This window comes from Thermogemmatispora aurantia, from assembly GCF_008974285.1.
In the GTDB taxonomy this organism is placed as follows: Bacteria; Chloroflexota; Ktedonobacteria; order Ktedonobacterales; family Ktedonobacteraceae; genus Thermogemmatispora; species Thermogemmatispora aurantia.
In genome coordinates this window covers 171,319-228,989 of sequence record NZ_BKZV01000001.1, presented here as the reverse complement: position 1 = coordinate 228,989, position 57,671 = coordinate 171,319, and the positions used below count along the sequence as shown (strand labels likewise).

General features: G+C 59.2%; 41 protein-coding genes and 1 other RNA gene (1 of these 42 running past the window's edge). 16 read left to right on the top strand and 26 right to left on the bottom strand.

The genetic code is table 11. The features are described 5' to 3' along the window. The 6 genes from KTAU_RS00885 to KTAU_RS00860 all read right to left on the bottom strand — a co-directional run. Positions 1-129 carry the start of a peptide ABC transporter substrate-binding protein gene (locus KTAU_RS00885; protein WP_151726610.1) on the bottom strand. Its footprint begins 1,590 nt before the window's first position, so the window shows 129 of its 1,719 coding nt (coding positions 1-129); it begins with the start codon at positions 127-129; its stop codon lies off the left edge, out of view. Between the two features lie 570 nt (positions 130-699). Beyond that, complete coding sequence (locus tag KTAU_RS00880) at positions 700-2,415, bottom strand: peptide ABC transporter substrate-binding protein (protein WP_151726609.1); 1,716 nt, start codon at positions 2,413-2,415, stop codon at positions 700-702. Positions 2,416-3,001: 586 nt separating this feature from the next. Beyond that, positions 3,002-4,738 carry a peptide ABC transporter substrate-binding protein gene (locus tag KTAU_RS00875; RefSeq protein ID WP_151726608.1) on the bottom strand — a complete coding sequence of 579 codons (1,737 nt, stop codon included), beginning with the start codon at positions 4,736-4,738 and terminating at the stop codon, positions 3,002-3,004. A 354-nt stretch (positions 4,739-5,092) separates the two neighbouring features. Next, positions 5,093-6,520 carry a hypothetical protein gene (locus KTAU_RS00870; protein ID WP_151726607.1) on the bottom strand — a complete coding sequence of 476 codons (1,428 nt, stop codon included), beginning with the start codon at positions 6,518-6,520 and terminating at the stop codon, positions 5,093-5,095. A gap of 183 nt (positions 6,521-6,703) precedes the next feature. Beyond that, positions 6,704-7,480 carry a hypothetical protein gene (locus KTAU_RS00865; protein WP_151726606.1) on the bottom strand — a complete coding sequence of 259 codons (777 nt, stop codon included), beginning with the start codon at positions 7,478-7,480 and terminating at the stop codon, positions 6,704-6,706. Between the two features lie 205 nt (positions 7,481-7,685). Continuing rightward, on the bottom strand, positions 7,686-9,917 hold the full coding sequence (locus KTAU_RS00860) for a tetratricopeptide repeat protein (protein WP_151726605.1): 2,232 nt from the start codon (positions 9,915-9,917) through the stop codon (positions 7,686-7,688). A 216-nt stretch (positions 9,918-10,133) separates the two neighbouring features. Here KTAU_RS00860 and KTAU_RS00855 point away from each other — a divergent pair, with 216 nt between their 5' ends. Beyond that, positions 10,134-10,565: a cyclic nucleotide-binding domain-containing protein gene (locus KTAU_RS00855; RefSeq protein WP_151726604.1), complete on the top strand. Its 432-nt coding sequence runs from the start codon at positions 10,134-10,136 to the stop codon at positions 10,563-10,565. A gap of 282 nt (positions 10,566-10,847) precedes the next feature. On the opposite strand, the gene nrdR is transcribed toward KTAU_RS00855, so the two are convergent. Both nrdR and KTAU_RS00845 read right to left on the bottom strand, forming a co-directional pair. After that, positions 10,848-11,306, bottom strand: coding sequence for a transcriptional regulator NrdR (gene nrdR / locus KTAU_RS00850; RefSeq protein ID WP_052888556.1), 459 nt, complete (start codon positions 11,304-11,306; stop codon positions 10,848-10,850). A 328-nt stretch (positions 11,307-11,634) separates the two neighbouring features. After that, on the bottom strand, positions 11,635-11,919 hold the full coding sequence (locus KTAU_RS00845; RefSeq protein WP_151726603.1) for a DUF6788 family protein: 285 nt from the start codon (positions 11,917-11,919) through the stop codon (positions 11,635-11,637). Between the two features lie 378 nt (positions 11,920-12,297). Between KTAU_RS00845 and hpf the strand changes: the two genes are divergently transcribed. Beyond that, positions 12,298-12,963, top strand: coding sequence for a ribosome hibernation-promoting factor, HPF/YfiA family (hpf, locus tag KTAU_RS00840; RefSeq protein ID WP_151726602.1), 666 nt, complete (start codon positions 12,298-12,300; stop codon positions 12,961-12,963). A 353-nt stretch (positions 12,964-13,316) separates the two neighbouring features. On the opposite strand, the gene KTAU_RS00835 is transcribed toward hpf, so the two are convergent. The 4 genes from KTAU_RS00835 to KTAU_RS00820 all read right to left on the bottom strand — a co-directional run bounded on the left by KTAU_RS00835 (position 13,317) and on the right by KTAU_RS00820 (position 18,089). Next, positions 13,317-13,955 carry a ClpX C4-type zinc finger protein gene (locus tag KTAU_RS00835; protein ID WP_112427682.1) on the bottom strand — a complete coding sequence of 213 codons (639 nt, stop codon included), beginning with the start codon at positions 13,953-13,955 and terminating at the stop codon, positions 13,317-13,319. Between the two features lie 41 nt (positions 13,956-13,996). Continuing rightward, positions 13,997-14,851 carry a type 1 glutamine amidotransferase gene (locus KTAU_RS00830; protein WP_151727630.1) on the bottom strand — a complete coding sequence of 285 codons (855 nt, stop codon included), beginning with the start codon at positions 14,849-14,851 and terminating at the stop codon, positions 13,997-13,999. A 24-nt stretch (positions 14,852-14,875) separates the two neighbouring features. After that, entirely contained in the window at positions 14,876-16,474 is a 1,599-nt protein-coding gene (locus tag KTAU_RS00825; protein WP_170292960.1) for a Mur ligase family protein, read from the bottom strand. A 385-nt stretch (positions 16,475-16,859) separates the two neighbouring features. Beyond that, a complete protein-coding gene (locus tag KTAU_RS00820) occupies positions 16,860-18,089 on the bottom strand; it encodes a glycoside hydrolase family 113 (protein WP_151726600.1) in 1,230 nt (409 codons plus the stop codon). A 393-nt stretch (positions 18,090-18,482) separates the two neighbouring features. Between KTAU_RS00820 and topA the strand changes: the two genes are divergently transcribed. Beyond that, entirely contained in the window at positions 18,483-21,092 is a 2,610-nt protein-coding gene (gene topA, locus KTAU_RS00815; RefSeq protein ID WP_151726599.1) for a type I DNA topoisomerase, read from the top strand. Positions 21,093-21,249: 157 nt separating this feature from the next. Beyond that, complete coding sequence (locus KTAU_RS00810; protein WP_151726598.1) at positions 21,250-22,335, top strand: isocitrate/isopropylmalate dehydrogenase family protein; 1,086 nt, start codon at positions 21,250-21,252, stop codon at positions 22,333-22,335. Between the two features lie 262 nt (positions 22,336-22,597). Here KTAU_RS00810 and KTAU_RS00805 read toward each other — a convergent pair whose 3' ends face one another. From KTAU_RS00805 to gmk, 3 genes are all read right to left on the bottom strand, one after another. Next, complete coding sequence (locus tag KTAU_RS00805; RefSeq protein ID WP_151726597.1) at positions 22,598-23,122, bottom strand: cupredoxin domain-containing protein; 525 nt, start codon at positions 23,120-23,122, stop codon at positions 22,598-22,600. Positions 23,123-23,427: 305 nt separating this feature from the next. After that, on the bottom strand, positions 23,428-24,444 hold the full coding sequence (glpX, locus tag KTAU_RS00800) for a class II fructose-bisphosphatase (RefSeq protein ID WP_151726596.1): 1,017 nt from the start codon (positions 24,442-24,444) through the stop codon (positions 23,428-23,430). A gap of 30 nt (positions 24,445-24,474) precedes the next feature. Continuing rightward, positions 24,475-25,113: a guanylate kinase gene (gene gmk / locus KTAU_RS00795; RefSeq protein ID WP_170292959.1), complete on the bottom strand. Its 639-nt coding sequence runs from the start codon at positions 25,111-25,113 to the stop codon at positions 24,475-24,477. A 512-nt stretch (positions 25,114-25,625) separates the two neighbouring features. Here gmk and KTAU_RS00790 point away from each other — a divergent pair. Further along, positions 25,626-27,647, top strand: coding sequence for an Rqc2 family fibronectin-binding protein (locus KTAU_RS00790; protein WP_170292958.1), 2,022 nt, complete (start codon positions 25,626-25,628; stop codon positions 27,645-27,647). Here KTAU_RS00790 and rpoN read toward each other — a convergent pair. The 3 genes from rpoN to selD form a co-directional block, all read right to left on the bottom strand. Further along, positions 27,633-29,078: an RNA polymerase factor sigma-54 gene (rpoN, locus tag KTAU_RS00785; RefSeq protein WP_151726593.1), complete on the bottom strand. Its 1,446-nt coding sequence runs from the start codon at positions 29,076-29,078 to the stop codon at positions 27,633-27,635. The genes KTAU_RS00790 and rpoN overlap by 15 nt on opposite strands. A gap of 104 nt (positions 29,079-29,182) precedes the next feature. Then, the gene (gene rnc, locus KTAU_RS00780) at positions 29,183-29,872 is read right to left on the bottom strand and encodes a ribonuclease III (RefSeq protein ID WP_151726592.1); all 690 of its coding nucleotides are present in this window, start codon (positions 29,870-29,872) and stop codon (positions 29,183-29,185) included. A gap of 5 nt (positions 29,873-29,877) precedes the next feature. Then, positions 29,878-30,945: a selenide, water dikinase SelD gene (selD, locus tag KTAU_RS00775; protein ID WP_151726591.1), complete on the bottom strand. Its 1,068-nt coding sequence runs from the start codon at positions 30,943-30,945 to the stop codon at positions 29,878-29,880. Between the two features lie 216 nt (positions 30,946-31,161). Between selD and rnpB the strand changes: the two genes are divergently transcribed. Continuing rightward, positions 31,162-31,578: RNase P RNA component class A (gene rnpB / locus KTAU_RS00770), an RNA gene on the top strand. Between the two features lie 324 nt (positions 31,579-31,902). Then, entirely contained in the window at positions 31,903-32,337 is a 435-nt protein-coding gene (locus tag KTAU_RS00765) for a TIGR02452 family protein (RefSeq protein ID WP_151726590.1), read from the top strand. A gap of 383 nt (positions 32,338-32,720) precedes the next feature. On the opposite strand, the gene KTAU_RS00760 is transcribed toward KTAU_RS00765, so the two are convergent. The 6 genes from KTAU_RS00760 to KTAU_RS00735 all read right to left on the bottom strand — a co-directional run bounded on the left by KTAU_RS00760 (position 32,721) and on the right by KTAU_RS00735 (position 38,365). Then, the gene (locus KTAU_RS00760) at positions 32,721-32,921 is read right to left on the bottom strand and encodes a hypothetical protein (RefSeq protein WP_052888571.1); all 201 of its coding nucleotides are present in this window, start codon (positions 32,919-32,921) and stop codon (positions 32,721-32,723) included. Between the two features lie 359 nt (positions 32,922-33,280). Beyond that, positions 33,281-34,429, bottom strand: coding sequence for a glycerate kinase (locus tag KTAU_RS00755; RefSeq protein ID WP_151726589.1), 1,149 nt, complete (start codon positions 34,427-34,429; stop codon positions 33,281-33,283). 40 nt (positions 34,430-34,469) lie between these two features. Next, entirely contained in the window at positions 34,470-35,045 is a 576-nt protein-coding gene (gene aat, locus KTAU_RS00750) for a leucyl/phenylalanyl-tRNA--protein transferase (RefSeq protein WP_151726588.1), read from the bottom strand. A 97-nt stretch (positions 35,046-35,142) separates the two neighbouring features. Next, on the bottom strand, positions 35,143-35,622 hold the full coding sequence (locus KTAU_RS00745) for a DUF4188 domain-containing protein (RefSeq protein ID WP_151726587.1): 480 nt from the start codon (positions 35,620-35,622) through the stop codon (positions 35,143-35,145). Positions 35,623-35,719: 97 nt separating this feature from the next. Beyond that, a complete protein-coding gene (locus tag KTAU_RS00740; protein ID WP_151726586.1) occupies positions 35,720-36,334 on the bottom strand; it encodes a TetR/AcrR family transcriptional regulator in 615 nt (204 codons plus the stop codon). A gap of 159 nt (positions 36,335-36,493) precedes the next feature. Beyond that, entirely contained in the window at positions 36,494-38,365 is a 1,872-nt protein-coding gene (locus KTAU_RS00735; protein ID WP_151726585.1) for a S53 family peptidase, read from the bottom strand. A 1,256-nt stretch (positions 38,366-39,621) separates the two neighbouring features. On the opposite strand from KTAU_RS00735, the gene KTAU_RS00730 reads away from it, so the two are divergent. Beyond that, positions 39,622-39,903, top strand: coding sequence for a hypothetical protein (locus tag KTAU_RS00730; protein WP_052888578.1), 282 nt, complete (start codon positions 39,622-39,624; stop codon positions 39,901-39,903). A 321-nt stretch (positions 39,904-40,224) separates the two neighbouring features. Here the strand turns inward: KTAU_RS00730 and KTAU_RS00725 are convergent, their stop codons facing one another. Then, the gene (locus tag KTAU_RS00725) at positions 40,225-40,641 is read right to left on the bottom strand and encodes a hypothetical protein (RefSeq protein WP_151726584.1); all 417 of its coding nucleotides are present in this window, start codon (positions 40,639-40,641) and stop codon (positions 40,225-40,227) included. Between the two features lie 625 nt (positions 40,642-41,266). Here KTAU_RS00725 and mnmA point away from each other — a divergent pair. The 4 genes from mnmA to KTAU_RS00705 all read left to right on the top strand — a co-directional run bounded on the left by mnmA (position 41,267) and on the right by KTAU_RS00705 (position 46,166). After that, a complete protein-coding gene (mnmA, locus tag KTAU_RS00720; protein ID WP_151726583.1) occupies positions 41,267-42,415 on the top strand; it encodes a tRNA 2-thiouridine(34) synthase MnmA in 1,149 nt (382 codons plus the stop codon). Further along, positions 42,412-44,226, top strand: a complete 1,815-nt coding sequence (gene lepA, locus KTAU_RS00715; protein ID WP_151726582.1) for a translation elongation factor 4 — start codon at positions 42,412-42,414, stop codon at positions 44,224-44,226. The genes mnmA and lepA overlap by 4 nt, the downstream gene beginning before the upstream one ends. An 874-nt stretch (positions 44,227-45,100) precedes the next feature. After that, a complete protein-coding gene (locus tag KTAU_RS00710; protein ID WP_151726581.1) occupies positions 45,101-45,550 on the top strand; it encodes a cupredoxin domain-containing protein in 450 nt (149 codons plus the stop codon). A 415-nt stretch (positions 45,551-45,965) separates the two neighbouring features. Next, on the top strand, positions 45,966-46,166 hold the full coding sequence (locus tag KTAU_RS00705; RefSeq protein ID WP_112427636.1) for a hypothetical protein: 201 nt from the start codon (positions 45,966-45,968) through the stop codon (positions 46,164-46,166). A 301-nt stretch (positions 46,167-46,467) separates the two neighbouring features. On the opposite strand, the gene KTAU_RS00700 is transcribed toward KTAU_RS00705, so the two are convergent. Further along, a complete protein-coding gene (locus KTAU_RS00700) occupies positions 46,468-48,243 on the bottom strand; it encodes an acyl-CoA dehydrogenase family protein (protein WP_170292957.1) in 1,776 nt (591 codons plus the stop codon). Between the two features lie 429 nt (positions 48,244-48,672). On the opposite strand from KTAU_RS00700, the gene KTAU_RS00695 reads away from it, so the two are divergent. The 4 genes from KTAU_RS00695 to KTAU_RS00680 form a co-directional block, all read left to right on the top strand. Beyond that, a complete protein-coding gene (locus KTAU_RS00695; RefSeq protein ID WP_151726579.1) occupies positions 48,673-50,532 on the top strand; it encodes a phospholipid carrier-dependent glycosyltransferase in 1,860 nt (619 codons plus the stop codon). Between the two features lie 309 nt (positions 50,533-50,841). Beyond that, positions 50,842-53,223, top strand: a complete 2,382-nt coding sequence (locus tag KTAU_RS00690; RefSeq protein ID WP_151726578.1) for a DUF2298 domain-containing protein — start codon at positions 50,842-50,844, stop codon at positions 53,221-53,223. 46 nt (positions 53,224-53,269) lie between these two features. Continuing rightward, positions 53,270-55,615 (top strand): flippase activity-associated protein Agl23, encoded by a 2,346-nt coding sequence (locus KTAU_RS00685; RefSeq protein WP_170292956.1) that lies wholly within the window; start codon positions 53,270-53,272, stop codon positions 55,613-55,615. A 219-nt stretch (positions 55,616-55,834) separates the two neighbouring features. Further along, the coding region (locus KTAU_RS00680) for a flippase activity-associated protein Agl23 (RefSeq protein WP_170292955.1) at positions 55,835-57,671 on the top strand (1,837 nt) is incomplete at its 3' end.

Here is a 57,671-nt window from a genome sequence, read left to right as displayed (position 1 = left end):
GCTGGCTGGGGCTTTCTGCTGCGAGGTCGTTTGTGTGCCGCCGCCGCAGGCAGTCAGCAGGAGAGCAAATAGACAGAAAAGAGTGAGGGCTAAGCCCACGGAGTAGGTTCTCTTACGCGGTGCGGACATGGATCGTGCTCCTAACCATAAGGTGAACGCTAGCCACAGCAACAGCCTGCCAAGATGTGGGCCAGGCCTGCTGGTGGCAGCTCAGCCAACGTTCAAGTTCCCTCTACGCTCCTTTTCCGGGCAAAGGCTGCAGAGGGAGCGATAACCGATCCAAAAAACAGGATACGTGCGGTGTTGCTAGCGAAACACGGCACGCGAAGAGAACTGTCCTGAGTTCAGGGCCGGGCGGCAAAGCCGTCCTGTATTGGTTGCGCTGGCACCCTGGTCAGCTGAGTCACTGTAGAAGTTGTTGAGCTTCAACCCTGTTCAGGTTCAAGACATTATTATGTACGTTGTGTCTGGAGCGGATCTCTCAGCCTGGCTGGTCAGGATATCGGGCGGGAGCAGAAAATCTGCGGCGGGCGGCACACGGAAGGCTAGGACTTGGACTTAACAGAAGCGAGCACAGCCAGGGCGCTGCATCTGCTGGTCTCTGATCTGACCGGCGGGCTGCAGGCGCTTGCTGGCTATGCTGCTCTCTATGTGGGCCTTACCTTGGGCTAATCGTTCCTAAGCTATGGTGCGCCCTCCTTAGTGGACGCTGATATAGACCTGGGACCAGTCATCGGGAGGAACCTGCAGCTGGGCATTCATAACGAAACCCTGCACATAAGGCCTCAGCACGTAAGCGTTGCGCACCTGAGTGATGGGCAGCCAGGCTACGTCGTTGACGAGCTGCTGCTCAGCGTTTTGGTAAGCCTGCAGGCGCGCATTAGAGTCTGGCAGAGTATCGGCTACCTCCAGCAGTTTCTGGGTGGCCTGCTGCTGCAGATGATCGGAAGAATTGTTCTGGCCGTAGTTCACCTGATTATAGGGAGAACCGGCATCGAACTGAAGCGTCGTCCAGTCCTGTGGGTCGGGATAGTCGGCCACCCAACCGATGGCCCACATTTGCAGGCCGTGGGGGTTGCCGGCAGTGTTGGATAGCTCATCCAGCATTTTATTGAAATCGATGGCCTCGCCTCTGACTGTCACTCCCAGGACATTCTGCCACATCTGAATGGCTGCCGCTATCTCATTGGCCTGGTCCTGATTGCCGGAGGGATAAGTGATGGTAATTGGCGGAAGCTGGGAAGCGCTGGTGAGTCCTTCGTCCTGCAGGCCCTTCTGAAAGTATTGGCGCGCCAGTTGAGCATTTCCGCGAGTGCTGACGGTGTTATCAGGGCCGCGCAAGTTTGGATTGTAGCCTGGCATCCCCAAGGGAATAATATGGTTCGTCGGAATGGGGACATCTTTCCAGATGGCATGCGCCAGTTCGTCTTTGTTCAGGGCGAGGGCGAAGGCGCGCCGCATATTGATGCTGTCGAAAGGCTTGACCAGATAGTTCATCCCGTAGTATCTGATCCACAGCTGCGGGATCAGGTGGAACTCCGGCTGATTGCGCACACGGGCAACCTGCTGGCTGGGCACAATAGCAAAGTCGACCTGGCCTGCTTGGTAGGCTTTATAGGCGGTATCGGTGTCCCGATAGAAAGGAAAGATCACCTGCTGCAGCTGGGGCTTCGGACCGTAGTAGTTGGGATTGGGAACGAAGACGATGCGCTTATTATGCGTGTATTCCTTGACTTTGAACGGGCCAGCCCCACCACCTTCTTGGAGATGATCTGTCCACTTTGAGCCATACTTATCGATGAGCTTCTTCTCCACCACGTAGGAACAGGGGTAAGTCAGCGCATTGAGGAAATAGGTAGCCTTCTGGCGTGCCAGGATGACGACCGTCTCGGGGTCGGGTGTGAGCACGCTGTCGCCAATGATGGTGCGGATCTGTCCTTTAACAAGGCGATCGGCATCCTTGATGAGGCCCAAATAGGTTGGCGCTGTGGACGAGCGTTGAGCTGGCTGCAGAGCACGGTCCAGGCTGTAGGCAACATCCATTGAGGTCAGTGGTGTACCGTCGCTGAACTTCAGGTTCGGCTTCAAATGGAAGGTCCAGGTCAGGCCGTTGGGCGAGACCGTCCACGAGCTGGCCAGCTGAGGACGAACAACCAGGTTTTTGTCCAGTGACACCAGGCCCGTGAAGACCATCTGAATCGCCGTCTCCGAAGGGACATCGAAGGTCAAGGCGGGGTCAAAGGTTGACAGATCTTGAATCCCACGCTCCGGTTCGATGAAGACCTGCTGGCTAGGAGGAGCTTTACGAGCGGAGGCCGTATTGGAGTTGCCTCCTCCGCAGGCGCCCAACAGGATGACCAGAAGAGAAAGCAGCGCTACGAGGCCTGCTGTGCTCACACGTTGCTGGGTAGACATAGGGAGCTTCTCCATCGCTGCTTAAAGCAAGCTGCCATGTTGTTGGCTAGAGATCACTGCTTGATGTGGATAGCTATGCCAGCCAGCCGGACAGAAGACAGTCCCTGATATCGTCGGTCGCGCGATGCTCTTGGCGTACGTAGGCGACCTGGCCGCGGCTCTGTGTGGTGACGGTGTCAGGACCCGCTAAGAGCACCGCGCTGTCGGCGTATAGCTTGCTCTGGGCTGGCGGATCTGTGGGGTGGCAAGCGGCATCCGAAATCTGGCACCACCTCGCTGCTATCATACGGAACCCCGTTGCCGGGAGCAAGCAAAGAAGCAGTGAGTAGGAAAGGAGGACCATCTCTAGAGATGGCCTGATGAGCTGACCATCTGGCGGAGTCACGCTCGGCAAGCGCTGTGACCGCTGTGGCGTGACAGCTATTCAAATTCAACTCCTTCATGAGAAGGAAAGGAGCAACGGCAGAGAGAGGGCAAGCAGGGGTCAGTCCTCTTTTAGGAAAGGAGGCTTGGCTTCTCAGGCGGCCTGCTCTGCTCCGGCTCTCTGCCGTTCTCCTTCAGCTACAGAGAGAGGAACACAGTTCTGTCACGACTGACTTTCGACAACATAGATATTGGCCCAATCATCGGGTGGAACCAGATTCATGCCATTATCCTTGAAACCAACGATCAGTGGATTGCGCAGAAAAACCGTATCCACCTGCTCCAGCGGCAACCAGGCGACGTCGTTGACAAGCTGCTGTTCGGCCTGCTGGTAGAGACGCAAGCGAGTGGCCGTATCCAATGTGCTATCGGCCTCCTGCAGCTGCTTTTGGACGAGCTGTTGCATCGCAGCGTCGTTACTGACGTTCTGCCCATAGTTCATGTTATTGTTGGGGACCCCCTGGCCAAACTGGGCCGAGAGCCAGTCCTGCGGGTCTGGATATTCGGCGACCCAGGCCAGGCCCCACATCTGGAGGCCATTGGGGTTGTTCGTGGCTGCTGTCACGCGCGTCAGCAGCGTATTATAGTCGACTGGATCGGGCGTTACGATCGCGCCCAGGTTCTGGCGCCACATCTCAATCAGTGCCTTAGCCTCCTGATCCAGAGTGCTCAGCCCGGTGGCATAGGTGAGCTTGATCGGCGGCAGACTCGACAGATGCTCCTCTTGCAGCCCCTGGGCCAAGAGCTGGCGGGCCTTCGCTGGATTGCCTGTCAGGTTTTGTGTGCCGTCGGGGCCAGTCAATCCGGCGTTGTAGCCAGGCATGCCCTGGGGCACGATATGGTTCGTTGGCTGCACCGTACCTTTCCAGACCTGCTCAGCAATGGTAACCTTATTAATCGCCAGGGCGAAAGCCTGCCGGATATGGATGTTATCGAAGGGTTTCACCAGATAGTTCATTGTATAATAGTTGATCCATAGCTGAGGAACCTGGTGAAAGTCTGGGCGCTTCTTATCGCTGGCATAGCTGGCCAGAGGGACGCTGGTCAGATCAACCTGGCCGCTTTGGTAGGCATGATAGGCATCGCTTGCCTGGCGGTAGAAGGGAAAGACAATGCGGCTCAGTTGGGGTTTCGCTCCATAGTAGTAGGTATTAGGAACAAAGTCAATTTCCTGGCCGTGGACATAGCGAGCCACTTTGAAAGGACCGGCGCCGCCTCCTTCCGTCAGATGATCACTGAAATTCCCGTGATATTTTTCGACCAGGCTTCGCTCAACCACGAAAGAGCAGGGGTTAGTGAGCATGGCCAGGAAGTAAGGAGCTTTCTGGCGCGTAATCAGGACCACGGTCTGCTTGTCTCGTACTAGAATGCTATCGTTAATCAGCGTCGGAATGGTGCCAGCCAGGAGCTTATCAGCATCGCGCAATAGCGCCAGGTAGAGGGGAGCGGTCGTCGAGCGCGTCGACGGTTGCAGCGCGCGATCCAGGCTGTAAGCTACATCTTGGGCAGTCAACGGTGTGCCGTCGCTGAATCTCAGGTTGGGCTTCAGGTGGAAGGTCCAGCTCAAACCATCGCTAGAGACGGTCCATGAGCTGGCGAGCTGAGGACGGACCTGGAGCTGGTCGTCAAGCTGGACCAGTCCGGTAAAGACGAGCTCGACGGCGCGGATCGCTGAAGGGTCGGTGACTAGAGCGGGGTCAAGGGTCGTGTAGTCGGCAAGACCAATCTGTGGCTCGCGATATACCTGCTTGCTGGCTGGCGCTTTCACCAGATGTGGTTGCTGGTTGCCAATCTGGCAGGCGGCCAGCGTTAGCATGAGAGCCAGCAGAGAGACCACCGCAGCCAAACGCCGCTGAGGGTGCCTGGTCCTCTTCTTCTGTGGATCGATCTGACTCATCATCGTATTTATGCTCCTGCAAAATCCTTGCGCCGAAGGGTACCAGAGTGAAGAACGCAGAAGAGTGGAAAAAGCATCTGCTGGAAATTGCCTCGTCTGCCAGCATTGTCGCCGCTGTTTCTTCTTCCCAGGGGAGAGCCAGGAGTGTGCGAGCAGAGGCGAGAAGCCGGGACCCAGAGCAGTACTGCCCGGCTCACCCTTCTGTGCCCCCGTCTGTCTATTTCATCCGCCAGCCGTGCAGATACAGCTGTTGGGGTCCCGGCTTCTCGCTTCACAGTTACAATGGCTAACGATCTCGCACCTGTCTCCTACTGGAGCCTGTGCGATCCCATCTGCTCTATAGCTCTAGTCTCTCTCCTAGAGCGCTGAAGCCAGCGTATTGCGCGGAGCCAGGGCTGCGGCCCGCAGCGCAGCGCGCAGGAAAACACTCAGGTCAGTCTCCGTCAGATCGCGAGGCCAGCCCATGAACTCCTCACCTGCCGCCTGTACAATTTGCAACGTATGGCCCTGATCGGCGGCTGCATCCGCCTGGGCCGCGACCAGCCCAATCGTCGCGAAGAGCGGCTTTGGCTCGTAGCCGAGGTTCAGGTAACGGCGAGCGGCCAGATAGGCCCCTTCAAGATCGCGGGCCTCCAGCTCGCCCTGGAGCGTCTCCAGCAAAGCGGGAGCCAGCAGGCCGCCGCCGACGTGCAGGTGATGAGTGCTCTGGTGAAGCTGGCCGCTGGCCAGTCCCAGGCGCTTGCGCAGCTCATTGACGAAGACTGCCGAAGTGAAGAGCAGGGGAACCACCTCGATATCCTGGACCTGGGCAAAGACCAGGCGCACGGCGGCAGCGTAAAGAAGACCGTGGGCTGCCTCAACGAAAGCCGCCCGATCCTCATCGCCGATCTGATTCAGAATATCGGCGGCAGCAAGGGCGATAACCGAGCCAACTGCGCGTGGAGAAGCCTCGCCCTGGATCAGCGCCTCGTGGACAGCCTGACAAATCTGGGCTGGTCCGGCATCGCTCAGCAGCAGCGCGCGCAGAGGAAGAGCGTGCTCATTCTTGGGCGGGGAGATGCGCCGACGGATCACTTCGAAGTCCCCTGGATGCTGCGCAATGAAATCGCGCACTGCCCCGATCCAGGCCGGCTCCTCGCTACGGACAGGCAGGTGAGGAGCCAACCAATGGATAATATTGGGGGCCCGATCTCCCCACTCCACGGGATCGAGCAGCTGGTAGCCGCGTACCGCAAACATCAGCGGGTGGCCGGCCTGGTGGAAGGTCATGGCCAATCCCTCATAGGTGCGAGACTGTAGTGTGCGATAGTCGGCTCCGGTGGCGTAGAGACCGAAGAGGAGCCGCTCGGCCAGCTCGGCCTGGTTCTGGTAGATGGCCTCACGCATCAGAGCGCCAACGCTCTTTCCCTCTGGCAGCTCGCCGGGATAGTAAGGCCGCGGATAGGTCGGCTGCTTGCCGCGTCCCTCGCGCACCGCTGCGCTTGCTGCGCACAGAGCCTGGACCAACAGCGGCAGGGGACGCAGACGATTCTCCACGCTCTCGCCTACCAGGTGATCATAGGCGTGGAGCCAGCGGCTCAGGACGCTTGCGGCTGTGAGCGTCAAGATTACGTGCCCTTCGGGGTCGCCATGAGCGGCGATCATACCAACGCGCCCGATTAACACATCGATATCTGCCTTGCTGTGAACCAGCTCCCGGGTCAGACTGGCCAGACGCGACGCATCAGCCGCTGCCGCGGCCTCGACCAGCTCCGAGAGATCAACCCTCATGCCGACTGATGCCATAAAATATCTCCGTTACCTTTATGTATTGTCGTAATCTTGTAATCAAGCGAACAGGTACAGAAAAGAGGGAGGCAAAGCCACAGAGGGAGGAGACGGATCAGCTGCTGACCGTTGACTCTGCGGCGCTGGGGGCACTGGCTCGCAGGCTGGAAAAGCCCGGGGCGGAAGAGAGATAGGCGCACTTCAAGCAGATTGCTGCAGCTCGCGGATCGCCTGTTCGATGCGTGGGATGTCCGCGTATTCCTCATCGAGAAGCTTATAGGCCCGTTCCAGGTACAGCTCGGCGATGCGAGCGGAGTGCTTGCCCGCATCGCAGGCAGCCGTGATCAGAGCGTTTCCTTTGTACTTCTCGGGAAGGAGGCGGACGATGCGCTGCATCTTCTGCCGTGTCTCCTGCAGGAGATGCGTGTCGTTGCCTTCGAGAGCGTAGCGAGCGACCCCAACCAGTTTCCCCAGCTCCGCCAGGCGCTGGCGGTCAGTCATGGTCTGAAAGAGCAGCTCTTCGGGGTCCAGGTCATCGAGGGCCGGCAGTTCCTCCCTGCTAGAGGAGCTGCCGGCGGCTTGCTCGAAAGAAGCGCTGTAGTTCAGATAGAGCTGGCCGTACTCCTGGCAGGCCTGAGCTGCCAATTGCATCTTTGCCGCTTCATCGCGCGGATGAATAGCCCCCAGTTCACAGAGGTCATCATCACGGTAGCGGGCCAGGACCTGCAGATAATCGAGGCCTTTCTCCCCCTCCAACTCCTCCAGCATTGGAGGGATTGGCATCACCTGCACATTTGGCTCATCCATTGGCAAGTGAGCGGCCAGGATTGAGGGCAGGTATCTGGCCAGTGACAGCGGGAGAGGCGGCACCACGCAGTAGGTATAGAAGATGCGCCGCTCATCCTCGCTGCTGCGGGCGAAAAAGATGGCATGTCCTTTGGGTGCCTGGGGGTCACCACGCAAGAAGCGCAAATCCATAGTCTCCTCCCGTTGCTCGTGGCCTGTTCGACTCTTGTCTTGCTAGCTAGATAATACGGCGTTTGGGGCCTACTGGCAAGGTATCAAGCCTGGTCTCCCGCTCTATCCGTTTCCTATTTTTCCCAGCTTGTAGCCGGTTGAGCCTGATCCCGGCTTTGCTGCCGAGAGGTCGGCCTGCCGTGCCAGTGGTCGGACCAGACCCTTCCTATGAGGTCAGCCCCTTTCGTAGCTGGCGGAGGCGTTTCTGCAGATCCTTATTGGCGCTGATAGCCTCCTCGCTCAAATGCTCTCCCCCAGTAGGAATGCTCTCTTCATAGGCTTTAAGCTGCTCCAGTAGCTCGTGTGGACCAGCCAGGCGCACATAGGCCTCCAGCAGGGCACGGGCCTGCTGCTCCCGATTACGGCGCACCTCTGTAATGGCCGCCTGTGCGTAGAGAGCGGCATATTGGCGCATAAAGGGGGCCGTCCATTGCTCAGGAGCAGGGAGCGTCTGACGCACCTGTTCCACGAGAGCGATCGCCCGCTGCAGCTCGTCCGCAGCCTCATCGAGCCGTCCTTGAGCCAACAGCACGCCGGCGCGCTCGTAGCGAGCATCCGACTCGCCCAGGGGCTGACCCTGTTGCTGATAGAGCCGTAGAGCGGCCTCCAAGTTGGCCCAGGCCTCGTCAAGCTGCTCCATATTGCGGTGAGCCAGGCCGAGTGCCAGCAGCGTCTCAGCCTGGCCGGTGAGGTCCTCATTCTGCCCGAAGCGCGTCAGTGCGGTCTCGCCGCGCTCGATTGCCTCTGACCAGCGCTGCTGACCGATCATGACCTGGGCGCTTCCCAGGGTAGCGGCAGCCGTACCGACGGGATTTTCCAGCTGCTGGAACTGCCGTTCGGCCTCGGTATAGGTCAGCAATGCGGCCTCCAACTCGCTGCGAGCGAGGTAGGTGCGAGCCAGCGCCAGCAGGGCCTCGGCTGCCAGCAACGGCTCTTGAAGCATCTCGGCCCGCTGGCGCGCCTCGCTAAAGCGGCCCTCGGCGCGTGCCGACTCGCCCAGCGTCAGGTACCACTCTCCCTCAGCCAGAGCCAGCAGCGGGGCGAGTCGCGCATGGTGAGAAGAGCCTGACTCGACGTGAGGGCGAGCTGTATTGAGCTGCTCCCAGGCAACCTTGAGCGAGCCACTGGCAATCGCCAGTCGCGCCTGGCGCAGGCTAGCCTCTGCCAGACCATAGGAGCGGAACGGCTCAGTCAGCTGTGCTGCACGTGTGGCGGCCTCTTCATAGACTTCATGGGCGCGGGCTATCTGGCCGCGCTGGCGATAGATATCACCAAGGCCCAGCAGCGCCTGACTTGGCAACAGGGCATTCGCGGAAAGGTGGGCCTGCTCGTGGGCCGCGCTGAACGTTTCCACTGCTCGCTCCAGCAGGCCACGCCGTCGCAGAATCTCGGCCAGGCAGAGTTGAGCCTCTGCTGTACCGGGGCGGCGAGCAAGCGCCTGATATGTACGCAAGGCGCGCTGCACCTGCGAAGTAGCGTAAGCCAGCTGCCCACGGCGGAGATTAATCTCGCCCAGCAGACGTAGCGCCTGCGCGAGTCCCAGCGCATTGCGCTGGTCCTCATAGACCTGCTGAGCGCGCTGAGCGCTGGCCAGCGCCTGTTCAAGCTGATTATTGGCTAGGGCCACGGCGGCCAGGCCAAGGTTGCCATCGGCCTGTCCCAGCTCGTACTCTAACTCCAGTGAGCGTCGGATCACCTCGCCGAAGAGATCGGCAGCCTCAGCGAGTCGCCACTGTTCCAGGCAGATCTGGGCCAGGCCGCTCAAAGCATCGACAGCCCCATAGTAGTCCCGCTGGGCCTCATAGACTGCCAGAGCCTGCCTGTAGGCTTCCTCGGCAGGAGCAAACTGCTGCTCAAGACGACGAGTATCACCGTAGCTACGACGAGCATCAGCCTCTGTAATTGCTTCACCGGCCTCCTGAAAAGCAGCAATGGCTCGCTGGTAATAGGCAGCAGCCTCTGCAATATGGCCGCGCTGCAGCTCCAGATGTCCCAAAGCGAGCCAGACATTGCCTTGTCCTCTAACAGAGCGCTGCTGCTGGTAGAGCGCGCCAGCCTCTTCGTAAGCCTGTTGAGCCAGATCGAGATGAGCCCGCTGGCGTTCCAAATGTCCCAGGGCCATCGTGGCGCCGGCCTCGCTCAGCGGCTGCTCAGCCTGACGGTAATAATTGCGCGCGCGCGAGTAACTGATAATAGCACTATCAATCAGATTATTCTGTTGCTGAACCTCAGCGAGCAGCATGCGACTATCGCCAGCATGGCGATAGTCGCCGGCCAGACGGAAGCGCACCTCGGCGTCGCTGAAAGCCTCGGCGGCCTTATCGAGTTTCCCCTCATTGAGGGCGTCGACTCCCTCACGGAGCCGCTGATGGGCCACTGAGATATCTTGTGTTGTCATGGCTCTCTGATCTCTCTAGCGAGTGGCTCGGGCCTAAGTTTCTCTTGTCTGGGTAGTCGATCAGTCGTCTCACTTATTGTAGTGCGTCGCCGTCAGAAAGTCAAAAAGGAGACAGGGCTGAGCTACTGTGATACAATACTGGCGGGCCAGAATGATGGAAGCGTGGCAGGCGTCTGCTCGGGTAGCGAGCCGATTTTGCATAAGGAGCCATTTACAATGTATGAGGACATACTAAAGAAGGTGAGCTTATTTTCGGGCTTGAGCGACAGAGAGCTTAAAGAGATTGCCCGTAGCGCTCAGGAGCGGCACTACAGCGCCGGCACTGCACTGTTTCATCAAGGCGATACGGGAACTGGCCTGTACATCATCACGGCAGGACGGGTGCGTATTATCCAGGCCAACGATCCTGATCGGGCGGAGGAAGTGATTGGTACAGCCGGGCCGGGGGAAGTGCTGGGGGAAATGGCCCTGCTCGATGATCTTCCTCGCTCGGCCAGCGTTATCGCTGAAGAAGAGACTACGGCCATCCTTCTGCCGATCTGGGAGTTTCGCGCCGTCTTGCGACGGCAGCCGGAGATTCCCCTCAAGTTGCTAAGCGTGCTCAGCCGTCGCTTGAGAAAGGCAGAGGGACGGCTCGCGGAGCATTAGTTGAGCCAGGGGCAGGGGACCGGCGCGGGGGCGGAGGTAGGGTCGAGGCCGGGGGAAGGTGGAAGGAGATGCCCCAGCAGCCTACAACACCGGGGTCCTCCCGATCTACCAGCTCAGCAGGTGTAGCCAGCGCGGGGATGCAGGACACAAAGATAGCCAGACCTGGCACAAAGAGGAGATCATGGTGGTGGTTAGGAAGAGAGCACAAGTCTTCCTGCTGTAGCGGCCAGAGGACGGCTCTGCTCGGGTCGTGAGGGAGGCGGGATAAGCGTTACGACGGGCTTATTCTGCCTTCTCGCGATTGAGCAGCTGCTGGATCTCCTCGAACATTGTTTCCACATCTCCGAAGGAGCGGTAGACGCTCGCGAAGCGGATATAGGCGATCTTATCCATGCGGCGCAGGCGCTCCATCACCAGCTCGCCGATCACGCTGCTGGGTACCTCCTGCCGGCCCATGCGATAAAGCTCCTGTTCAATCTCGTCGATCGCGCTTTCGATCTCTCCGACGGGGAGGGGCCGCTTCTCACAGGCTTTGCGAATGCCGATGTAGAGCTTCTGGCGGTCGAAAGGCTCGCGACGCTGATCGCGCTTAATGACCATCAGGTGAGATGGCTCGACTCGCTCATAGGTACTGAAGCGCCCCTTGCAGCGTTCGCATTCACGTCTCCTGTGGATTGCGTCTCCGATGTCACGCGAGTCTTTGACGCGTGACTCGGTGCCGCCACAATATGGACATTTCATCCCGCAGCTCCCAACTCTGGGTAGAATACTGTCGAGATGATTCTATCACAGAAGCAGAAGTGGCGACAGTCATGTAACCCTGCCTTCAGGCAGGGAAGGAATGGCTACCACCATGTGAGAGCGGTGCGATGCTTCCCTGGCTGGAGCCAGTCGTGTGCTGTCATCGAGGAATCTGCCAGATCCTGATTGCAGGTCCATGTTGCAGGCCCGTGTGGCCAGCCAGAGCAACCCTGACTGGCCTCCTCGTACCCCACGGGAGACGTTGGCGGCGGCAGTGGCTGTTCCTGCTCCCTCAGCTGCTGAGCTGATCCTCCCTGAGCTGGTCCCGTCAGCTCAGGGCGGCTACTAGAGGCAAGCACGTATTTCCCCGGCGCGCCTGCCGCTCAGTGCGTCCCCCGCCCGAGCGTTGCTTCCTCTCTCGCCCTGGGAGCTTGTCACCCTCCGGTCGCTCCTTACCGACGTAGCCTGAGCGCAGCCGTGACCCCTCGCGCCAGTAGGCGTACCAGTAGGGGCCATGTCCCTGACCGTCGCGGCAGGTGCTGCAGGTCGGTTTCCCACACTTGCGGTACTGGAGCTGATAGGTAATGTGGTGATCGCTCGGAATCTGCGCCATGAATGCCACTCCCCTTCCTTCATTCCACTGTACAGATTTGCTGCAACGCTATCATTAGCTTAACAGCAATGGATGAACATTTTATGAATCCAGGACCTCCATAGATGAAAATTTGTTCATCTTTTGGGCGTGCATCTGTTGATGGAGCGTCGCTGTTCCATAACACCTTTTTCATGAAAGCCTGGGAGGCTGATGGTCCGAGCTGTTGCCTGCTCTGGAGACGGGGTGAAGCTGGTCGTGGCAGTCCGAGGGATGGTATAATGAGCAAGACCCAACTGCGCCCACGGTTAGGGTTCGCTCTCCTGCGTTCAGCCAGACGCCTGCAGGTCTGCCTGGACCGACCGGTGTTGTGGCCTTGGAAAGAGGGAGTCAGAAGCTATGCAGATCATCATCAAAGGCAAGCAGATGGAGGTCATGCCTCGTCTGCGGCAGCACATTGAGCGCAAGGCCCACAAGCTAACACGCCTCATCTCTCCTCGCAACAGTACTGCTCGTCTGCAGATTACTATCGCAGAGGAGCACACGCGCAGTGCTCAGGACCGCTACACGGTCCAGATCCTGCTGATGGGAACCTCGCCTACACTACGTAGTGAGGTGAGTGCTCCCAATGCCACCGTTGCCTTTGACCAGGCTCTTGGCAAGCTGCTGGCCCAGTTCTGCCGGCAGAAGGATCGACTGACCACCGCGCGTCGTCACCAACGCCTGCCCATCAGGGTTCTGGCGCTGGCGCGCTCGGGGCAGCTCTCGGTGCTTGCAGGGGAAGAGGCGTCGGTTATCACAGCGGCGAGGGAGGAGGCTGAGGAAGTGGAAGATCTGCCTGTTCCCACCAGTCTGAGCGAAGAGCAGAATGAAACCGTATGGGCCAGGATTAGGGAGATCCGCAGCCTTCCCACCAAGCCTATGAGCGACAAAGAAGCGATCCTACAAATGGAAGCCCTTGGTCTTCCCTTCTACCCCTTTGTGAACGAGGCCACCAACAGCGTGAATGTCATGTATCGCCTGGAGAAAGGTGGCTATGGCTTGTTGATCCCCGCTCTGGAGTAGTCCCCGTCTGTCTGCCCGGTTGGCCTGGTTGCTATGCCAGGGATGTTCTTTGGTCTACCCTCCGCCAGGGGGGAATAGTCACAATTGCCGGCGCAGGAGCTGCCAGGAGAGCCTTAAAACCCGGGAGGGCAAACGCTCCGCTCCGGGTCTATTAACCAACGTGGGGAAGTTGGTCGGTAAGGAGGGAGAAAGGATGAGCCAATCAGGCCGAGCCTGATTGGTTGACATGATGGCTGAGGTGCAGCGGGCGGCAGCAATGCCCTACATCCTCAGCCATCAGTTTCTCTGGGGTTATACTGCTCTTGCTCTGCGGGTCTGTCCCTCTCCCTGCTGTTTCTCCGCGGCGAGAGTGGCTAGAGTGTGATTTCGAACTGCCACGGACGTGGAGGAGGGTCCTCGAACTGGCCGAGCGGGTCGGCAGCGCGAATAGTCAACCGGTGGGCCTCTGGAGAGGGCAAAGGGCGGAAGCGGGCCCGACCCTGGTAGACGGCATGGTTCGGGTCACTGGCCAGCTCGGGCCGGGCCAGTAGCATTCCCCCCTGATCTCCGCTCCATTGCTGGCCCAGGTTATCCTTCAGGAAAAAGATCAGTCGTGGCACAAAGGCGAAGCCAGGTGTGAGTGGTGGCCTGATCCACAGGTAGTGTAGATCAAAGTAGTGAGCGTAGAACTGGATCTGATAGAGCATCAGCGTCATGTCTTGCTGCTTCTGCTCCAGCTCCAGGGTCAGCGTACGCAGGGCCTCGCGCGGAGCTGGCTGCTCTTCCTGGCTGCTGGCGGGGGGTTCTAGGGGAGCGGCGACGACCACGGGGGGACGTGAAGCCAGCTCCAGGGCCTTGGGAGAGAACGGCCTCGGATCTTGTAAGATCTCATTGCACGTCTGAAGGCAGGCTTCGCAGATATAGGCGGCGCCTGGCCCGGCTATCATCCGTCTGACTTCGGGTGGGCGCCGACCGCAGAAAGAGCAGCGAGCCAGTGTTCGATCAAAGCTCATAATGGCCCAATCCTCGATGCTAGAGCAAGCAAAGCAATCCTCTACGCTGCCTCGGCGCGCCGCAGAGCGGCAACGGCCTCCTCGTAAAGCCCCAGGCGTTCCAGGATGGCTGCATGAGCCTGCCACTCCAGGCGGTCATCCAGAGGCCGCAGCAGGGTGGTCGGATCATCCACAGGAGTGAGCTGGGCGGGCGTAGAGCCATTCAAGATCTCACCTGGCGGCATACTCAAGCTTGTCAGCCGCCGGAGGCCGTACTTGCGCTGCAGCGCCAGGCCGATCAGATAGTCAGCAAAGTGTGGATTCTTCGGCAGGAGCGAGCCATGCAGATAGGTCCCGTAGGCGTTACGATAGACCGCCCCTTCGGTGCCATCCTCAGCATTATTGCCGTGGCCTTTGAGGACCTTGCCCAGCGGGCGAGCGGTCCCCAGGTAAGTTCGTCCGCCGTGATTCTCGAAGCCGACTATTGTCATGCCATTCCAGCTAATGACCACGTCGCCGATGCAGCGCGGTGTCCGTGGCCCCTTATGGACTGTCCAGGCGTCGAAGACTCCCAGACCCTTCATATCGGGGCCTTCCGCCGGGCGATAATAGTGGGCCAGCAACTGATAGCCGCCGCAGACTGCCAGCACAGGCATATCGTCCTCAATAGCGGCCCACAGGCCGATACCCTTCGTCTCAAAGAGGTCCTGAGCCACGGGAGCCTGCTCCTTATCCTGACCACCGCCGATGAAGAGCAGATCGTACTCGTCGGGTGCCAGAGCATCGCCGATGCCCAGTCCTACAACGCGCAGTTCGATGCCACGCAGCTCGCAGCGACGCTTCAACGTCAGAATATTGCCGCGGTCCCCATATAGATTGAGCTGATCAGGATAGAGATGCCCAAGTGTGAGCGTCAGCCGGGCCTCATTCCTACCGTGCATCTAATCTCGTCCCTCCCAATAGTGAGGTGTCAGCCCGCGCCGTTCTAGCTCGCGATGAAGCTCCAGCAGCCCCGTATAGGTTGGCACAATAAACAACGTCTCTCCAACTGGGGTCTGCTCGATGGCCCGCTCCAGCGCTGTTGCCAGCCCGTAGCCTGGGAAGGGAGTAGCTCTCTCTTGCGGGCTGGCAGCTCCCTCTTCTGCAGCAGGCGAGACCTTGGTGCTTGTCTTCGCAGCAACAGCATCAGGCTGTTGCTGCTGGTGTCTTGCCCTGCCGCGTCCCCTCCCTTTCCGGCCTCTCGGCTGAGAACCGATCAGCTCTTCGAGGGCGCGCAGCGGTGTCGACGGGATGATCGTCATCTCCTCAGGAGCGAAGCCGGCATATTTGAGGCGCAGGGCCAGATCGAAAGCGCGCGTACCGGCTACCGTCAGACTAGCGGTCAGGCCCTGCGCCCGTTCGAAGTCGACGTCCCAGATCCACGAGACGTCTCGGCCATCGGCAATATTATCATTGAGCACAAAAAGCATATGGCGCGGCGTGCCCTCGCTGAAGAGGGTACGCAGCACCTCATTCAGGCCGGTAGGATTCTTCGCCAGCAGCAGGCGCAGGGTGCGGCCCGCTACCTGCACACGCTCACCCCGTCCAAAGGCGGGCTTAAATTGCTCGATCCCTGAGACGATTGGCTCCCAACTGATCCCCAGGGCCTGAGCGACGGCGATCGCAGCCAGAGCATTATAGACATTATACAGCCCGGGGAGAGGGATCACAATCTCTCCCAGCTGTGTCGGTGTTTCAACTGTCACGCGCAAACGATCAAAGGTATCCTGGCGCACCTGGAGCGCGCGTACGGTAGGAGCAGGGCGCTCCAGGCCGCAGTGAGGGCACTGATAGTGGCCCATGTGACTATAGAAGCGAGCACTGTAGCGATAGTCGCTGCCACAGCGTACGCAACTGCGACTGTCCACAGCCTGGTAGGTGCCTGCAGTGCCCTGGCCATCCTGGCCGCTCAAATCGAGTGTCAGATCCTCTAGACCAAAATAGAGGACGGGGCCGCGGGCCAGCTCACCCAGACTGGCCGTTGTTGGATCATCGGCGTTGAGAACCAGCGTGGTTGTCTCTGGCAGCCCTTTGACCATTTGCCGCCAGAGGGCGGCCACGCTTTCCACCTCTCCGTAGCGATCGAGCTGATCACGGAACAGATTTATGAAGACTGCGGCGCGTGGTTCTAGCAAGCGTACGGCCTGGGGCATAACTGCCTCATCGATCTCGAAGACCGAGATAGCCTGACCCGCGCGGCGCAGATTGCCGCTAGGGAGGGCGCGCACCACCAGGGCCCCGGCAACGCCGCGCAAGAGATTCGCCCCTTCGCGGTTGCGCCAGACGCGCAGGCCAGCATCGCGCAAAATCGCGGCCAGGAAGCCGCTTGTGGTCGTCTTACCGTTGGTGCCTGTGACCAGGACGCTGCCATGTTCCAGTTGGGCGGCCAGGTGGCGAATGATATCCGGGTAGAGGCGTTGAGCCACCAGGCCCACGATGCTGGTGCCGCCGCCGAGGCGGAGACGGCGACTTAAGGCCCCTGCGGCGCGCCCGCTGATCACCGCCAGGGCTGCTCTCAGCGAGAGGCGTCGCCTCCGTGAGCGCTGGCCGGCTCTTGCCGCTCCGGTAACTGATCCTGGCTTGGCTTCTGGGCGGCCTTTCTTCGGGCGAAGCCATCTGCTCCCTCTGGACTCACTTTGGTTAGGTCCCTGAGAGATCACGGGAGATGGCCGATGTTGCTGCATGCTTCTCCTCCGAACCAGCGCCTATGTCAATAGTTGTATCTATTTTTCTCATTGCCTAGTTGCAGCATAGCATGCGCGCGTGAAGCGGTCAAGACCGCAAGCCGGGGATAGATCTTCTGGTTGCCAGCTGCCTTGGCCCTCTCACTCCGGGGATCGCGGGTCTTGAGCGTCAGCCTTGGATCTCCGCTTGCCTGGCCTTACCTCAAGAGCCAGCGGGGCCTGTGTGGCTACCGCTGTACCAGCGATGTAGTACCTCGCTCGCCTTCTGGCCCCGGATCGAGAAACGCGCTACTCCATCCCAACCCCAGAAGAAGATGCCGGCGATGTGCTCATCGGTCATAACATTGGTGAGCGCGGCGTTGTAGGCGTCGGCCTGCTCCTGAGGGTCTGCTGGGGCCGTCGAAGTGGGTGACCAGACCTGGTAGAGGGCGTCAGCGCTATTGCGATAACCGATTTCAGTAATGACGATACGCCGGTTCAGTTGCTCGGCCAGCTGGTCGAGCCGTGTCTTGATTTGCTCACGCCACAGTTCGATCATGGTCTGGGCATCCAGGCGCACGGGGGCGTCGCTGAGGGAGATGTACTCAGAGACGCCGATGAAGGTGAGGCGCGGATCACGCAGCCAGGCCGGCGGCTGATCCATAGTGGACCAATTGATGTCGTAGGTCAGGTTACCTGTGTAAATGCTGCGCACGCGCTCGATGAGCTGGCGCCAGAGCGTGCTGGGGGCGTTGCTCTGCAGCCACTCCATTTCAGTGGCCAGGGCGATCTGCTCAACGCCATTAGCCTCGGCTGCCTCGACATAGGGACGCAAAGCCTGCCAGTAATGGTCAAACCAGCGCTGCTGGCTCTCAGGAGCCGGCATGACTAACGCGGCCCAGCCGCCTGGCTGGCGTACGGTCAGCAGCGGGGCGAGAAAGACTTTGAAGCCAACCTCATGAGCTTTGCGCACTCCTGCCACAAAGGAGGCTACGCTAGGCGCCGCCTGGTCGACACCGATGTCGACGGCGTCAGGGGTCGATTGGGAGAAAAGTACTGGCATCTCTAGCCACTCGGCAGCGGTGCTGCGCCTGATCTCTTGCAGGCTCTCCTGCCAGCGCCGGTCGCTAAGACCGTAGGCACTCCGACTCCAACCGGGGTAGACGATCCCCTTTTGAAAGCCATACTGCTCCACTGGCCGGGGAATCGGTGTCGGGGTCGGTGTCGGGCTAACGCTTGCTCGTTTGGGAGCACTACCTGTTTGCTCAAGAGCTGGTCCCGGGCCAGTTCTGCCGAACGGCTCGCAGGCGCTGCTAAGCAACAGGAGAGCGAGGGTGAGGCCCCAGAGTAAGAGCGACTGGAGCAGGTTCAGCAGCCGGTGAGACCAGGAACGTTGCGTCCTCCCATGAGCGCGGTCATGGCGCTGTTCACGGCGCGCAAAAGTACCAGACATCTATCAACCCTCCCATCCATCTTCTGCCCGCGCTCTCCTTCCGAGCTCTTACGCTCGTGAGGCAGATAGCCAGAGCGGCCCTTGTAGAGGAAGAGCTGCGAAAGGGCGGATTCTCCACTATTGTACTCCTGGCGGGAAAGATGGCCGGCGCGCGCAGGAAACTGAGGTCACTCGCTCTGACTGCTGGGGGAAGATCGGGGGGCTGTCTTGTGTTATCTCACTCAGAAAGGATACGTAATGAGAGGAGAGAGAAGTGGCAGGCTCTGGAAGCCGTTGACCGGTGGTCCGGTTTGTCACCCCTCTTGTCAACGTGTGCTATCCTATCCTGTGAGATTGAACGGCTCACCTGGCGTTCAACAGGATAACATCTGCAAATCAGGTACAGGTTGATTAATGGCAAAGAAGCTTGTCATTGTTGAGTCTCCGGCAAAAGCCAAGACCATTGAGAAGTTCCTCGGGCGCGATTTCGAGGTGCGCGCCTCTATGGGGCATATTATCGATCTGCCCAAGAAGGGCCTTGGCGTCAACACGCGCAAGGATTTTGCGCCACAGTATGAAATTATCGAGGAGCGAAAGGGCGTCATTGCCGAGCTGAAGGCGGCGTCGAAGAAGGCCGAGGAAGTCTATCTGGCCCCCGATCCTGATCGCGAAGGGGAGTTCATCGCCTGGTCCCTGATGCAGACCCTGGGACTCAAGAATCCGCGCCGCGCTGTCTTCAATGAGATTACGCGGAAAGCTGTACAAGAGGCGATCCAGAAGCCGCGGACTATCAATGAAGATCTATTCAATGCACAGCAGGCGCGTCGAGTGCTTGATCGTCTGGTGGGCTACAAGATTAGTCCCCTCCTATGGAGACGCGTGCAATCGGGCACCAGCGCTGGGCGGGTGCAGTCGGTCGCCTTGCGCCTGATCTGCGATCGTGAGCGGCAGATTCGGGACTTTGTCCCCCAGGAGTATTGGACGATTACCGCCCTGCTAAGCAAGCAAGGCGAGCAGGAACGCTTTGAGGCGATGCTGGTGGCGCGCCTCAATGAGCTGGCGGGTCACCAGCCAATGGAAGGGGAAGAAGAAGGGGCAGCTGAGAGCGAGGAGGGTGAAGGATCAGCGGAGGGGGAGAACGAACGTCGCTCTGAGGAGACACGGCGACGCTTACATATTGCCAACCAGCAAGAAGCCGAGGCCATTCTGGCCGAGCTACGTGGGGCGAGCTTCTCGGTTTGGCGCCTGATCCAGCGTGAGGTGCGTCGTCAGCCGCCGCTCCCCTATACGACCAGCACCATGCAGCAGGATGCCTCGTCGCGCCTCTACTTTAAGCCCAAGAAGACGATGAGTCTGGCTCAGCAGCTCTACGAAGGCATCGAGCTGGGACCACGTGGCTCACAGGGACTGATTACCTACATGCGCACCGACTCGACGCGTGTCTCCGATGAAGCGAAGGCGAGCGTGCGTCGCTTTATCGAGCAAACCTATGGCCAGCCCTTTGTCGGATCGGGGCGCGTTGGCAAACTCAAGGCCACGGCCCAGGATGCCCACGAGGCGATTCGTCCGACGGATGTGACGCTCACACCTGAGCAGGTGCGAGAATATCTGACGCCTGACCAGTACAAGCTTTATAGTCTGATTTGGCGCCGCTTTGTAGCCAGCTTTATGACACCGGCCCTCTTTGACACAGTGCGGGCCGATATTGTGGCAGGCCAGTACGTCTTTCGGGCCAGCGGCTCCCATCTTCGCTTCCCTGGTTTCTACGCCGTCTGGCCACGCGATGAGGAAGAGCGTCTACTGCCGCTGCTCGCCGTCGACGAAGTGCTGGCTCTTCATGAACTACAGCCGCAGCAACACTTTACGCAGCCGCCGCCGCGCTATACGGAAGCTAGCTTGATCAAAGAGCTGGAGGAACTGGGCATCGGGCGCCCCAGTACCTATGTGCCTATCATCTCAACCATTCAGGAGCGCGGGTACGTCACCCAGGAGCAGCGTCGTTTTGTGCCAACCTGGCTCGGCGAAACCGTCAACGAGCTGCTCAATAAGCACTTCCCCGAGATCGTTGATGTCGGCTTTACTGCCGATATGGAGCAGAAACTGGACAATGTCGAGGAGGGGCGCCAGTCCTGGACCGAGTTTCTGCGCGATTTCTATGAGACCTTCAAGGAGATGGTGGCCAGAGCCGAGGCTGAAATGAATCGCGTGCAGAAGCCGGTCGAGGAGCTGGACGAGTTGTGTCCCGAGTGTGGCCGGAAGCTGGTGATCCGCAGCGGGCGCTTCGGTCGTTTTATCTCCTGCTCGGGCTTCCCGGAGTGCCGCTATGGGCGCTCTTTTGTCAACAAGACCGGGGCCCTCTGTCCGCAGTGCGGTGGCGATCTAGTCGAGCGTAAGACGCGCCAGACCAAGCGCACGTTCTATGGTTGCAGCAACTACCCGACCTGTAATTTCGCCATCTGGGAGCGCCCGGTACCGGAGCCGTGCCCTCGCTGCGGTGGATTGATGGTGATCCCACGCAGCGGCCAGGAGCCGGTCTGCTACGAGGAGGTCGTACTGCCACAGCAAAATCCCGAGGAACAGCCCCAGCAGAATGGCCTGGCCTCCTCCCGGCGAGGCACCGGGTCTAGACGCAGAAAGGCCCAGAAGAGCACGGAGCCAGGTGCGGAGGCCAGTCCCTCTCTGAATGGAACGACGGAGACGGCAGAGGCGCCTTCGGCAGCCGGGGAGCTGCCCCTGTCCACAACTGTCAGGGCTAAGAATAGGCGGACCCGTTCAGCCTCTCATGCTACCTCCAATGGCAATGCCAGGAGCAGCGGGCAGAGACGAAGCACAACTAAAGCTGCTACTGGTAAGAGCGAGAGTAAGGAAACTGATAAGCAGCAGCAGAAGAAGAAAGAGTCTGCAAAGAATAGCAAAGGAAGCAGTCAACGGACGGCTAAGGCATCAGGGGCAGCAACTGCCAGGGCCACCAAGGCGGCGAGTGCATCGTTGGCTGCCACGCCTGCTGAGTCGGATCAGCGCTAAGGGCGTTCCCTCGCTCTACCCTACCTCCAGGGCGCCCGTTCCCGCTCAGTCCTGCCTGGTAGCACGGGTGGGCTTACGGCTGGCACTCGTGCTATAATCTCTACATGATTGCTCAACCTCTTTGCTACGAACAAACTCTGCAGTTCTGGAGGACTTCATGCCGCATGCGGTAACCCTCATCCCTGGAGATGGGACCGGACCGGAGATCACCACGGCGACCCGCCGCGTGCTGGAGGCGACGGGGGTAGAGTTCCGCTGGGAGGTCTGCCAGGCGGGCATGGAAACCCTGGAGAAACAGGGAACGATCCTGCCCGAAGACGTTATTGAATCAATCAAGCGCACCAAGGTAGCTCTCAAGGGACCGATTACCACGCCTGTTGGCAAAGGAGTGCGCAGCGCCAACGTCACACTACGCAAGAAGCTGGATTTGTATGCCAACGTCCGCCCCGCCAAAACCTACCCAGGGCTCCGCTCCCGCTATGAGCATGTTGACCTGATCATTGTGCGCGAGAATACTGAGGATCTCTATGCTGGCATTGAATTTCAGCGCGGCTCGTCCGAGCTGACAGAGCTGATTGAGCTGGTAGAGCGCACAACCGGGACGCGCCTGGACCCCGAATCGGCTATCAGCCTCAAGTATATTTCGGTGGCCGCCAGCCGCCGCATTGTTCGCTTCGCCTTTAACTATGCCCGTGAGCATGGTCGTCGCAAGGTCACGGCTATTCATAAAGCGAATATTATGAAGTTCTCCGATGGCCTCTTTCTCGCCACTGCCCAGGAGGTGGCCCGCGAGTATCCCGATATCCAGTTTGAAGACCGCATTGTTGACAATATTTGTATGCAGCTCGTACAGAAACCGGAGCAATACGATGTCCTGGTGCTTCCCAATCTCTACGGAGATATCGTCTCCGATCTGTCGGCGGGTCTGATTGGTGGGCTAGGCGTGGCGCCCGGGGCCAACATTGGCAACCACTACGCTGTCTTTGAGCCGGTGCACGGCAGTGCCCCAAAGTATGCCGGTCAGAATAAGGTCAATCCGATGGCTATGATGTTTTCCGGTGTACTGATGCTGCGTCATTTGGGTGAGAAGGAAGCGGCCAATCGACTGGAGAGGGCCATTGCTCAAGTGATCGCTGAAGGAAAAAACGTTACCTACGACCTGAAGCCGCGTCCCGATGATCCGACAGCGGTCGGTACTTCCCAGGTAGCTGATGCGGTGATCGAGAAGCTCCAGCGCCTCTGAGCGGCGAGGCCGGCCCGGCCTGTCGCTCCGTCCACTCGAGATCGAGAGACAGGCATTCGCAAGCGCTCGCCGCCCTCATGAGATGGACACTGCCAGGCGGCTGATGAGACTCGCTTCAGAACGCCGTTCTTCGCTTCGTCAGTGGCTGGCATCTCCTCCACTGCTGAGGTGGGAACTTGAAACGAGCCCCTGGCTTCCCTACTCGTGGCGCCTGTCTCCCCTTCTCGGTGGCTCGGCTTTCCTTGCCCGCTCGCGCGGCTCGTCAGGCGGTCACGATGATGGTGGCTGTCATGTAGGTATGAATGCTGCAGTGGTATTGATAGGTTCCCGCTGTGGTGAAGAGCAAAGTGAAGGTTGCACCCTCCTCAATGGTGCCAGAGGCGGAGAAGGCTCCATTGTTGCTCGTGACAGTATGCGGCGCATCCGATTTGTTGAGCCATGCGACCCGTGTACCTTTCTTGATGGTCAGCGTCTGGGGTGAGAACTGGTAGCGATCGTTCTGTTCAATAATCTGCACTTGCACGGTAGCAGCAGTGCCGGAAGCTGACTGAGTGGTTTGGGACGTCGTGGTCGGGGACGGGTTGGACGTGGGCTGACTGCTGCTGGATGTCGGAGTGATACCGCTACCAGTGGAGGGACTTCCGTTGCCACAAGCTGCCACGAGTAAGGTGACAAGGACGGCCATCCCGAGCAAGAGAAGCCAGGCTCCGGCTCGCTGGCGCTGCCTGCCTGAGCCGTGCCCATCGTCATGAAGTGCCAGTGTCTGGCGCAGGGGGTTGAAAGGCATATTGCGCTCCTTATCCCGCTGAATGAATGATATTGGTGAAGGGACACACCTCTTCTGTGTCTGTGAGCAGGCGAGGCGGCGCCGTCTCTTGGCCTGTCGCTCTAAGGGCAATACGCTGGGAGGTTACACACAGGCAAGGCCTGGAGGAGGCCAGGAGCTGCCTGTAGCGAGGGGGCAGCGCCCCCATTCCGCTCGCCTGCTTGTTGAGACGAAAGTTGACTGAAGGTCAGCTGTGGGCGGGAGAGGGCGAGAGCTGAAGGAATGGGGAGCGCTGCTTCGCAGCGCGTCAGGGGCGAGAGCGCTGGCTAGCGTGTTGTCTGAGCTTGAGAAGCGCCCAGGCCACGGCGCCACTTATGGCGCGCCTGGATATAGCGCACAGTGCCAGAGCGCGAGCGCATCATAATAGAGGAGGTGCGAGCGCCCCAGCCGAAGTACTGGACGCCATCGAGCAGCTCTCCGCTGGTAATGCCCGTGGCCGCGAATGAGACATCGTTACTGTGCACCAGATCATCGATGGTCAAGACCTGATCGAGGTCGATGCCTTCGGCTTTGAATTTCTCACGCTCCTCATCTGAGCGTGGCCAGACCTTGCACTGCATCGCGCCGCCCAGGCACTTAATAGCAGCTGCGGCCAGCACGGCCTCCGGAGCGCCGCCGATTCCCATTAAGACATCGACGCCGCGGTAGTCTTCCATAGCGGCCAGAATCGCCGCGGCCACGTCACCATCGCTGATCAGGCGGATGCGCGCCCCTGCCTGGCGGATCTGGCGGATGATCTCCTGGTGGCGCGGTCGATCCAGAATGATCACCGTCAAATCGTCGATCTGAGCGTCCTTAGCCCGGGCGATTCGCTCCAGGTTCACGGCAACTGGGGCGTTGATGTCGATGACATCCTTAGCTGCGGGACCGACGGCGATTTTCTCCATATAGAAGACTCCGGGCGGTGCAGAGTACATGGTGCCGCGCTCAGCGGTAGCAACGACCGCCAGCGCGCCTGGCAGGCCCAGGGAGAGCAGGCGTGTGCCATCGATCGGATCGACCGCGACATCCACTTGCGGTGGAGAGCCGTTTCCGACGCGCTCTCCGATATAGAGCATGGGCGCCTCGTCCTTCTCGCCTTCACCGATGACGACGACGCCATCCATGTCCACGCCATCAAGGGCCTGGCGCATGGCGTCCACGGCGGCCTGATCGGCCTTCTCCTTATCTCCCCGTCCCATCCAGCGGCCTGCACTCAGGGCTGCTGCCTCGGTAACACGTACCAGCTCCATTGCTAAGTTACGCTCTTTGGTACCGGATTGCTCAAAACGTATATTCGTCATACGGCCTCCTCTCAAACGTCTGAAGCTGCCTTAGAGTTCTACATAACGCGGTTGGACTCGGCAATGTTCAGCGATCATAATCGCCCGAACCTGCTCGACCGCCTGGGCAAGCTGGCCCTCGCGGTTAATGACCAGATAATCGTACCAGTGGTACTGGGCCAACTCGTTGGCCGCATCAGCGAGACGCCGGCGGAATTGCTCCGCGTCTTCGGTCTGTCGCCGGCTCAAGCGCTGAGCCAGCTCTTCCTGCGTCTCGGGGGCCAGAAAGATAAGGATGGCCTGGGGAATCTTGCGCCGGATGGTGGCGGCACCCTGCACATCAACCTTGAGCAGGACATCGCGACCTGCTGCCAGGTTTTCCTTAATCTGGCGTCGGGGCTGCCCGTACCAGTTGCCATGAACATTGGCATACTCGATCAGCTCGTCGTTGACCACGAGCTGCTGAAATTCCTCGTAGCTGATAAAATGATAAGGGTGGCCCTCGCTCTCCCCAGGCCGGGGAGCGCGAGTTGTCACCGAGGTCACCACATGGAAGTCCATACCTTGCCGTTTCAATGCCTCGATGACGCTATCCTTGCCCGTCCCCGAGGGGGCGGACAACACAAAGAGCAGTCCTTGCTTCTCCGCTGGCCGGAGTGTGGTACTCTCTCTCTCGGCTGTAGGCTCCATCTCAAGGTGCATGCTGCTTTTCCCGCTCTGCTGTGCTATGCTCCGCTATGCTGCTGTCCCAAGGTGTATCCCTGGCAGGCCGCCTGAGCTGATCCGCTTCTCCCACGCAGTGCAGAGAAGAGGCTCCTCCTTCCCTGGAGAGTGACCTGATTAGTGGGTTGTGATGGACGTCCCTGTCTGCTGGTGTATTGACGTTTGTGATTGCTCTTGGCCTGCTCAGGCGGGTGGCTGAGATCCCCTGCCTGACAACTGCCGCTCGGAGGGGGCTGACAAACCGAGCCCCTGGCCGCTCGGGTAACCGAGCCGACCAGATAAAGCGATCGCTCAGCTGGCTACGCGGGCATCGCGACGCGCAGATGAGGCTTCCCGGGAGCACAACGCTTGCGAAGAAGGCTGCGCGAAGGAGGGGCCGCTCTGCTCTCCCTGGCGCCTGCCCGGCGTAAGGGATGAACCAGGACTGCTATAATTGTACAATATCCCGAAACGCTATAGCCACCGGTGAGGTTTCTCGCATGTATGTCGACGCCATCACCCTTGCTGCTGTCGCTGACGAATTGCGCGTGCTCTTAACTGGTGCACGTGTTGAGACAATTATCCCGCCTACGGAACACTCCATTGCCATCGAGTGCTACTGTCCGCCGCGGATGGGCGAGGATGAGAAAGGGCAGAAGCGCTGGCTCTATCTGTCAGCCCATCCGCAGCTGGCGCGCTTGCATCTGACACTGCGCAAACCGCCGCGCGCAGTACCAGAGCCCCCGCCCTTTGTGATGCTGCTACGTAAATATCTAGAGGGGGCGCGCCTTGAGGCCGTCGAGCAGCCGCGCTGGGAGCGTGTGCTTCATCTGATCTTTCGGGCGCGGGTCTGGCGTGACAATGGAGATGAAGCGCCTGCCGTGGAGGCGGAGGAGCAGGCTGGGCGCGCCAGGCAGGGGCCAACTGCCAGCTATCAGCGACTGCGCCTGATTGCTGAGATCATGGGGCGTACCAGCAATATTGTGCTCTGCAATGAGGAGGGTCTGATTCTCGGCTGCCATAAACGCATTGGGGCAGACATTAACCGCTATCGTGTAATCATGCCGAACGTTCCCTATGTACCGCCGCCTCCTCAGCAGCGTGCCTTTGCCGGTCAACTCCTGCCGCGTCTGGAGCCGACGACTGTCACCGCGGCCCAACTGTCCATCATTCCCGGCAATGAGGGAGGGGAGTCAGCCCCTGTAGAAGGAGGAGAGAGCATCAAGGCTGCACCGGGGCGCAAGGAGGCGGCTCCGAAGCTCTGGCAGCTTCTCGTTCGTCACCTCCTTGGTTTCAGCCCCTTGCTGGCGCGGGAGGCGGTCTATCGCGCGCTGGGCGACAGCGAGGCCGGGCTGGAGCTTCGTCAGGAACAATGGGAAGAACTGGCCTGGAATATTCGTGAGCTGGCTGCCCTCTACGATACCCACCGCTGGCGCCCACAGCTCGTGGAGCGTCTAGAGCCAGCCTCTGTGCCGGTGGTAGAATCAGAAGCGCGAGGGACGCCACTGGCCTTTGCCCCCTATGTGCTGGAGCAGTATAGCGCGATGGAGGGGGTGCGCATTCGCGAATCGCCGTCGATCAACGTGCTGATCGACGACTTCTATGCCCGTAACGAGTGGCTCGCTGCTCTTGAGAGCAGACGAGCGCCGCTACGCAGGTTGCTCCAGACCCAGATAGAACGCTGCCGGCGGCGCGCTGCAACACTGGAGGAAGAGCAGCGCGCGCTTGCTGAAGCGGAGAACTATCGTCGGCAGGGTGAACTGTTGCTAACCTTTCAACGTGAGATAGAGCGGGGGCAGACGCAGGTCCGCCTGCCTGATCTCTTTGCCGCCGACGTGGCCCAGGACAATCTTCCCGAGGTCACTATCGAACTTGATCCGCGTCTCGATGCTGTGGGCAATGCCAACCGACTTTTTGCCAGATATCAGAAGATGCGCCGGGCGGCGGCGCTTCTGCCCGAGCAAATAGAGCGCAACCGAGCGGAGCTGGCCACGCTAGAGCAGCTGCTGACCGACTTGCAGCTGGCCGAGACGCCGGATGAGATCGAGCTGGTCAAAGCCGAGATCCAGGCCGCTGGCTATCTACATGAGAAGAAAGGTTCTGAGGCACAGACGAAGGCGGGGAAAAAGAAGGCGGGCCGTGGAAAAGCTCTACCTCCTGGAGGGGGTGTCCCGCTCTACATCCAGAGTCGCGATGGCTTCACTATTCTGGTGGGACGTAACAGCCGGCAGAATGAAGAGGTTACCTTCCACCAGGCGAGTGGCAACGATATCTGGCTGCACGCTCGCGGCGTGCCGGGCGCCCATGTCATTATCAAAGCGGCGGGCCGCCAGGTGCCACAGAGCACTCTTGAGCAGGCGGCCAGCCTGGCAGCCTATTACAGTCAGGCCCGTGACGACAGCAGCGTGCCCGTTGACTACACGCTCCAGCGTCACGTGCGCCATATGAAAGGAGGTGGCCCGGGCCTGGTCGTCTACGATCACGAGCGAACCATCCACGTGCGTCCCTCAGCGTTCACGTGAGGAGCCGATGCCCATCTCCTCCCGGTACTTGGTCACGGTACGGCGGGCCAAATGAATGCCGCGCTCGGCCAGCAAGCGGCGCAGCTCCTCATCGCTCAGGCGTCGCTGAGGTGCCTCCTGCTGAATAATCTCACGCAGAATATCCTTGACGCCAAGCGAGCTGTCAAAAAAGTCGGAGAAGGGGATCAGGCGTCCGTTGGGCAGCAGAGCGTACTTGTTCGCGGTGGCGCGACTCACTGTACCCTCGTCGAGGCCGAGGCGAGCCGCCACCTCGGCCCGAGTCAACGGGCGCAGGTAGCGAATCCCTTTCTCTAGAAAATCGCGCTGCTGTTCGACGACGACCTCCGCCACTCGTTTCAGGGTGCGCCAGCGGCGCTGAACACAGTCGATAAAAAAGCGTGCTCGGTCGCTCTGTTGGGAGAAATAGCGCTGCAGGGTGAGATTTGCGCTCTCGCCCTCTGCTGCGTGATAGCCGTGATTGACCGTGAAGTGATAGCGTTTCTCTTCGATGAGTTCGACCTCGAAGCCGTTATCGCCACGGCGGATAATGACGTCTGGGCGCACGTACATGGCGCTGCTCTCGCGTTGAGAGGCCTGGCTATCCAGGCGGTAGGTATGGGCGGGGAAGGGGTACAAACGGCTGCGGATGTAAGCACTTGCAGCGCGGACTTCCTGTTCAGGCACCTTCAGCTCGCGCGCAATCTCCTGGTACTGACTGCGCCCCAGGCGATCGAGATAGCGCTCGATCAGCGTACGGGCCAGCGGATGCGGGGTCTCCTGTTCGGTCAGTGCTTCCAGCTGGATCAGCAGGCACTCGCGTAGATCGCGGGCGCCGATGCCTACTGGTTCCAGGGTCTGGAGTTGCTTGAGGACGTACTCGACTCGCTCGAGCGGGACATCGAGGTAGCGACTGATCTCTGCCGTGCTGATTTCCAGATATCCCCGCTCGTTCAAGTTCCCAACCAGGTGTTCGGCAATGGGGGCCTCTTCGGGAGGAATAAGGGCTTCCAGCTGTTGAAGTAGGCGTTCAGCTAGAGATTCGGGCGTCGCGATTCGCGCCAGAGGATCATCCTCGGCCTCGGCATCGGCCTCGACGAAGCCATAATTGTCCATATCGTAGAAAGGCTGGAGGAAGCGTTCCCAGGCGACGCCGGCGCCATTTTCGACGGGGGGCGTAGCGCTGCCCTCTGAAGCCCCGGCTGTCGCATAGTGGCCGCACGAGGTGCAGGCACTGCCGCTACCGCGGAGCAAGGTCCCACAGAAGAGGCAGACGCGCTGCTCCTGAACCTCCAGGGCCGGATTCTCGGTCTGCTCTTGGGTAATGCAGCGCTCCAACTCATCGGAAGACAAATGCAGGATCGTACTCGCTGTGATCAGCCGCGCGCTGACTCGCAGGGTCTGCTCTGGACGCGGCGTTGGCTCCAGTCGCATGCGTTCTCCTCCTCCCTATCCTGCTGACCAACCAACCCTTTCTTTCCGAAAGAGTAAGCGTCGTGCTTTGCAACAAGTTTTTGAAGGCGCACGGAGCTGCCTGATTACAGCCAGCCGCGGCTATCCAGTGCCGCGTGGGCGGCTTCCTGCTCGGCTGCCTGTTTATTACGTCCCTGGCCACGACCGATAACCCGCTCGCCGAGGAGCACCTCGACTGTGAACTCACGGTTGTGAGAAGGGCCTTCCTGGCTGACCAGGCGATAAGAGGGAGTAATGCCCTCGCGAGCCTGAGCCAGTTCCTGGAGCAGAGATTTGCTATCCTTAAAGAGGCGCTTCTCAACAATAGTGCGGGCTAATGGCTCCACGCGGGGGATAATCACACCACGCACCGCCTCCAGCCCTTGATCAAGGTAGATCGCTCCCAGCAGAGCCTCGAAGGCCGAGGCAAGCACGCGCTGGCTGCCCCCGCTCTGCTGCTCGCCCTTTCCGAGGAGCAGGAACGAACGCAAATTCAAGTCACGTGCAAACTGGGCGAGGGTCTCCGTCTTCACCAAAGCGGCACGCAAATTGCTCAGCTCGCCCTCATTGAGCTGAGGAAACGTGCGGTAAAGGAAATCAGCGCAGACAAAAGCCAGGATCGAATCGCCGAGGAACTCCAAGCGTTCGTTCGACTCGCGCCCGGCGCCGGGTGTTTCATAGATATAGGAGCGATGGGTTAGGGCCAGTTGCAACAGTGCAGGGTCGCGAAAATCGATACCCAAGGCCTCTTCCAGTGCTCTATATCCTGCTGCCATTGTCGTTAATACACCTCCAGTGACACCTGTGCCTCCTCAGTATGTCTGGTTGTCACCTCGCCGATGAGCCAGAACGGGGTAGAGGACTCCAGAGCGGCCAGACGGGGCCACAGCTCTGGAGCGATCGCTGCCAACAGACCGCCCGAGGTCTGCGGGTCCCAGAGAATTGCCTCTGCCACAGCGTCCAGTTCCTGACTCAAACGGACATGAGGGCCAAAATAGGCCCGATTGCGGCTCGTCCCGCCGGGAGTGCAACCGCGCGCCGCGTATTCCGCAGCATGGGGCAACAGTGGCAGCGCAGAAAACGTCAGGCGCATGCTTGTCAGGCTCTGAGAGGCCATTTCCCAGGCATGGCCGAGCAGGCCGAAACCCGTCACATCGGTCACGGCGTGCACACCTCCACTGGTGGCAGCCAGCTCTGCCAGAGCGCGGCTGGCTTCGCGATTGAGGCGCGTCATCGAGGCTACGGCAGCCGCCAGATCCTCCTCAGTGACCTGATCACGCTTGTGGGCTGTGGTAATCAGACCCGTGCCGAGCGGTTTGCTCAGGACTAGCAAGTCGCCGGGTTGGGCGCCGCCTTTCGTAAAGATGCGTTGTGGGTGAACGCTGCCGGTGACGGCCAGCCCGTACTTTGGCTCGCGGTCGCTGACTGTATGCCCTCCAGCGATGACCGCCTGGGCACGGGCCACCGTCTCAGCTCCGCCGCGCAGAATCTCGCTCAACAGCTCCATTTCTAGATCATCGGGCCAGGCGACCAAATTGATGGCCATCAAGACCTCGCCGCCCATAGCGTAGACATCGCTCATGGCGTTGGCGGCAGCAATCGCGCCAAAAGCATAAGGATCATCTACCACGGGCGGGAAGAAGTCCGCCGTGCTAATGATCGCCTGCTGCTCGTTGATCTGGTAAACTGCCGCATCATCGGCAGCACTCAAACCGACGAGCAGGGAGGGCGGGACACTCTGGGCTTTCAGGGGACGCAGAACCTGCGCCAGGGCCTCCGGGCCCATTTTGGCCGCTCAACCGGCACAGCTGGCGAGCGAGGTTAAGCGAATATGCCGACTGGTGCTCATAGCTGGAATGTTCCGTGCTTGATAACCCGTTTGAATCAGGTGCAAGGTCATTGTAACGCCTTGGGATAAGGCTCGTCAACGTTGTGTAGACGGACCGTTCTCACTGTGCTACTCTATATTCAGCTGTGCGGGCCTGAGCAGGCCAGGCAATCGCGGGTCATGTCTGCCGAACGTTCCCAATCCTTTGGCCTTCCAGCCCTGCGTACAGGCGGGCCAGGAGAAGGGGCAGCCGGCTGCTGACTCGAGGAAAGTCCGAACTCCACAGAGCAGGATGCTGGCTAACGGCCAGTGGGGGTGACCCCAAGGAAAGTGCCACAGAAACGATACCGCCCGCCGGCTGAGAGGCCGTTGCGGGTAAGGGTGAAATGGTGGGGTAAGAGCCCACCGGCAGGCGGGTGACCGTCTGGCCGGGCAAACCCCATCCGGAGCAAGACCGAGCAGAGGGAGTAGCATCCCCGCTCGTGGGCTGCGCTGGAGGCTACGAGCGCAGGGATGCTCGCAGGTTGCTCGCCTGTTACCCCTCGGGTTGGTCGCTAGAGGCGGCGGGTAACCGTCGTCCCAGAGAGATGATTGCCGCCCGGGTCACCGCAAGGTGGCACGGGAACAGAATTCGGCTTACGGCCTGCTCAGACCCGTGCAGCAGGCTTTGCTTCTAACCGCACTTCTCCTGCTGTCCCTCTGGCCTGAACTTTGCTGCTTCTGGCTTTTCCTCTCTCTTTTTCACCCTGCTGGTTAACAGTCTTCCGCTATGAGAGCATCTGGAGTCCTCTTGGTCGAGAGATGAACAGCCTCCCCTCACTTCATCTGCAGTACTGCAGCGAATTTTTCGCCCCGGTATATATTGAAATGAGATGATCATTGATGATATTCTTTTATTAAACAGGAATGTTCTAGTGTAGCTAGCTATCTCCCTGGAAGCATCCCGGGCTGGCCATATCTGGCGAGGAGCACTTAGCTATGGGGCACATGCTCACAAAGATCAGTCGGGCCTATCGCTTTTTCTTACAGGCTGAGCAAGAGAACCGCATTATTCAGGATAGTGAGATTCAGGCCGCAACGGGCTATACTCAGGGAACGGCGCACGTCTATATCCAAAAAAAGTGGTGGTGGTTTCTCTCTCCCTGCCCAGGTGGTGGCTATCGTGTTCAGGGATTGTGCTTGTATTCCTTTGAAGAATTTCTTGATCTTCATCGACAAAAGAGAGCACCTCTTCGACAAGATCCCCTGTATTCTCCTTCCTCTCCTGAAAGGATGATTATCTCCTTCCCACCACATCTTGCTTCCTGGCTACGCTCCTGTGCCTTGCAGAAGCGTCGGAGCGTTCATGAGGTGGTGATTGAGCTGATTGAGCAAGCCTTCCAGAGCAGGGGACCGGGTTTGCTACCTCATTAGATCGTGGTCCTTGGGAGCGTAGTCGAGAATCTGGCCGCTGGCCGGCTCGGATGGAGGGGTACCAGAGGCAAGGCGCTTGCGTCAGGAAAAGCAGGCTTCTGTTGACACCCTTCCACCGAGATCGCCGACAGCTTGTTGTTTTGCTGCCTGGTCTCTGGAGGTGAATTTCTAAGCAAGGCCTGTGGTCAGCCTGTCCTGGGACCTCCTTGTTGCCAGGATGGCTCCGTGTCCGTGTGCACTAGCGGTCGTGGTGGCCTTTCTTGCTAGTCTCTTGCTGCTTGTAGAAGCAGATCGGCAGCGGGCCAGCAGGGTGGCGAAGAAGCAAAAAGCGGCAGGTCAAGGGCCTGCCGCTCTGCTCTGCTTTCTGGCTTAATCTATCTGCATTATCTGCTGATCCGATCGTGCTCGATCAGCCAGCGGATAAAGTTAAGTCGACGGCTTTCCTCTAAAATTTCGCGATATTCGACTTGCTCATCGACATGGTCTCGCAGATAGAGAAGCCGCTTGGCTTCGCTTTCTGTGAATCCCAGTGACAGCAGGCGTTCGAAGTCTGCGTTATCGGTCGCGTAGAGACGGTCCGGCATGATAACGGCGCTCCCTCTATTCTGGACTACCAACGGATTGAGCAAGCGTCTCCTATTATCGCTCTGCTTAATTATAGAGACGCTTGAAACCGTTCACAGGATACAACATCTTTTCGCCCTTCCAATATTTCTCAGCTGGAGAGTTGGAAGTGGCAATCAAGAGGTGGTGACCCTGTTTTCCCCGTATCCTGCCTGGTCGCTAGTGGAATTTTGCCAGTTGCCAGAGTGCCCGGGCGGGATGCTTGTCCACGGGCACGTAGGCAGGCAGACAGGTAGGGCGCGGCGGTTTCTTCACGTCTCCGACCTTAAGAGTAATTCCCTTTAGTATAGACGAATTATATCGCTCCAAAGTAAACCCTTCAAGGGGGGGGCAGGCGTTGGCCCAGCAAGAGCAAGCGTGCCGCTCGTTCGCTGGCATCGGCCAGCAGAGAAGCGGCCTGGGTCATGGCCTCGTTTAGCGAGAGGGGGGCGGGCAGCAGGGACATAACCGCCTCGACTCCCAGAGAATAGACCACCTGGTACTCCTCTCCCAGACTGCCAGCCAAGGCCAGGACGGGGACACCGCAGCGCTGGGCCAGGGAAGCCACGGCGCCTACACTCTTACCGTAGGCGGTCTGGCGATCGATCTGTCCCTCGGCTGTCACGAGCAGACTGGCTCCCTGCAGACGCTCTGCCAGGGCTACGGCTTCCAGCACGAGGCTGGCCCCTGGGCGGAGGGTGGCCTGAAGGAAGGCCAACAGACCGGCCCCCAGTCCGCCGGCGGCTCCGGCCCCGGGAATATCGCGCACGTCCCGGCCCAGGTCGCGTCGAATGATCCTGGCGTAGTGATCAAGGGCCGCGTCCAGCTGAGCAACCATCTCGCTAGTGGCCCCCTTCTGAGGGCCGTAGACCGCCGAGGCCCCCTGGGATCCACAGAGGGGATTGGTCACATCGCAGGCGACCTCGATCTGACTCTCTCGCAGGCGTGGGTCAAGTCCATCCGGCACGATGCGGGCCAGGCGCGCCAGAGCAGCCCCGCCATAGGGAAGATCCTGCCCTTCGGCATCGAGCAAACGAACCCCAAGAGCCTGGGCCATACCGGCCCCGCCGTCATTGGTCGCGCTGCCGCCGATACCGATGATCAAATGGCGGCACCCGTGGTCCAGCGCGGAGCGGATCAACTCACCTACGCCATAGGTCGTTGTCAGGCGAGGATCACGTCGCTCTGGAGGAACCAGTGGCAGGCCAGCGCAGGCGGCCATCTCAATCACCGCCGTTTGCCCGTCGCCGAGCAGCCCGAAGGTTGCTTCCACTGGCTCTCCCAGCGGCCCTGTAACCCGCTCATGTAAGAGCTGCCCGCCAGTAGCGCTGACCAGGGCTTCAACGGTGCCCTCGCCACCGTCAGCGATAGGGACGAGGTCAAACTCAGCAGTTGGCAGCACTCTCTCCAAGCCATGAGCAATGGCCCGGGCGGCCTCGGGAGCCGTCAGACTTCCCTTGAGGGCCTGGGGGGCAATCACAATACGCATGGCTGGCTTCCTTCCTCTCTGCTCTTCGCCTGTTCTTCTTCTACCAGGTGCAGGACAATTGAAGGGCGTGACGCAGGCGACGCTCGTATTCGCGCCGGGGAATCTCGCTAGCCCCCAGACTTGCCAGGTGGGGGGTCAGAAACTGGACGTCGTGGAGAATATAGCCGCGGCTTTTGAGGTGCTCGACGAGCGCCACCAGACAGACTTTCGAGGCATCGGGGGCGCGCGAGAACATGCTTTCGCCCATAAAGGCTCCTCCCAGAGCTACACCGTAGAGACCCCCCACAAGCTGACCGGCGTGCCAGGCCTCGACACTATGGGCTAGACCGAGATGGTGCAGCTCAGTGTAGGTCTGAATAAAGGTTTCGCTAATCCAGGTCTCCTCACGGGCTGCGCAGGCGCGCATCACTTCCGTGAAGGCGCTATCCATGCGGATCTCATAAAGACCTTTGCGAAGTGTAGCGCGTAGAGAACGAGAGACATGCAGCCGCTCGTGTTCGAGGATGGCGCGCGGGTCTGGAGCATACCAGTGGATCTGTCCCTCGGAGTCGGCCATAGGAAAGATGCCCCGCGTGTAGGCATAAAGGACAGTCGCGACATCAAGCTGGTCCGCCATCTGGTTGGCCCTCCGTGCTGGAGCGCGAGCATTGTGGCAGGCTTGAGCCTGACCTCTTGTTGAGGACCTTGCAATTTATTGTAACATAGCAGGCCCGCTAGCTTCTGGCAAGCCGCCCAGCCGCCGTCGTTTTGCGTCCCACAGCTGGAACGAGCTGACCAGCCTGCGCCAGCCCGTAGGGAGGCATATTGTTATAAATGCATTCGTAGGCCCCGGTCTCAACACAATAGGTTTCGTGCCAGATACCAACCACGCCGCTGCTCCCAACACGCCGATTGAATGCGACCCAGGCCGGCCAGTGCTGGGCATTGTGCTCTCCAGCGTAAGCAGCAAGCTGCTCGAAAGAACGCCAGTACTGGACGACCATGCTGTTGGGGAAGCCGATGTGAAGATGATAGCCAAGCAAGCCAAGCTCGGGCTGGCGCTGAAGCTCCTTGAGCATGCGTGGCATAGCCACAAGGACCGGAAGCCATTTGTGAAGCTGCCAGGGCCGATTGATGCGCATGCCGATTAAGAACACAACAAAGCTGCCCTCGATCTGAGCTGTCATGCGTTGCTTGATGATGGAATGCGCCATTGACTCTCTCCTTTGTCTGGTAACAACGGTCCTCTGTACCTTTTCCGTATAGCTCTCAAAAATCGAACATCGTTCGGTAGTGAAAGGAACAAAAAAATCAGGAGCACTGCAAACCGGTGATCAGGCCCCGGAGGACCCGCTCGTGCAGATCCTCAAGATCCTGACCTTCGCTGCTGAGCAGCGTAAGGCGTAGCATAGCCATCCCGTGGACCACGGCCCAGCAGTGATAGGTCATTTCTGCAAGGCTATAGTCGGGGCGTGGAAGGAAGACGCCCTGGTCGATGCCGTCGGCGATGATCTGGCGCAAGAGACTATATGCGCGGCTGGCTTCAACGAGGCGCAGAGGATCTTGCTCGCTCCTGCTGCTACTGAAGGTGAGCAGATACTGCTGAGGAAAGGTACGAGCAAAGCCTAGATAGGCCAGTCCTGCTCTGAGCAAGCGCTCGGCAGGTGGCAGCTGGGGCGGAATCTCGCTGAGCGTCTCGGCGAGTCCTATCAATGTCTTTTCACAGAGAGCAGTCACGATCTCTTCCTTGCTGCCAAAGTATTCGTAAAGCGCAGCTGGACTGTATTCGATGCGGCTGGCCAGCTCGCGCATTGATAAAGCCTCCGGCCCCTTCTCGCTGAGGATCTCTTCCGCGGCGCTCAAAATGCGCTGCCTGGTGCGGGCACGCCGCCGCTCGCGCGCCCTGCCTGGATGCTGCTTTTCCATAATTCTAACGCCATTTGAAAAGTGAACGCTGTATGGATACGATACACGAGTCCAGCACCTCTGTCAAGGGGGGAAGTAGAGGGGGAGAAAGGAGATCTTGCCGGTGTAGGAGCAAGGGCAGGGGCTTCTCTACGGCCCCTTGCCCTTGCCTTGCTGCTCTCAGGCCGACTGCAGGCGCTGGAGGAGGGCGAAGAAGTTGGGCGATCCCCAGCCGGTGACATAGTCCCAGCCGGGAGTTGCGCGATAGAAGCCGTTATCACCGCTCACAACATCATTGAACAGTTGGGAGCGACCGGGATGGTTGGCCAGCCAGTAGACGGTCGGTGTGCTGCCGAAGAGAGGTTTATGGAGCTGGCGCAGGCCCTGATCGACCAGAGTCAGGCCCGCGGCCCAGATGGGAGCGGCGGCGCTGGTGCCACCGGCTCTCACCCAGCGCCCATTCCAGAAGATAGCAATGTTATCGGCGGCGGCTGCCACATCGGGGACCTGGCGCAGGCCGTTGGGGGCCTGCACTGGCGCGAGATCTGGAGTCAGAATCAGATCAGCCGTCCCATCGTAGTGGCTATTCAGGCCAGGGCCGACCTGCCAGGAAGGGCGCTTAAAGAAAGAGGACTGGGTGACGCCTCCACCGCTCCCCCAATCGTTATGGCAGAACGATCCGGCGCCGGCCACACGTCCCCAGGCCGTTTCGGCAGTGCGCGCATTATGAGCATTCACCTGCAGGATGGTACCGCCCACAGCGATCACGTAGGGGATGGCGCTGGGCATTTCCACCAGGGCGATATTGGGAAGACGCTCTGAGAAGGCCCCACAGTCGCCGCTGCTCACAAGAACAGAGATTCCTTCTGTGGCCATAATGCGCAGCACTCGTGCCAGGCTGAGTTGTTCGTTGTCGCTGAAGGCATCCTCTGGGGCTCCATAGCTGACGCTAAGCGCTGCCACGCGATTCTCTGCGGCGACACGCTGAAAAATTGCCAGCATGTCCTGAGTCGAGGCCTCCTGTGCCTGGTAAATCACCAGATGGGCTTGCGGGGCCAAACTGCCTGCCAACTCGATGTCAAGAGCGGCCTCACCCTGACCGGGCCCGGGCGCTACCTTCCCCACGACGTTCTCAACCTCGATAGAAGGTGGCTGCACTCCCGCGCAAGCGAAGTACTGAGCAACATCGTGCGAGTCAAATGACTCGTTCAATTCGAGAATGCCGATGCTTGTACCCTGGCCCTGCAGGCCATGCCGGTAAAGCTGGTCAAACTGGTAGGCGGCGGCCAGCTGAGCGTGCGTCAGGGTCTGCCTGGCTCCATACTGACGGCAGTCTCCTGCCTTAGCCGCCGCTGCTGGACCCGACTGCTGGGAGCGCTGCTCTGGCTGGAAGATCCCGAAGGTACTGAGGCCGATGATCGACTGGACCAGGGAGGCGATGTGAGCCGGCAGACTGGGCTGACCCGTGGGCAGATAGAATTTCTGACTGAATTGTCCATTTTGCTGAATATACTGCTGAAGCTGCAGGTGTAGACTGTGTTCGATGGTGCCCACCGAAGCTTCTACCCGTAGCGAGGTGGCCAGGCTGTCGACTGCCAGGATGCGGTAACCCTGGCTGCTGAACCACTGGCGCACGTTTTGGATCTGGTCATCGCTGGGACCAAAGGCCTGACGGATCTGTTGCGGCCTCAGATAGTGCCCGTAGAGCGGTGAGCCGGGCGTATAGATCTGGGCGAGTGTGCGCTCCAGGGCCGTATCGTTATACAGCAGGTTAATGGTCAGAGGCAGGACGAGGTCTTGAGGCACAGCTTGACCGGGGGGGAGATTGCGGATCATGGGGCGATCGACAATGACGTGATTGCCAGGAAGGGGAGTCGGAGCCTGTCTGGTGACGACTGTCGCTGCTGGCGTGGCATGGCGATCAGCCTCTGGAGAACCAGGGCCGGGGAAGAGACAGGCGCTCAGTAGGAGCGCCAGAAGCAGACTAGCCAGGAAGGCACCTCTGCACCTGGGCAGAGAGACTCCAGCTCGAAAGGGGTCACTGCTGCTCATCGGCGATTCTCTCCTCCTAATCGGTCGAGACTAGCCAGTGGCTGTCTGCACGACGAGTGGACCTGGCTGGAATGGCCGCGGATCTGGCCGCTCGCCCGAATTCTTCTCACTCAACGTCGGTCATGCCTGGTGAACATAAGGCCACGAGCAAATGGCATCCACCCACACCCACCACGGAGGCAAGCGGGGCGGCGTTCCGAGCGGTGACGATAATAAGTGTAGTCGAGGAAAGAGAGAATGCAGTGAAGTAGCTAACACTGCCGGTGTGATCTAAGTGATCGGCGAGAACCGGCATAAGATCGAGATGTCTGGCGACTTCGGAGAGAGAAAGCCCATTGCCTGATCAGGCCAGGCGCAGCGCGGCCCTGGCGCCGGCGACCGCAAGCGAGTGGCCCGCAAACATCAGGACCAGCTCAGTCGAGCGGCTCTCGGCGGTGGCTGCTTGCTCTAGCTTCGCCAGCACTTAGCAGGCCCACAAGAGTGGCGAAGGAGCTGGACGGGTCTCGGCTAGTAGTGAAGAATTGTCGTATTTTTATCTATAGTTGCAAAAAGATTATAAGAGTGGAAAGGCCGTGAAGTGAACAACGGCGGGGCGGTGGTGAGCGGAGCGCTCACGGAGTAGCAGGTAGCCTGCTCGACTGGTATGGTGCGGCCTCTGGCCGGCCTCCGGTGATGGGGCAATCCCGCCCCTGGACATTCACACCAATCTGTGGTATACTTGGTCTTACCAGGACGGTGCAGAGTTTCAACGGAGAAGATATCAATTACGAGGGTTGCCGCCTATGCACTCAGAGAAAGAGGATGCACGGGTTACGTCGCGGAAGGCAGGCGTGTCAGCCCATATTGCCAACGGCTAGCATGCATACACACTGGGGAGGTTCGGCCCTGGTGTTTTTTATTTCTTTTGTCACGGTCAACATGCACTCATCACCAGGCTCTACACAGATTCTTCACATGATGGCGTTGCTGGGGTGTCTCCCAGGCGCAGGTGGCCTCCGTATCTGATTGCGAAGAGGAGTGAGTGGGCCAGTGTTGGTGGCTGTTCGTCCCTCTGCTCCGGGGGCGAGACTTCGCGTGAAAGGAGGGTGAGACACGCTCTCGGGCCTTCAGCCCCTTGCACATTGAGAACATTGCTGATGGGATGGGATAGGCCACACCTATTGGCATGAGCTGTTGTCCACGCCTCGTGAGACAGTTGTCGTTGATCTGTATGTGAAGTGGTGCTTGCTTGCTACACCTGAAGGAGAGTACCGACCGTGAATTCAAGCATGATCAGCAAAATCGCTAAAGCCAAGCGTTATGCCGAAGAGCCTGAGCGTATCCAGTTTACGCGCTTCGAGGCCAAGTTCCGTGGCGAGAACGATGTCCATACTACCAATTATGATCATGGAGTCTGGAACTGCACCTGCCGTTTCTTCCAGGACTGGGGGCATTGTTCGCACACCATGGCCATGCAGCGCGTGCTGGGCGTAACGATCCCGGCTGAGCATCGCCAGGGTATTTCTGCCGGGCTGAATACTGGACCCCTGATGCACTAGCGCCGGGCAGGATAGGAGGCAGAGCAGCGCGAGCCTTGCAAGGCTCTCTCCTCGTTCGGTTGTCTGGCTTTAGACGGCTGTGCGGCCTCTAGACAAGCCATCCAGGATGAGAGATCCTCGACACTGAAGGAGAAGAAAAAGAAGAAGCACTGAGGGAAAGAGGAATAGCCTCGGTGCTTCTGTTCTTTTCTTTGGCCCTGGAAAGCTGGCTGGATCTGTGCGAGCCTTGTCCTGGAGAGAAGAAACAGCTCCCCTGCCACATTCGCTACCCGGTTTGCTGGGCAGTGGGGGGCGCGCTGGACGGGAGGCAGCGCTGCTGTTCTAGCCGCCGAGAGCTGGCACGAAATGAAGGACGATCAGTGTTGCGAACATGATAGCTGCCAGGATCATAATGATCATCAGGTCTCGACGGACATACGCGTAGTGCTCTGGGGTAACTAAAGCGGCGCTGCGCTGGGCAGCCCGGCCCGCCTGGCGGCGAGCAGCCAGCTTGCTGGCCGCGCTGGTCGGACGAGAAGTTTCAGCAGGAAGCGCCGAGCGTTCCCGCTCGCGTGTTTCCTCGGGACGAGCCTGGGCAGCGGTGCTAGAGGTATGCTGTTGGCTCTGCGAGGCTGGACTATTTTCCAGGGTAGAAACTCTGGTATGCTCCCCCTGCCCTACCTGGCGAACCAGCTCGATGTGCTTCTGCGCACGGGCCTTCTGCCGTGTCCCGCTGCGTGCACCTGCTTTCTTTGCCATTGCTGACTCACTCCTGCTTACACGGGCCCGCTGCCGCAGCCCTGGGTCTCTCTGCGCGTGCTGACAGGGTCTGCTGCGGTCGGCGCGGCGCCGCAAGATCTTCACCTCAGCCAAGGCGGCTGCTCTTCCGTTGCTCACCAGCTCAGCTTTACTAAGCGCGACGAGGGTGACTCGATCCGCTCTCCTGCCGCTGAGTCGAGCTTGTGTGGGTGTCGGCCTCCGGCAGCCAATAGCTGTCAGGCCTGTTGACGTTGCGCCTATTATACACGATAACAGCCTTCTCGTCGAGAGGTAGCTCAATCAGACGGGACTGACCGAGGCACGGCAGGGAAAGGCTCCATCGGTTTGACAAGGACGACAACCTGTGCTACACTGAGCGAAAGTACAATTCATAGAGCACTCAAAGTGCGTCAACCACGCTTGCAGAGGGGCCGATTCGGGCGCGGGGACTGAAAGAAAGAAGGAAGGAAAGACAGAGAGAAAGAGGCTAGCCAGGCGGTGGGCTAGTCTTTTTTCGCTCACTTGGGCCGTTCGCCCTCAAGGACAGCCTGTCCCAGTTGATCCTGGTGAGGATACTGAGAGAAAGACAATAGACGAGTGAAAGTAGCGGGAAGGAAGCAGCAGTATGGCAAGAATTGTTGTTGCCATGAGTGGCGGCGTGGATAGCTCGGTAGCGGCTGCCCTTCTCAAGGAACAGGGGCATGAGGTAATCGGCATCATGCTGCGCCTCTGGGCTGAGCCAGGCAGCGAGGAGGATGACGGCGTTGAGCGCGTGGTGCAGAACAAGTGTTGCTCACTGGAGGCGGTTGACGATGCGCGGCGCGTAGCTCGCCTGCTTGACATTCCCTTCTATCTGATGAATGTCGAGCAAGAATTTAAGGATCAGGTCGTTGATTACTTTTATCGGGAGTATGTGGCTGGTCGCACTCCCAATCCCTGTCTGGTCTGTAACCGCTTTATTCGTTTCACAGTGCTCTTGAAGCGAGCGCTGGCGCTAGAGGCGGACTATCTGGCCACTGGCCATTATGCGCGCGTTGAGTGTGATCCCCTGACAGGGAAGTATCGCTTGCTAAGAGCGGTTGATCGGCAGAAGGATCAGTCCTATGTGCTGCACGTGCTGAACCAGGAGCAGCTCGCCCGCGCCTGGTTCCCATTGGGAGCCTATACTAAGGAGCAGGTGCGGGCGATGGCGGCGGAGCGCGGTCTGCCTGTGGCCAGCAAGCCCGAGAGCCAGGAAATCTGTTTTGTGGCCCGCGACGACTATCGCGGTTTCATCCAGCGTTATGCGGCCAGCGAGGTCGCCGCTGGGGTTGCTGTCGGTCAGCGCAGCGCCGTCCTGCCGGTCCCGCGTCCTGGTCCGATCTATGATCGCGAAGGCAACCTACTCGGACAGCATCGAGGTCTGGCTTTCTACACCATTGGGCAGCGGCGCGGCCTCGGATTGACCTCGTCCCATCCACTCCATGTGCTCAAGATTGACACGGAGCGGAACGCCCTGATTGTTGGCCCGGCAGATGCCCTGGAGCGTACCAGCTTTACCGTCCACTCCATGCACTATATCAGCGGCGATGTTCCGACAGAGCCATTTGAAGCGGCGGTCCGCATCCGTTACAAAGCCAGCGAGCAGCGAGCGTGGGTGACGCCGCTAGAGGGTCGCCGTGCTCTTGTCACGCTGGAGCAGCCGGTGCGAGCTGTTACGCCAGGGCAGGGCGCAGTCTTCTACGGCGGCGCTGATGGCGATGAAGTGTTGTGCGGAGGCATCATCGAAGCATGACGGATCAAGCCCATATTCGCAACTTCTGCATCATCGCGCACATCGATCATGGCAAATCGACCCTGGCCGACCGCCTTCTGGAATACACAGGCACCATTTCCAGCCGCGAGATGACCGAGCAAGTGCTGGACCAGATGGAGCTAGAGCGGGAGCGGGGCATTACCATCAAGGCTCAGGCTGTGCGCATGCTCTATACGGCGCGCAACGGCGAACAGTATGAACTGAATCTAATCGATACGCCAGGACACGTCGACTTCACGTACGAGGTCTCGCGCAGCCTCGCTGCCTGTGAGGGGGCCTTACTGGTCATCGATGCCACACAGGGGATCGAAGCCCAGACCCTGGCTAATCTCTATCTGGCCCTGGAGGCGGACCTCACCATTATTCCGGTGATCAACAAGATCGACCTGCCGAGTGCCGACCCTGAGCGGGTGCGCCAAGAAGTTGAAGACGTCATTGGCCTGCCCGCTAGTGAGTGTCTCCTGGCTTCAGCCAAGGAAGGAATCGGCGTCAGCGAGATTCTGGAGGCCATTGTCGAGCGCATTCCACCGCCACATGGCAACCTTGGGCGTCCCTTACGTGCGCTGGTCTTCGATTCGCACTATGACAGCTACAAAGGAGTGATCGCCTACGTTCGCATCGTGGACGGAAGTGTGCGCGTCGGTGATCGCATTGCCATGATGGCTACTGGTAGTGTCACCGAAGTCATCGAAGCTGGCTACTTCCAGCCACGCATGGTCTCGACACAGATCCTCAGCGCTGGAGAGGTAGGCTATCTAGCAACGGGCTTCAAAAACGTCAAAGATTGTCGGGTTGGCGATACGGCTACTGTTCCCGAGGTCCTCGGTCAGATCGAGCCACTGCCAGGTTATAAACCGGCCAAGCCGATGGTTTTCGCTGGCTTCTATCCGGTCGATAGCGATGACTATCCACTGCTGCGCGAAGCCCTGGAGCGACTGCAGCTCAATGACGCTTCGCTCTCCTTCGAGCCGGAGACCTCCGCAGCCCTCGGTTTTGGGTTCCGTTGTGGGTTCCTGGGTCTGCTCCATATGGAGATCATTCAGGAGCGGCTGGAGCGTGAGTATGGCCTGCGCATTCTGGCCACAGCACCTAACGTAGAATATTACGTCACGAAGCGCAACGGGGAAGTGGTCAAAGTCGATAACCCTTCGGCCTTCCCCCCACCGGGCGAGATCGAAAAGATTGAAGAACCGTGGGTGGAACTCTCAATCTTCTCCCCAGCCCGCTATATTGGCCCGATTATGGAGCTGGTGACGGCGCGGCGCGGCGTCTTCAAGGAGATGAAATATATTGAGGCCGATCGCGTGTTACTGACATACAGTATGCCGCTAGCCGAGTTGATTGTGGACTTCCACGATCAGCTCAAATCACGCACACAGGGCTATGCCTCTCTGGACTACAGCTTTGCCGGTTACCGCGAGGCCGATCTGGTGAAGCTGGATATTCTGGTCAACGGGCAGCCGGTCGACGCGCTCTCCATCATTGTTCATCGCAGTGAAGCTTATCGCCGCGGGCGTGCGCTGGTTGAAAAACTACACAAACTGATCCCTCGTCAACTCTTCGAAGTGCCCATCCAGGCAGCTATTGGTTCGCGCGTCATAGCACGTGAGACCATCAAGGCTCTGCGCAAAGATGTCCTGGCCAAATGCTACGGGGGCGATGTCACGCGCAAGAAGAAGCTGCTGGAGAAGCAGAAGGAGGGTAAGAAGCGTATGAAGATGGTTGGCAGCGTGGAGATTCCTCAGGAGGCCTTTATGGCGGTGCTCTCCCTCAAGGAAGACGGAGAATAGCGCGATTCCCAAAAACAAAAAAACAAAAGGACGGGGCATAAATAGGCCTTACGTATGCCCCGCATACCCTCTGTTTACGCCTGCCAGGACCCGACGGTCACCCCGTCGTCGCGACCGCCCATAAACCTCTCAGTTGCAGCGGTTGTCAGATCGATGGCGCAGCGCTCAGAGGCTTGGAGTGCCCGCTTTTACGGGCGCTCCTAGTCAATTTGGAACACCATCCCTAAGAGGCGTATCGGTTTCTTCATCTGCATACAACCTCCTTTCGGGATTCCAAGCAAAGCCTGCGCCTTGTGCCAGGGTCGTTCCCTGGAAATGTTCCCTGCCAGGAACACTTAAAGTATACCATCCTGTCTCACGGAAGTCAAGGAGGACCCGGGCAAGAAAGGTAGCTTGTTGAAAATTTGCAAAATCAATGTCAGGCTGCTTGTAGCAGTCCTGCTACTCAAGAAGCCTGAAAAGCTGAAGAAAGATGGTGGATGGTGAAGCCGGTTAGGCCGACTGCTCCTGTAGCATCTGTCTGTGCTGCTGACGGAGCCTATGCCTGTCAGGTGGAAAGTTGAGAGCTTGCCTGCTCTCCATCACGAGCTGCGGCAGCTGGGATGGAGAACGAGGGAGACGCGAGCATTGCGAGTGGGATGCCAGCATTTGCAGTTGAGCTAATAGATCAGGTAAATACCCGACGCAATATCGGGTATTTGCCGGATTTGCAGAGGCTGCGGGTCGCCGTATTATATCCTCGAAAGCAGGAAGAGCCGAGAGACAGAGAGAGCGTTAGTTGTAGCTCTGCGAGCCAGGGGCTACAGCGCTCTGTCGTGCGTGCAGATTGTTCTGCTTTCGGCATCGGCTAGGATTGAGAGGCTACAAGGTTGCTATGGAGCAGAAACCTCTACGCTTGCTGTGGCTGGTGTTGACAGCGCTGGCGCTGGTGAGCCTGCTGTTGGTGGCCTGTACACGGCCTGGGACAACCAGCTCGACTGCGGCCAATGCAAGCAGCAGCAGCGGTAGTTCTTCTTCGGCGAGCAGCGCCAGCGGCGGGAACACAGTGAAGATGGACGCCACGAACTTCGAGGTGTCCTCTATCACCATCCAAAAAGGTCAATCGATTACGCTGGTCGATACTGTCGCTGTGCCGCACATTATTCAAAACGGCTCTTGGGTCAATGGAACCGCCAAGCCTGCGATTGAGCCGGGAGCTCCAAAGGTCGATGTGCAGTTCAGTGGCAACGATAGCAAGCAGATTGGCCCTTTCACTACCGCTGGCACATTTAAGCTCTACTGTACGATCCACCAAGGGATGAACTTGACGGTGATCGTCAAGTAGATGGGCCTTACGTTAAGGGAGGAGGTCGCGGGTGGCAGGAGACACGAGAAGATGAGGCTGCCTCCCAAGCCCTCCTCTCGAAAAGAGCTGGCAGTTTAGGATTTTTGCAGATAGGAATGTTGGTAGCCCCTTTATACCGTTTTTGGCGCCAGACGTATCATAGAAATGGAGACTATGAATGAAGTCGGTGGTGGTGCGGGGGCTGCAACCTGTTTCGTTGTTCAGGCGTATTCTGTTGAGGAGCGAGAATCTCCATCAGGGTAGCCCCCGATGGTCCCGCTCTTCTGTCATCCTCGCTAGCCTGCTGGGATAACTTGAGACTGGAGTGCGCCGCGCCGGTCTTTATTTCATGGCTGGTGATGGACTTGCTTGCTGTCAGACTCAGTTCTTGATCGAGAGGTGACACGCCATGTCAATGGTAGCTGCAACTGAAGATCCCAGGCTCCATCGTGCTCTGGAACTGCTTGGCGGCTCGATCGATCCAGAAATCGAGCAGTCCTTCTCTTCCCTGGAGGAACGCATTCTGGCCCAGGCTCTGGAGAATGTGGAACGGGCTGAGTGGCGCTTGCGTGAGATCCAGCGTCTGGTAGGGGAACGCGACGGCGTTCTGGCCTAAGTGAGCACCTGCGATTGCCCTCTCTCAGGTCTCCAGAGGCCACGCCTCGCCTTTTCCCCGCTACCTGGCTGAAGCTGCCGGGCCTGCTTCGGCGGGCGAGGAAAGACGGAGGTTTTTGTCTCTGGGCCTTGCTTGTCTCGTTGTTGCGTGAGCCTCGCCCTCTCCTTTCTCTGTTCTTCATTCTTCTCCAACTATGGAGATAGTCTATGTTCACCTGTCCGCCGTCGCGATGCCGGCCCATTTGCCCCAGCCTCGCATCGACACGCCGGGCCGGCATCGCTGAAGGCTTTTTCCTCTTTTTTTAGATCCCCTGTCTGAAACGAACCGCTCCCTGGATCAGCGTCTCGAACTGGTCCAAAGGTCGGCGATCGTCGTCTGCCTGCCAGCCATCGGGGTGAGGCTGCAGATGTCGCCTCATAAAGAGTTGGGCCAGGAGCAGCTGCCGTTCGCCAACGGCCTGCGAGGTACTGAGGCTGGTGGCTGCCTGCTCTAGCAAGAGTATGGCGATGGTGACTTGTGCTAGACGCTCGACCAGGCCACGTAGGGGCAGCTGGGCGCTTTCGGGGTCAAGCGTCGTCAGGGCCTCGAAGCGAGCTGCGACTTGCTTCAGGCTGAGCTGGAGATCGTGAACACTCTCCGTCAGCTCAGGGCGTTGGAGAGCACGCAGTCGCTCCTGTAGCCAGGCGAAGAGCTGCAGGTGGCTGCCCTCACGGCTCATGGCCCGCGCGACGTCGAGAACGATCACGTTGCTGGCTCCTTCCCAGATGGCGTTGACGATGGCGTCCCGTAGGAGGCGCGGATTCACCCAATCTTCTACGTAGCCATTGCCTCCCCGCATCTCCAGCGCTTCCAAGGTAACGTACTCGCCTCGCTTGGGGATGTAGTATTTGCACAGAGGTGTCAAGATGCGCAGCAGGCGGCGATCTTCCTCGCGCCCGTAGCGGTCAACCCGCTCCAGAACCGCTGTTGTCTCGAAGGCCAGTGCTGCGCAGCCTTCGACTTCGAGGAGGAGATCAACTAGTTGGCGCCTCATGAGGGGATGGTCACAGAGACGACGCCCGAAGACGATGCGTCCGTGGGTGTGCACTGTGGCCTCTAGCAGGCTGCGCCGCATGGCGGCCAGGGAACCGATGGCTGCCCAGATGCGGGTCAGGTTGATCATCTCGGTCATCTGGACGAAGCCCCGTTCCAAGGCTCCCACCTGGTAGGCCAGGGCGCCCTCCAGGGTTACTTCACCTGTGGCCAGCGAGCGAGTACCCAGTTTCTCCTTTAAGCGGTTAATGGTGTAGGCGTTGCGTCTTCCGTCTGGCAGACGACGGGGTACCAGGAAAAGGCCTAGACCCCGTGTTCCGGCTGGAGCGCCGCTGGGACGTGCCAGGGTGAGAATCAGGTCGGCAGAGACGTTGGAGCAAAACCATTTCTCTCCCCAGAGCTGCCACTGGGGCCAGGACTCAGTCTTGTTCTCGCTGCCCTCGTGTCGACGGGCTATGGTGGCTGTTTGACCGACGTCTGAGCCACCTTGCTTCTCGGTTAAGAACATAGCCCCCTGCTGGAGCTGATCCAGGCTGAGGGCGGTCAGATGAGGAAGAAAATGCTGCTTGAGTGCTTCATCGCCGTAGCGCTCCAAAACGCGAGCCAGGGCATCGGTCATGGAGACAGGACAGAAGACGCCTGCTTCGGCTTGCATGCCGAGATAGGCCAGGGCAAACTTAACAGGCTGAGGGACGCGTCCGGGCCAGCCTAGGGCACCCTCACGGTGGGTGCAGGCGGCGATGGCAAAGTCCTGATAGGCGATACGTTCAAGTTCGTGATAGGCCGGATGAAAGATTACTTCGTCGATGCGCTGACCACGCCGATCGTATTGGCGCAGTACCGGCCCGTGTCGGTCGGCAAGGGCGGCCAACTCATCCATGCGCTCGGAGGCAACTGCCCCCATGTGCAGAAGCAATGGGCGCGCGCGCTCGTAGTCGTCGGGAGAAAGATGACGCTGGAGCAACTGCTCCAGGATGGGATCGGCTTCATAAAAGTTTATGCCCTCAGTGCCGGGCATCAGGCTCTGTTCGTCCAGGGCAGGCACTCGTGGCCTCCTTTCCGCTTCTCTGCTTGTGATGGGTGGGCAGATTCTTCGCTTCCTCCAACCTCCCATAGGCAGTGTAGCATATCTTCAGATCTTCGGGGAGTGAAGCTGTGCCTGTTGCCTGACTGCCGAGGCTATGGTATCCTTTACAGAGAGCAGCGATGCTGCCATTTTGCGGAAGGAGTCCGACTATGTCCACCAGCATCTCCCCTCGGCTTCCGGTGCTGCCCGAGGCTCTCGCTTTGATCGCTGGCTATCGATGTTCTGCGGCCCCGCCATCTGTGGTCGGGTCCTCTCTCTTGACCACTGCAGGCAATCCTCCTATACTAAAGGCCACAACCACAGGAAAAAGACGATAGCTTGCTGTAGTAGGCAGCCGTGGCGATAGATGGTTCATCTTTGCTAGAGTAGAGACGACAGAGGCGCTCCGTGAAGCTTGTTATTCGCTGGCGTCCACTCGCCCTGATCGCCTTGACAGTGCTTGGCTTAGCGCTTCGCCTCTATGGCCTGAATTGGGATGATGGTAATAGCTTCCATCCCGATGAGCGCGAGATTCTCTTTCACGTCGTGGCGATTGCTCGGCCCACAAGCTGGGCCCAGTTCCTGGACGCAGCTCACTCTCCGTTGAATCCACAGTTCTTTGCTTACGGCTCGTTCCCGATTTATTTGCTGGCTGCAGTGGGCGCGGTCTTGAAGCCTTTCTTCCCCGCCCTGGGGAACTTTGCCACTCTCACGCTGCTGGGCCGCGCGATTTCGGCCCTCTTTGATAGTGGGACGATCGTGCTCACAGCTCTCTTGGCGCTCTTGTTGGTGGAGGACGAGCAGCCTGGCCGACCTCGCGCCTGGGCTGTGGCTCTGCTGGCTGCTGCCCTGGTGGTGTTCACCCCCCTGCAATTACAGCTCTCACATTTTTACGCAGTCGATACCATTCTGGTCTTTTTCATCACTCTCACGGTGCTGGCCTGTGTGGCCCTGGTCAAAAGTGAGCATCCGCTCCGCTGGGCACTCCTGGCCGGCCTGGGCTATGGCCTGGCGCTGGCGACGAAGTTTAGCGCAGCTCCCCTGATCGTTCCGTTGGGGCTGGCTTTTGGCCTGCGGTGGTGGCGTCAAGGCTCCCTGCAAGGCTGGGGGCTATTCCTGCTCTCGCTGGTCACAACCGTGCTGGTCTTCTTTGTGGCCATGCCCTATGCTTTTCTCGATGCACGGGACTTTATCCAGCAGGTCTCATTCCAGGGGGACCTGGCCCGCGGCCTGATCGATCTACCCTACGTGCGCCAGTTCGCTGGTACGATCCCCTATCTTTACGAGCTGCAGAATATGGTTCTCTGGGGCCAGGGTCTGACATTGGGTTTGACCGCCCTGGCTGGCTTGCTCTGGCTCTGTTGGTATCTGCTCAGCCGACGCCTGCTCTCGGCCTGGCTGGTTCCGCTCTCCTGGGTGGTGGTCTATGGAGCCATTACAGGCAGTTTCTATGTCAAGTTTATGCGCTATATGCTGCCGCTCTATCCTTTCCTGACGTTGCTTGCTGCACTCCTGCTGCTGCAGATTTTGGTCTGGCTGGAGCGGTGGCTAACGCATAGGAGGGGGCAGGTTGAGGGTAAAATCGGGGCGGGCCGCGGCCCCCTGGCGCGCGCGATCGGCTATGGGCTGGTGGGAGTGGTTTTGGCCGGCACGGCCTTTCAAGGTCTGGCTTTGCTGAATGTGTATAGCGAGCCAAATACGCGAGTGATGGCTTCACGCTGGATCTATGCCCATTTGCCGCCGGGCAGCGTGCTGACCTACGAGCAGTGGGATGATCCGTTGCCTGTGCCGGTCGATGGCCATGACCCCAGCATCTACCGTCAGGCAACCTATTTGAATGCTGCTGGCCAGCCTCAAACAGGGTTGGATCTCTATGGGGATGATACCCCGCAGAAAGCCTGTACCCTGGCCAAGCTCTTGCCGACTGTCGATGCCATTACGATGCCTACTGATCGCCTCGATAAGTCGATCCCGCGCCTGCCCGCACGCTATCCGCTGACGATTCACTATTATCAACTCCTATTTAGTGGACAGCTGGGCTTCCATCTAGCTGCTCAGTTTGTGGTGCGTCCGCATCTCTTTGGTATTACGCTCGATGACAGCGGGGCTGATGAGAGCTATTCGGTCTTTGATCATCCGGTCGCCCGCATCTTTGTGCGTGATACCCCCTACCCTTACACGCCGCAGCAGCTTTTTGAGAAGCTCGTGACTGGCGTGCACTGGCCTCAGCCTGTTAGTTCGCTAAGTTGTGCCTTCTCGGCCCCTTAGTCAGCGTCGAGTTCTCTTTCCTCCCAGGATGAGGCTGCTTGCGGGACAGAATGAGCGCCAGATTCGTTGGTAATTGGAGATGGGGGAGGTACTGCAGGGCAGTAGCTCCGAGCCAGTTGCTCCCTAAGATGTGCTGCTGGCCACTTGCTGGTATGCAGCTCTGTGCTGCGATTCGCGGGCGTGCTGATGAGGGCTGGGCTGATCATGGCTTCTGAGCTTCTGCCTGGCAGGTGACCCATGTGTACAGGGGGCTGTGACATGGTGGCTCAGGAGCTGAGAAATCTATGGTGGTACTGATCGAGTATTCCTATGCTTGACTTGCTCTTGATATGGGCTTTGGTGGAGCTGCTGGGCCTGCTCTGCCTGCCGCTGACTGTGACAGTCTTGCGCAATCTCCCCGACCGCGGCTGGGCCTTTAGTAAAACCCTGGCGCTAGCGCTCTTCGCCTTCTGTGTATGGCTGCCTTTGATGTGCGTCCAGTCCTGGCCGTTCAGCCGCGCTTTTATTGCCGGGGTCTTCGTAGTGCTTCTGATCCCTGCTCTTGCGGGCCTGCTGTTGGTGCGTGCGACGCTCTTCAAGTTGCTGCGTGCGAACGCGATCTATCTGGTCAGTTGCGAGCTGGTCTTCCTGGGTATGGTCTTTTTGCTCGGGTGGATTCGCTCCTATGGCCCTGATATCCGCGGCTTTGAGATGTTTATGGATGAGGGCTTTATTGCGGCAATTATGCGCAGCCCTCATCTGCCGCCGAATGATATGTGGTATGCCGGCTACCCGATCAACTACTACTACTACGCTCACTTTACGATCGTGGTGCTGGCAAAGCTTCTAGGACAATCTCCTTCCATCGCTTTTAATACTGGAATCTGTATCTTTTTCGGGCTGACGGCGGTTAATCTCTTCGGCGTGGCCTGTAATGTGATTGCTTGGGCCAAGCATGTCCGCGCTGCTGGCTCTCCTCCTGATGATGGACGCGCTGAGGCGCCAGCTTTGGCTTTCCCGCGCCTAACGGCCGCTATACCCTACGGACTCCTGACGATGGCGCTCGGCTTGATTCTGGGCAATCTGGCCGCGACGCAGCAGTGGTGGCGCGATCACGGTGACCTCAATCAGTTCGACTGGTTTGCGCCCTCACGGGTAGTTGATAAGACGATCAATGAATTCCCCGCTTTCAGCTTTCTGCTCTCCTGTTTCCATGCCCATGTACTGGCTCTGGCGTTCACTATCCTGGCCATTGCTTTAGCCTTTAATCTCTTGCTGGCGCGCGAGGGTCAGGGGATCTTCATCTTTGGTCGCGGCTGGCGCCTCCCGCTGACCCTGGGCGTAACGGCGATGGTGATCGGCGCGCTCTTTACGATGAACGGTTGGGATTATCCGACTTATCTGGGCCTGGCTCTGGTCTGTATTGCCCTGCAGCAGTGGTTGCTTCATGGGCGTCGTTTCCAGGGGACACTTCTGGTAGATATTGCCGCGGCAACAGTTCCGCTGGTCATTCTCTCGCTGGCCTTCTACCTGCCTTTCTATTTAAGCTTTGTATCGCCATCTCAGGGAATCGGGGTGGTTGGCCCTGCTGATCGCTCGTCCCCTGGCCAGGAGATTCTGATCTATGGTCTGTTTGCTTTCGTCTTTCTCTCCCTGCTGGTGGCGAGCGTGGCCAGGTTACCTGCCTTTGCTGAGGAGGAGGCTGCCACTGAGAAGGAGGATGACCCGGCTGTCCCTGCTCCTGGCTGGCTCAAGTGGCTCGTGCGCTTCAGCGCTCAGTGGTTGAGCTTCTGGGTGATCGCTTTGCTGGGCCTGGCGACCCTGCTCCTGATGCGCAACAGCGGTACATTTGTAGCGGCAGGCGCTCTGGCGGCGGTGGGTGCAGTGCTGGTTCTCTCTCACTTGCGTGATCGGGCCCTGGCTTTTACGCTCTTGCTTGGCTCGCTGGCTTTTGCTCTGGTAGCAGGCTGCGAGGTATTCTATCTGCGCGATGTCTTTGCCGACAGCTACCCACGTATGAATACGGTCTTTAAGTTTTATTTCCAGTCGTGGGCTCAGCTCTCGATCGCTTGTGGGGCTGCTCTCTTCTTTATTCTAGAGGCTCTGCGTCCTGGGGAGATGGTGGCGCCACTACAGCGCCTTCTGCAGGAAGGTTTGCAGGTGGTGTGGACGGCGGCCCTCTGTCTCTTGCTGCTGGCCGGGGCGGTCTATCCGGTGGCAGGGAGCTATACCCGCACGGACCATTTCGCACAACGGAGCAATAGCCTGGATGGGCTGACTTATCTGTCCCAGACTGATCCCGGCGACTATGCGGCAATTCGCTGGCTCAATGCCCATGTTGACGGTGATCCTGTCATCGTGGAGGCGGTTGGCCCGGACTATAGCGATTACGCTCGGATCTCGGCCTTTACTGGCCTGCCGACCATTATGGGCTGGGTCGGCCATGAGTATCAATGGCGTGTGAATTGGCTGAATAATGTGGCCTACGCTGCTGATTTTAATCGGCGAGCCAGCGATGTGGCAACGATCTATACCAGTCCTCAAGCCAACGTGGTACGCTCGCTGCTGACTCTTTATCATGTGACGTATGTCTACGTGGGACCTCTGGAGTTGGCGAAATATCAGGCGATTAATTTGGGCCATTTCCCTTCATTCTTGCGGGTGGTCTACTCTGCCGAAGGAGTGACAATTTATAAGGTCGAGCTGTCATAGGTATGACCTCCGCTCTTCCGGTGAAGGTTGTATGAGGAGTTGGGCCTTGAATTTGAAGAGGTTTGAGCATCAGCCTGTAGATAGTCGGTCGGATCAGGGTGAGCTGCTAGCTGGAGCAGTGGCTGAGCAGCCAGACTCGCTTGAGCAGGAGAAGGTTTTCGCTCAGGCTAAAGACTGGCGTTCTAGACGCGCTCTGCGCCGTCGAAGGCCGTCCCGCGGCCAGGTTCTGGAGTGGGTGGCATATGGGGTGGTGTTGGTGGTGGCGGCGGTATTGCGCTTCTGGGACCTGGGGGTGCGCCCGCTGCATCACGATGAGAGTCTCCATGCCTACTTCTCCTTGCAGCTGTCGCTGAACATTTTGAGTTATCACTATGACCCGCTCTTGCATGGACCATTTCAGTTTCACGCGATGGCGTTGGTCTACAAGCTGGCCCAGCTGGTGGGAGTACCTGATCAGGGGGTGAATACGACCACGGTGCGGCTGCTGGCGGCGACGCTGGGGACGGTGCTGGTGGGCCTGCCGTACCTGCTGAGGCGCTCGCTGGGGAGAGTAGCGGCCTGGTTGGCGACGGTGTTGCTGGCGGTGTCACCGAGCCTGGTGTACTACTCGCGGTTTGCACGCGAAGATATCTACATGGCGTGCTTTACGCTGCTGCTGGTGGTGGGGCTGGTGAGGTATGTGCAGGAGAGGAAGCTGGGGTGGCTGCTGGTGGGGGTGTTGGGGCTGGCGTTGTCGTATGCGACGAAGGAGGCGACGTTTTTGACGATAGCGGTGGTGGGCAGCTATGGGGTAGGAGTGCTGATGTGGGAGTTGGGGAGTCGATGGAGGCTGAGGGAGAAGGTGAGAGGAGAGCCGGGCTGGCTGCCGAAGACGTGGGCGCCCCTCTTGCTGTTCGCCTATGTCCTCGTCGGGACTTTGCTGGCCAGGTGGCTTCTAGGCTGGCTTCATAATCTCTCTTTCTATATTGCTGCTCACCAGCAGGCTTCAGATGAATTTGTGGCTGTGCTGAAGGATGATACGGCGCTGGTGGTCCCCTGGCTGGGGGTGGCTTTGGGCCTGGTGGTGCTGGTGATTTTGCTGAGGGAGATGTTTCTGGGAGAAGCGGGGGTGGAGGCCGCTCGCCGGGGGTGGCGCCTGCGCCTGGCGCGTTGGGTGGATGAGGAGAAGCAGCCGGTGCTGGCGACGCTGGTGAGGATGCCCTGGACGCACTGGTTCTTTGCCATCTTACTCTTCTGGGCGGTTTTCCTGGTCCTGTTTACCGTCCTCTTTACTAATATCAAAGGCGGTATAGGAGATGGTATCTGGGCCGGTATCTACTACTGGCTTGAACAGCAGCAAGTCGCGCGGGGAGGGCAGCCGTGGTACTACTACCTGTTGCTGATCCCGTTGTATGAGCAGATAGGGGTGGTCTTTGGGGTAGTAGGGATGGTGCGATGTCTGCTGAGGCCGACGCGGCTGCGGTTGTGGCTGGTGTACTGGTGTGTGGGGAACCTGGTGTTGTATTCGTGGGCGGCGGAGAAGATGCCGTGGTTGACGATCCACATCACGTTGCCAATGATGCTGTTGGCGGGGGTGGGGTTAGAGCCGGCGGTGCAGGTGGTGCTGAAGTGGGTGCAGGAGGGATGGAGGAGATGGAGGGAGAGCAGGGAGGAGAGAGAGGAGGGGGAGCAGGAGTGGAGGCCGAGGGAGGTAGGAGGGAGAGGGAAGGTGGGATGGGCGATGCTGACGGTGCTGGTGGGAGTGGTGTTGTTGGTGCCGACGGTGCACAATATGTATGAGGTGACATATGTGCACGAGGCGGATGCGCCGCATGAGATGCTGATCTATGTGCAGACGACGATGGATGTGAACACGGTGATGGCCAAGATTGAGGAGCTGGATCGCAAGCTGGATGGAGGTCGTCATCAGCTCGCCATCGGGGTGATGAATGACGCGATCTGGCCCTTTATCTGGTATCTGCGTGACTATCCTCATGCCTGCTATAATTACCCTGCAGATTGCCCTAATCCTGGTAGCTACCCAGTCATTATTGTCGGGGGTGACAATCTCTATCTGGCCGAGACGCAGTATGCTGATACGGCCACGCATACGGGGGCCTATCTCTTCCATCAGTACCACATGCGTACGTGGTGGGATGAGGGTTATAAACCGCCCCCTTGTCTGCCGAGCAAGGCTAACAATAACTGTGCAGGACAGCAAACCTGGGGGGGAGTAGGGCCGCTGCTGTGGCTCAGCTATGGGGACAATCCGCCGCCGGGGGCGCACTTCAACCTAGTGCTGGCAGCGGAACGCATCTGGGCCTGGTGGTGGCAGCGTCAGCCCTTTGGGGCGACCGACGGCGCTTACGATATGGGCCTCTTTATTAAGAAGGGTCTGGGAGTTGCTCCTTAGACAGCGGCCACCTGGCAGGGCCTTGAGTGAGGAGACAGCGGGGCCTGACGCGGGAAAGGCTGAATTGGGCAGTACCAACTTTGACTATACTCTGGAAGGAGACCTCACTTGGACTTGAAAGGAGAGCATGCGCGATCTCCTGCTGAAGAATTTGCCGAGGCAACGTCATCAGAGTCTCAGCAGATGCCTGTTGAGGCTCAGGAGCAGGAGAGTACGCCTGTGAGCACGCAAGAAGCTGTGCAGTCTGTCGAAGCAGGTCAAGATGACCAGTCTCTCTCTCAGGCTCATGGTGATGCTGGCCGCTTGAAAACCGTTAGCCGTGGGCAGGTTCTGGAGTGGGTAGCATATGGGGTGGTGTTGGTGGTGGCGGCGGTATTGCGCTTCTGGGACCTGGGGGTGCGCCCGCTGCATCACGATGAGAGTCTCCATGCCTACTTCTCCTTGCAGCTGATGAATCAGCTTGCAAACTGGGAGCATTGTTTCGTCTTCGGCGATTGTTATCACTATGACCCGCTCTTGCATGGACCATTTCAGTTTCACGCGATGGCGTTGGTCTACAAGCTGGCCCAGCTGGTGGGAGTACCTGATCAGGGGGTGAATACGACCACGGTGCGGCTGCTGGCGGCGACGCTGGGGACGGTGCTGGTGGGCCTGCCGTACCTGCTGAGGCGCTCGCTGGGGAGAGTAGCGGCCTGGTTGGCGACGGTGTTGCTGGCGGTGTCGCCGAGCCTGGTGTACTACTCGCGGTTTGCACGCGAAGATATCTACATGGCATGCTTTACGCTGCTGCTGGTGGTGGGGCTGGTGAGGTATGTGCAGGAGAGGAAGCTGGGGTGGCTGCTGGTGGGGGTGTTGGGGCTGGCGTTGTCGTATGCGACGAAGGAGGCGACGTTTTTGACGATAGCGGTGGTGGGCAGCTATGGGGTAGGAGTGCTGATGTGGGAGTTGGGGAGTCGATGGAGGCTGAGGGAGAAGGTGAGAGGAGAGCCGGGCTGGCTGCCGAAGACGTGGGCGCCCCTCTTGCTGTTCGCCTATGTCCTCGTCGGGACTTTGCTGGCCAGGTGGCTTCTAGGCTGGCTTCATAATCTCTCTTTCTATATTGCTGCTCACCAGCAGGCTTCAGATGAATTTGTGGCTGTGCTGAAGGATGATACGGCGCTGGTGGTCCCCTGGCTGGGGGTGGCTTTGGGCCTGGTGGTGCTGGTGATTTTGCTGAGGGAGATGTTTCTGGGAGAAGCGGGGGTGGAGGCCGCTCGCCGGGGGTGGCGCCTGCGCCTGGCGCGTTGGGTGGATGAGGAGAAGCAGCCGGTGCTGGCGACGCTGGTGAGGATGCCCTGGACGCACTGGTTCTTTGCCATCTTACTCTTCTGGGCGGTTTTCCTGGTCCTGTTTACCGTCCTCTTTACTAATATCAAAGGCGGTATAGGAGATGGTATCTGGGCCGGTATCTACTACTGGCTTGAACAGCAGCAAGTCGCGCGGGGAGGGCAGCCGTGGTACTACTACCTGTTGCTGATCCCGTTGTATGAGCAGATAGGGGTGGTCTTTGGGGTAGTAGGGATGGTGCGATGTCTGCTGAGGCCGACGCGGCTGCGGTTGTGGCTGGTGTACTGGTGTGTGGGGAACCTGGTGTTGTATTCGTGGGCGGCGGAGAAGATGCCGTGGTTGACGATCCACATCACGTTGCCAATGATGCTGTTGGCGGGGGTAGGGTTAGAGCCGGCGGTGCAGGTGGTGCTGAAGTGGGTGCAGGAGGGATGGAGGAGATGGAGGGAGAGCAGGGAGGAGAGAGAGGAGGGGGAGCAGGAGTGGAGGCCGAGGGAGGTAGGAGGGAGAGGGAAGGTGGGATGGGCGATGCTGACGGTGCTGGTGGGAGTGGTGTTGTTGGTGCCGACGGTGCACAATATGTATGAGGTGACATATGTGCACGAGGCGGATGCGCCGCATGAGATGCTGATCTATGTGCAGACGACGATGGATGTGAACACGGTGATGGCCAAGATTGAGGAGCTGGATCGCAAGCTGGATGGAGGTCGTCATCAGCTCGCCATCGGAC

What these genes read in the sequence shown, in the direction of transcription:
- rpoN (WP_151726593.1), bottom strand. Translation starts at nt 29,078, where the DNA reads ATGCGACTGGAGCCAACGCCGCGTCCAGAGCAGACCCTGCGAGTCAGC.
- KTAU_RS00705 (WP_112427636.1), top strand. Translation starts at nt 45,966, where the DNA reads ATGGTAGCTGCAACTGAAGATCCCAGGCTCCATCGTGCTCTGGAACTG.
- KTAU_RS00790 (WP_170292958.1), top strand. Translation starts at nt 25,626, where the DNA reads ATGTATGTCGACGCCATCACCCTTGCTGCTGTCGCTGACGAATTGCGC.
- KTAU_RS00865 (WP_151726606.1), bottom strand. Translation starts at nt 7,480, where the DNA reads ATGGATTTGCGCTTCTTGCGTGGTGACCCCCAGGCACCCAAAGGACAT.
- KTAU_RS00760 (WP_052888571.1), bottom strand. Translation starts at nt 32,921, where the DNA reads ATGCCGGACCGTCTCTACGCGACCGATAACGCAGACTTCGAACGCCTG.
- KTAU_RS00805 (WP_151726597.1), bottom strand. Translation starts at nt 23,122, where the DNA reads ATGCCTTTCAACCCCCTGCGCCAGACACTGGCACTTCATGACGATGGG.
- KTAU_RS00710 (WP_151726581.1), top strand. Translation starts at nt 45,101, where the DNA reads ATGGAGCAGAAACCTCTACGCTTGCTGTGGCTGGTGTTGACAGCGCTG.
- KTAU_RS00845 (WP_151726603.1), bottom strand. Translation starts at nt 11,919, where the DNA reads ATGGCGCAGATTCCGAGCGATCACCACATTACCTATCAGCTCCAGTAC.
- KTAU_RS00690 (WP_151726578.1), top strand. Translation starts at nt 50,842, where the DNA reads ATGCTTGACTTGCTCTTGATATGGGCTTTGGTGGAGCTGCTGGGCCTG.
- KTAU_RS00725 (WP_151726584.1), bottom strand. Translation starts at nt 40,641, where the DNA reads ATGGCAAAGAAAGCAGGTGCACGCAGCGGGACACGGCAGAAGGCCCGT.
- KTAU_RS00740 (WP_151726586.1), bottom strand. Translation starts at nt 36,334, where the DNA reads ATGGAAAAGCAGCATCCAGGCAGGGCGCGCGAGCGGCGGCGTGCCCGC.
- KTAU_RS00735 (WP_151726585.1), bottom strand. Translation starts at nt 38,365, where the DNA reads ATGAGCAGCAGTGACCCCTTTCGAGCTGGAGTCTCTCTGCCCAGGTGC.
- KTAU_RS00765 (WP_151726590.1), top strand. Translation starts at nt 31,903, where the DNA reads ATGGGGCACATGCTCACAAAGATCAGTCGGGCCTATCGCTTTTTCTTA.
- lepA (WP_151726582.1), top strand. Translation starts at nt 42,412, where the DNA reads ATGACGGATCAAGCCCATATTCGCAACTTCTGCATCATCGCGCACATC.
- KTAU_RS00820 (WP_151726600.1), bottom strand. Translation starts at nt 18,089, where the DNA reads ATGTCTGGTACTTTTGCGCGCCGTGAACAGCGCCATGACCGCGCTCAT.
- KTAU_RS00855 (WP_151726604.1), top strand. Translation starts at nt 10,134, where the DNA reads ATGTATGAGGACATACTAAAGAAGGTGAGCTTATTTTCGGGCTTGAGC.
- topA (WP_151726599.1), top strand. Translation starts at nt 18,483, where the DNA reads ATGGCAAAGAAGCTTGTCATTGTTGAGTCTCCGGCAAAAGCCAAGACC.
- glpX (WP_151726596.1), bottom strand. Translation starts at nt 24,444, where the DNA reads ATGACGAATATACGTTTTGAGCAATCCGGTACCAAAGAGCGTAACTTA.
- nrdR (WP_052888556.1), bottom strand. Translation starts at nt 11,306, where the DNA reads ATGAAATGTCCATATTGTGGCGGCACCGAGTCACGCGTCAAAGACTCG.
- hpf (WP_151726602.1), top strand. Translation starts at nt 12,298, where the DNA reads ATGCAGATCATCATCAAAGGCAAGCAGATGGAGGTCATGCCTCGTCTG.
- KTAU_RS00810 (WP_151726598.1), top strand. Translation starts at nt 21,250, where the DNA reads ATGCCGCATGCGGTAACCCTCATCCCTGGAGATGGGACCGGACCGGAG.
- KTAU_RS00835 (WP_112427682.1), bottom strand. Translation starts at nt 13,955, where the DNA reads ATGAGCTTTGATCGAACACTGGCTCGCTGCTCTTTCTGCGGTCGGCGC.
- gmk (WP_170292959.1), bottom strand. Translation starts at nt 25,113, where the DNA reads ATGGAGCCTACAGCCGAGAGAGAGAGTACCACACTCCGGCCAGCGGAG.
- rnc (WP_151726592.1), bottom strand. Translation starts at nt 29,872, where the DNA reads ATGGCAGCAGGATATAGAGCACTGGAAGAGGCCTTGGGTATCGATTTT.
- KTAU_RS00875 (WP_151726608.1), bottom strand. Translation starts at nt 4,738, where the DNA reads ATGATGAGTCAGATCGATCCACAGAAGAAGAGGACCAGGCACCCTCAG.
- KTAU_RS00745 (WP_151726587.1), bottom strand. Translation starts at nt 35,622, where the DNA reads ATGGCGCATTCCATCATCAAGCAACGCATGACAGCTCAGATCGAGGGC.
- aat (WP_151726588.1), bottom strand. Translation starts at nt 35,045, where the DNA reads ATGGCGGACCAGCTTGATGTCGCGACTGTCCTTTATGCCTACACGCGG.
- KTAU_RS00880 (WP_151726609.1), bottom strand. Translation starts at nt 2,415, where the DNA reads ATGTCTACCCAGCAACGTGTGAGCACAGCAGGCCTCGTAGCGCTGCTT.
- KTAU_RS00860 (WP_151726605.1), bottom strand. Translation starts at nt 9,917, where the DNA reads ATGACAACACAAGATATCTCAGTGGCCCATCAGCGGCTCCGTGAGGGA.
- KTAU_RS00870 (WP_151726607.1), bottom strand. Translation starts at nt 6,520, where the DNA reads ATGGCATCAGTCGGCATGAGGGTTGATCTCTCGGAGCTGGTCGAGGCC.
- KTAU_RS00755 (WP_151726589.1), bottom strand. Translation starts at nt 34,429, where the DNA reads ATGCGTATTGTGATTGCCCCCCAGGCCCTCAAGGGAAGTCTGACGGCT.
- mnmA (WP_151726583.1), top strand. Translation starts at nt 41,267, where the DNA reads ATGGCAAGAATTGTTGTTGCCATGAGTGGCGGCGTGGATAGCTCGGTA.